The organism is Sphingopyxis microcysteis, assembly GCF_012274265.1.
Lineage (GTDB): Bacteria > Pseudomonadota > Alphaproteobacteria > Sphingomonadales > Sphingomonadaceae > Sphingopyxis > Sphingopyxis microcysteis.
In genome coordinates, this window is record NZ_JAANYY010000004.1 from 57,415 (window position 1) to 111,399 (window position 53,985).

General features: G+C 65.6%; 61 protein-coding genes (2 of these 61 cut by a window edge). 32 read left to right on the forward strand and 29 right to left on the reverse strand.

The annotated features are described in order from the left end of the window. Together dxs and G9408_RS11590 are read left to right on the forward strand one after the other, a co-directional pair. On the forward strand, window positions 1–1,042 hold the 3' portion of the coding sequence (gene dxs, locus G9408_RS11585; protein ID WP_168454176.1) for a 1-deoxy-D-xylulose-5-phosphate synthase. The gene continues 887 nt to the left of window position 1, outside the view; only the last 1,042 of its 1,929 coding nucleotides appear in the window; its start codon lies off the left edge, out of view; it ends in the stop codon at window positions 1,040–1,042. A gap of 110 nt (window positions 1,043–1,152) precedes the next feature. Further along, window positions 1,153–1,821, forward strand: coding sequence for a hypothetical protein (locus tag G9408_RS11590; protein ID WP_168454177.1), 669 nt, complete (start codon window positions 1,153–1,155; stop codon window positions 1,819–1,821). A 60-nt stretch (window positions 1,822–1,881) separates the two neighbouring features. Here the strand turns inward: G9408_RS11590 and G9408_RS11595 are convergent, their stop codons facing one another. The 9 genes from G9408_RS11595 to purE form a co-directional block, all read right to left on the reverse strand. Further along, the gene (locus G9408_RS11595; RefSeq protein WP_168454178.1) at window positions 1,882–2,301 is read right to left on the reverse strand and encodes a DUF3035 domain-containing protein; all 420 of its coding nucleotides are present in this window, start codon (window positions 2,299–2,301) and stop codon (window positions 1,882–1,884) included. Between the two features lie 25 nt (window positions 2,302–2,326). Continuing rightward, window positions 2,327–2,848 carry a signal peptidase II gene (gene lspA / locus G9408_RS11600; RefSeq protein ID WP_120217445.1) on the reverse strand — a complete coding sequence of 174 codons (522 nt, stop codon included), beginning with the start codon at window positions 2,846–2,848 and terminating at the stop codon, window positions 2,327–2,329. Then, window positions 2,845–6,045, reverse strand: coding sequence for an isoleucine--tRNA ligase (locus G9408_RS11605; protein ID WP_168454179.1), 3,201 nt, complete (start codon window positions 6,043–6,045; stop codon window positions 2,845–2,847). The genes lspA and G9408_RS11605 overlap by 4 nt, the downstream gene beginning before the upstream one ends. Before the next feature lie 158 nt (window positions 6,046–6,203). Next, a complete protein-coding gene (locus tag G9408_RS11610; protein ID WP_168454180.1) occupies window positions 6,204–7,247 on the reverse strand; it encodes a glycerophosphodiester phosphodiesterase family protein in 1,044 nt (347 codons plus the stop codon). Between the two features lie 113 nt (window positions 7,248–7,360). Then, the gene (locus G9408_RS11615) at window positions 7,361–8,287 is read right to left on the reverse strand and encodes a bifunctional riboflavin kinase/FAD synthetase (protein ID WP_168454181.1); all 927 of its coding nucleotides are present in this window, start codon (window positions 8,285–8,287) and stop codon (window positions 7,361–7,363) included. Between the two features lie 163 nt (window positions 8,288–8,450). After that, window positions 8,451–9,653, reverse strand: a complete 1,203-nt coding sequence (locus G9408_RS11620) for a dipeptidase (protein WP_168454182.1) — start codon at window positions 9,651–9,653, stop codon at window positions 8,451–8,453. A 4-nt stretch (window positions 9,654–9,657) separates the two neighbouring features. Next, entirely contained in the window at window positions 9,658–10,149 is a 492-nt protein-coding gene (locus G9408_RS11625) for a dihydrofolate reductase (protein WP_168454183.1), read from the reverse strand. Further along, the gene (locus G9408_RS11630) at window positions 10,146–11,219 is read right to left on the reverse strand and encodes a 5-(carboxyamino)imidazole ribonucleotide synthase (RefSeq protein ID WP_268932546.1); all 1,074 of its coding nucleotides are present in this window, start codon (window positions 11,217–11,219) and stop codon (window positions 10,146–10,148) included. Before G9408_RS11630 ends, G9408_RS11625 begins: the two co-directional genes overlap by 4 nt. A 4-nt stretch (window positions 11,220–11,223) precedes the next feature. Next, complete coding sequence (purE, locus tag G9408_RS11635) at window positions 11,224–11,721, reverse strand: 5-(carboxyamino)imidazole ribonucleotide mutase (protein WP_168454560.1); 498 nt, start codon at window positions 11,719–11,721, stop codon at window positions 11,224–11,226. A gap of 207 nt (window positions 11,722–11,928) precedes the next feature. Here purE and G9408_RS11640 point away from each other — a divergent pair, with 207 nt between their 5' ends. The 4 genes from G9408_RS11640 (at window position 11,929) to G9408_RS11655 (ending at window position 14,153) form a co-directional block, all read left to right on the forward strand. Further along, window positions 11,929–12,573, forward strand: coding sequence for a GGDEF domain-containing protein (locus tag G9408_RS11640; RefSeq protein WP_168454185.1), 645 nt, complete (start codon window positions 11,929–11,931; stop codon window positions 12,571–12,573). Window positions 12,574–12,652: 79 nt separating this feature from the next. Next, entirely contained in the window at window positions 12,653–12,982 is a 330-nt protein-coding gene (locus G9408_RS11645; protein WP_168454186.1) for a hypothetical protein, read from the forward strand. A 32-nt stretch (window positions 12,983–13,014) separates the two neighbouring features. Next, window positions 13,015–13,584 carry a TMEM165/GDT1 family protein gene (locus tag G9408_RS11650; RefSeq protein ID WP_168454187.1) on the forward strand — a complete coding sequence of 190 codons (570 nt, stop codon included), beginning with the start codon at window positions 13,015–13,017 and terminating at the stop codon, window positions 13,582–13,584. 113 nt (window positions 13,585–13,697) lie between these two features. Beyond that, window positions 13,698–14,153, forward strand: coding sequence for a Dps family protein (locus G9408_RS11655; RefSeq protein WP_168454188.1), 456 nt, complete (start codon window positions 13,698–13,700; stop codon window positions 14,151–14,153). A 261-nt stretch (window positions 14,154–14,414) separates the two neighbouring features. On the opposite strand, the gene G9408_RS16700 is transcribed toward G9408_RS11655, so the two are convergent. Continuing rightward, on the reverse strand, window positions 14,415–15,188 hold the full coding sequence (locus G9408_RS16700; protein ID WP_168454189.1) for a cold-shock protein: 774 nt from the start codon (window positions 15,186–15,188) through the stop codon (window positions 14,415–14,417). Between the two features lie 262 nt (window positions 15,189–15,450). Between G9408_RS16700 and G9408_RS11665 the strand changes: the two genes are divergently transcribed. From G9408_RS11665 to G9408_RS11740, 16 genes are all read left to right on the forward strand, one after another. Continuing rightward, window positions 15,451–16,068 carry a ribonuclease D gene (locus tag G9408_RS11665; RefSeq protein WP_120217432.1) on the forward strand — a complete coding sequence of 206 codons (618 nt, stop codon included), beginning with the start codon at window positions 15,451–15,453 and terminating at the stop codon, window positions 16,066–16,068. Window positions 16,069–16,082: 14 nt separating this feature from the next. After that, the gene (gene lptC / locus G9408_RS11670) at window positions 16,083–16,721 is read left to right on the forward strand and encodes an LPS export ABC transporter periplasmic protein LptC (RefSeq protein WP_168454190.1); all 639 of its coding nucleotides are present in this window, start codon (window positions 16,083–16,085) and stop codon (window positions 16,719–16,721) included. Continuing rightward, window positions 16,718–17,293, forward strand: a complete 576-nt coding sequence (locus G9408_RS11675) for an LptA/OstA family protein (protein ID WP_210423354.1) — start codon at window positions 16,718–16,720, stop codon at window positions 17,291–17,293. The genes lptC and G9408_RS11675 overlap by 4 nt, the downstream gene beginning before the upstream one ends. Before the next feature lie 106 nt (window positions 17,294–17,399). Then, entirely contained in the window at window positions 17,400–17,549 is a 150-nt protein-coding gene (locus G9408_RS11680) for a hypothetical protein (RefSeq protein WP_168454191.1), read from the forward strand. A gap of 170 nt (window positions 17,550–17,719) precedes the next feature. After that, window positions 17,720–19,534: an ABCB family ABC transporter ATP-binding protein/permease gene (locus G9408_RS11685; protein ID WP_168454192.1), complete on the forward strand. Its 1,815-nt coding sequence runs from the start codon at window positions 17,720–17,722 to the stop codon at window positions 19,532–19,534. A 201-nt stretch (window positions 19,535–19,735) separates the two neighbouring features. Further along, window positions 19,736–20,080 (forward strand): ArsR/SmtB family transcription factor, encoded by a 345-nt coding sequence (locus tag G9408_RS11690; protein ID WP_210423355.1) that lies wholly within the window; start codon window positions 19,736–19,738, stop codon window positions 20,078–20,080. After that, entirely contained in the window at window positions 20,077–20,556 is a 480-nt protein-coding gene (locus tag G9408_RS11695; RefSeq protein WP_168454194.1) for an ArsI/CadI family heavy metal resistance metalloenzyme, read from the forward strand. The genes G9408_RS11690 and G9408_RS11695 overlap by 4 nt, the downstream gene beginning before the upstream one ends. Window position 20,557: 1 nt before the next feature. Beyond that, window positions 20,558–21,067, forward strand: a complete 510-nt coding sequence (locus G9408_RS11700; protein WP_168454195.1) for an arsenate reductase ArsC — start codon at window positions 20,558–20,560, stop codon at window positions 21,065–21,067. Next, on the forward strand, window positions 21,064–21,738 hold the full coding sequence (locus G9408_RS11705; protein WP_168454196.1) for an aquaporin: 675 nt from the start codon (window positions 21,064–21,066) through the stop codon (window positions 21,736–21,738). Before G9408_RS11700 ends, G9408_RS11705 begins: the two co-directional genes overlap by 4 nt. Before the next feature lie 194 nt (window positions 21,739–21,932). Further along, a complete protein-coding gene (gene ybaL / locus G9408_RS11710) occupies window positions 21,933–23,573 on the forward strand; it encodes a YbaL family putative K(+) efflux transporter (protein WP_168454197.1) in 1,641 nt (546 codons plus the stop codon). A gap of 162 nt (window positions 23,574–23,735) precedes the next feature. Next, window positions 23,736–25,517, forward strand: coding sequence for a DNA helicase RecQ (recQ, locus tag G9408_RS11715; protein ID WP_168454198.1), 1,782 nt, complete (start codon window positions 23,736–23,738; stop codon window positions 25,515–25,517). A 290-nt stretch (window positions 25,518–25,807) separates the two neighbouring features. Continuing rightward, on the forward strand, window positions 25,808–26,242 hold the full coding sequence (locus tag G9408_RS11720; RefSeq protein WP_168454199.1) for a TIGR01244 family sulfur transferase: 435 nt from the start codon (window positions 25,808–25,810) through the stop codon (window positions 26,240–26,242). Beyond that, window positions 26,239–26,646, forward strand: a complete 408-nt coding sequence (locus G9408_RS11725) for a hypothetical protein (protein ID WP_168454200.1) — start codon at window positions 26,239–26,241, stop codon at window positions 26,644–26,646. Before G9408_RS11720 ends, G9408_RS11725 begins: the two co-directional genes overlap by 4 nt. Further along, on the forward strand, window positions 26,639–27,553 hold the full coding sequence (locus G9408_RS11730; RefSeq protein WP_408021874.1) for a sterol desaturase family protein: 915 nt from the start codon (window positions 26,639–26,641) through the stop codon (window positions 27,551–27,553). The genes G9408_RS11725 and G9408_RS11730 overlap by 8 nt, the downstream gene beginning before the upstream one ends. Next, window positions 27,550–27,870 carry a hypothetical protein gene (locus G9408_RS11735; protein ID WP_168454202.1) on the forward strand — a complete coding sequence of 107 codons (321 nt, stop codon included), beginning with the start codon at window positions 27,550–27,552 and terminating at the stop codon, window positions 27,868–27,870. The genes G9408_RS11730 and G9408_RS11735 overlap by 4 nt, the downstream gene beginning before the upstream one ends. 85 nt (window positions 27,871–27,955) lie before the next feature. After that, complete coding sequence (locus G9408_RS11740; protein ID WP_168454203.1) at window positions 27,956–29,542, forward strand: GMC family oxidoreductase; 1,587 nt, start codon at window positions 27,956–27,958, stop codon at window positions 29,540–29,542. Window positions 29,543–29,650: 108 nt separating this feature from the next. On the opposite strand, the gene G9408_RS11745 is transcribed toward G9408_RS11740, so the two are convergent. After that, window positions 29,651–30,193, reverse strand: a complete 543-nt coding sequence (locus G9408_RS11745; RefSeq protein WP_168454204.1) for a winged helix-turn-helix transcriptional regulator — start codon at window positions 30,191–30,193, stop codon at window positions 29,651–29,653. Between the two features lie 61 nt (window positions 30,194–30,254). On the opposite strand from G9408_RS11745, the gene G9408_RS11750 reads away from it, so the two are divergent. Further along, a complete protein-coding gene (locus tag G9408_RS11750) occupies window positions 30,255–30,629 on the forward strand; it encodes a VOC family protein (RefSeq protein ID WP_168454205.1) in 375 nt (124 codons plus the stop codon). Next, complete coding sequence (locus G9408_RS11755) at window positions 30,626–31,111, forward strand: hypothetical protein (RefSeq protein ID WP_168454206.1); 486 nt, start codon at window positions 30,626–30,628, stop codon at window positions 31,109–31,111. Before G9408_RS11750 ends, G9408_RS11755 begins: the two co-directional genes overlap by 4 nt. 243 nt (window positions 31,112–31,354) lie before the next feature. Here the strand turns inward: G9408_RS11755 and G9408_RS11760 are convergent, their stop codons facing one another. From G9408_RS11760 to G9408_RS11820, 13 genes are all read right to left on the reverse strand, one after another. Continuing rightward, window positions 31,355–33,724 (reverse strand): TonB-dependent receptor, encoded by a 2,370-nt coding sequence (locus G9408_RS11760; RefSeq protein WP_120217412.1) that lies wholly within the window; start codon window positions 33,722–33,724, stop codon window positions 31,355–31,357. Window positions 33,725–34,009: 285 nt separating this feature from the next. Beyond that, complete coding sequence (locus G9408_RS11765) at window positions 34,010–35,374, reverse strand: ammonium transporter (RefSeq protein WP_168454207.1); 1,365 nt, start codon at window positions 35,372–35,374, stop codon at window positions 34,010–34,012. A gap of 17 nt (window positions 35,375–35,391) precedes the next feature. Further along, window positions 35,392–35,730 carry a P-II family nitrogen regulator gene (locus G9408_RS11770; protein WP_003043080.1) on the reverse strand — a complete coding sequence of 113 codons (339 nt, stop codon included), beginning with the start codon at window positions 35,728–35,730 and terminating at the stop codon, window positions 35,392–35,394. 594 nt (window positions 35,731–36,324) lie between these two features. Beyond that, a complete protein-coding gene (locus G9408_RS11775) occupies window positions 36,325–37,020 on the reverse strand; it encodes an endonuclease/exonuclease/phosphatase family protein (RefSeq protein WP_168454208.1) in 696 nt (231 codons plus the stop codon). A 128-nt stretch (window positions 37,021–37,148) separates the two neighbouring features. Next, complete coding sequence (locus tag G9408_RS11780) at window positions 37,149–37,361, reverse strand: putative signal transducing protein (protein ID WP_168454209.1); 213 nt, start codon at window positions 37,359–37,361, stop codon at window positions 37,149–37,151. Next, window positions 37,361–37,927, reverse strand: a complete 567-nt coding sequence (locus tag G9408_RS11785) for a pyridoxamine 5'-phosphate oxidase family protein (protein ID WP_168454210.1) — start codon at window positions 37,925–37,927, stop codon at window positions 37,361–37,363. Before G9408_RS11785 ends, G9408_RS11780 begins: the two co-directional genes overlap by 1 nt. Window positions 37,928–37,955: 28 nt before the next feature. Next, on the reverse strand, window positions 37,956–38,540 hold the full coding sequence (locus tag G9408_RS11790; protein WP_235957766.1) for a DUF924 family protein: 585 nt from the start codon (window positions 38,538–38,540) through the stop codon (window positions 37,956–37,958). A gap of 131 nt (window positions 38,541–38,671) precedes the next feature. Then, window positions 38,672–39,076: a hypothetical protein gene (locus tag G9408_RS11795; RefSeq protein ID WP_168454212.1), complete on the reverse strand. Its 405-nt coding sequence runs from the start codon at window positions 39,074–39,076 to the stop codon at window positions 38,672–38,674. Window positions 39,077–39,156: 80 nt separating this feature from the next. Next, complete coding sequence (locus G9408_RS11800; RefSeq protein WP_168454213.1) at window positions 39,157–40,383, reverse strand: hypothetical protein; 1,227 nt, start codon at window positions 40,381–40,383, stop codon at window positions 39,157–39,159. Window positions 40,384–40,684: 301 nt separating this feature from the next. Further along, window positions 40,685–42,127, reverse strand: coding sequence for a metalloprotease TldD (tldD, locus tag G9408_RS11805; RefSeq protein ID WP_168454214.1), 1,443 nt, complete (start codon window positions 42,125–42,127; stop codon window positions 40,685–40,687). A 42-nt stretch (window positions 42,128–42,169) separates the two neighbouring features. Beyond that, window positions 42,170–42,661, reverse strand: coding sequence for a DUF4402 domain-containing protein (locus G9408_RS11810; RefSeq protein WP_168454215.1), 492 nt, complete (start codon window positions 42,659–42,661; stop codon window positions 42,170–42,172). Between the two features lie 203 nt (window positions 42,662–42,864). Next, window positions 42,865–43,062 (reverse strand): zinc-finger domain-containing protein, encoded by a 198-nt coding sequence (locus tag G9408_RS11815; RefSeq protein WP_120217403.1) that lies wholly within the window; start codon window positions 43,060–43,062, stop codon window positions 42,865–42,867. Between the two features lie 142 nt (window positions 43,063–43,204). After that, a complete protein-coding gene (locus G9408_RS11820) occupies window positions 43,205–43,765 on the reverse strand; it encodes a DUF4402 domain-containing protein (RefSeq protein ID WP_328804452.1) in 561 nt (186 codons plus the stop codon). Window positions 43,766–43,877: 112 nt separating this feature from the next. On the opposite strand from G9408_RS11820, the gene G9408_RS11825 reads away from it, so the two are divergent. From G9408_RS11825 to G9408_RS11840, 4 genes are read left to right on the forward strand one after another with little or no spacing between them, the layout of a single operon-like run. Further along, window positions 43,878–44,801 (forward strand): ABC transporter ATP-binding protein, encoded by a 924-nt coding sequence (locus G9408_RS11825; protein ID WP_168454216.1) that lies wholly within the window; start codon window positions 43,878–43,880, stop codon window positions 44,799–44,801. Then, window positions 44,794–44,994, forward strand: coding sequence for a hypothetical protein (locus G9408_RS11830; RefSeq protein ID WP_168454217.1), 201 nt, complete (start codon window positions 44,794–44,796; stop codon window positions 44,992–44,994). The genes G9408_RS11825 and G9408_RS11830 overlap by 8 nt, the downstream gene beginning before the upstream one ends. After that, window positions 44,991–46,577: an L-aspartate oxidase gene (nadB, locus tag G9408_RS11835; protein ID WP_168454218.1), complete on the forward strand. Its 1,587-nt coding sequence runs from the start codon at window positions 44,991–44,993 to the stop codon at window positions 46,575–46,577. Before G9408_RS11830 ends, nadB begins: the two co-directional genes overlap by 4 nt. After that, on the forward strand, window positions 46,577–47,350 hold the full coding sequence (locus tag G9408_RS11840) for an AAA family ATPase (protein ID WP_168454219.1): 774 nt from the start codon (window positions 46,577–46,579) through the stop codon (window positions 47,348–47,350). Before nadB ends, G9408_RS11840 begins: the two co-directional genes overlap by 1 nt. A gap of 3 nt (window positions 47,351–47,353) precedes the next feature. Here the strand turns inward: G9408_RS11840 and G9408_RS11845 are convergent, their stop codons facing one another. Genes G9408_RS11845 through G9408_RS11855 form a run of 3 tightly spaced genes read right to left on the reverse strand, consistent with a single transcriptional unit; the run spans window position 47,354 to window position 49,744 of the window. Next, a complete protein-coding gene (locus G9408_RS11845; protein ID WP_137870726.1) occupies window positions 47,354–47,602 on the reverse strand; it encodes a GlsB/YeaQ/YmgE family stress response membrane protein in 249 nt (82 codons plus the stop codon). Next, complete coding sequence (locus tag G9408_RS11850; RefSeq protein WP_168454220.1) at window positions 47,599–48,804, reverse strand: M20 metallopeptidase family protein; 1,206 nt, start codon at window positions 48,802–48,804, stop codon at window positions 47,599–47,601. The genes G9408_RS11845 and G9408_RS11850 overlap by 4 nt, the downstream gene beginning before the upstream one ends. Then, window positions 48,785–49,744 carry an acyl-CoA desaturase gene (locus tag G9408_RS11855; RefSeq protein WP_168454221.1) on the reverse strand — a complete coding sequence of 320 codons (960 nt, stop codon included), beginning with the start codon at window positions 49,742–49,744 and terminating at the stop codon, window positions 48,785–48,787. The genes G9408_RS11850 and G9408_RS11855 overlap by 20 nt, the downstream gene beginning before the upstream one ends. Window positions 49,745–49,832: 88 nt before the next feature. Here G9408_RS11855 and G9408_RS11860 point away from each other — a divergent pair, with 88 nt between their 5' ends. After that, window positions 49,833–50,147 carry a metalloregulator ArsR/SmtB family transcription factor gene (locus G9408_RS11860; protein ID WP_168454222.1) on the forward strand — a complete coding sequence of 105 codons (315 nt, stop codon included), beginning with the start codon at window positions 49,833–49,835 and terminating at the stop codon, window positions 50,145–50,147. Between the two features lie 13 nt (window positions 50,148–50,160). Here G9408_RS11860 and G9408_RS11865 read toward each other — a convergent pair whose 3' ends face one another. Next, window positions 50,161–50,796, reverse strand: coding sequence for a ferric reductase-like transmembrane domain-containing protein (locus tag G9408_RS11865; RefSeq protein WP_168454223.1), 636 nt, complete (start codon window positions 50,794–50,796; stop codon window positions 50,161–50,163). A gap of 75 nt (window positions 50,797–50,871) precedes the next feature. Here G9408_RS11865 and G9408_RS11870 point away from each other — a divergent pair, with 75 nt between their 5' ends. Continuing rightward, the gene (locus G9408_RS11870; RefSeq protein WP_168454224.1) at window positions 50,872–51,198 is read left to right on the forward strand and encodes a PadR family transcriptional regulator; all 327 of its coding nucleotides are present in this window, start codon (window positions 50,872–50,874) and stop codon (window positions 51,196–51,198) included. Further along, entirely contained in the window at window positions 51,195–51,791 is a 597-nt protein-coding gene (locus G9408_RS11875) for a hypothetical protein (protein ID WP_168454225.1), read from the forward strand. The genes G9408_RS11870 and G9408_RS11875 overlap by 4 nt, the downstream gene beginning before the upstream one ends. Window positions 51,792–51,920: 129 nt before the next feature. Here the strand turns inward: G9408_RS11875 and G9408_RS11880 are convergent, their stop codons facing one another. Further along, complete coding sequence (locus G9408_RS11880) at window positions 51,921–53,096, reverse strand: acyl-CoA dehydrogenase family protein (RefSeq protein WP_168454226.1); 1,176 nt, start codon at window positions 53,094–53,096, stop codon at window positions 51,921–51,923. A gap of 219 nt (window positions 53,097–53,315) precedes the next feature. On the opposite strand from G9408_RS11880, the gene G9408_RS11885 reads away from it, so the two are divergent. After that, window positions 53,316–53,985, forward strand: the 5' portion of a protein-coding gene (locus tag G9408_RS11885) for a dipeptidase (protein WP_168454227.1). The gene runs 587 nt beyond the window's last position; the window shows 670 of its 1,257 coding nt (coding positions 1–670); its start codon is at window positions 53,316–53,318; the stop codon falls past the right edge of the window.

Sequence of the window (53,985 nt, forward strand, 5' to 3'; positions counted from 1 at the left end):
CGACAAATATCATGGCGTCCAGAAATTCGACGTGATCACCGGCGAGCAGGCGAAAGCGCCGCCGGGACCGCCCGCGTACCAGAATGTGTTCGGCGAGACGCTGGCGAAGCTCGCCGACAGCGATCCGCGCATCGTCGCGATCACCGCGGCGATGCCGTCGGGGACCGGGGTCGACAAATTTGCGAAGGCGCATCCGACGCGCAGCTTCGACGTCGGCATCGCCGAACAGCATGCGGTGACGTTCGCGGCGGGATTAGCGGCGCAGGGAATGCGGCCGTTCTGCGCCATTTATTCGACGTTCTTGCAGCGCGCTTATGATCAGGTCGTCCATGATGTGGCGATCCAGAATTTGCCGGTGCGCTTTGCGATCGACCGCGCGGGGCTGGTCGGTGCCGACGGATCGACCCATGCGGGCTCGTTCGACATCACCTATCTCGCGACGCTGCCCAATATGGTGGTGATGGCGGCGGCCGACGAGGCCGAGCTGATCCATATGACCTATACCGCCGCCGAATATGACGCCGGCCCGATCGCCTTCCGTTATCCGCGGGGCAATGGCACTGGGGTGCCACTGCCCGAGGTTCCGCAGAAGCTGGAGATCGGCAAAGGCCGCGTGGTGCGCTGCGGCAAGACCGTCGCGATCTTCTCGCTCGGAACGCGGCTGGGCGAAGCGCTCAAGGCCGCCGACACGCTGGAGGCGCGCGGGCTGTCGACGAGCGTCATCGACCTCCGCTTCGCCAAGCCGCTCGACGAGGAACTGATCCGCAAGACGCTCGCCGCCCATGAGGTGTGCGTTACGGTCGAGGAAAACAGCGTCGGCGGGCTCGGCGCGCATGTGCTGACGCTGGCGAGCGACGAGGGGCTGATCGACGCGGGGCTGAAGCTGCGCACGCTGCGCCTGCCCGACATGTTCCAGGATCAGGACAAGCCCGAACTGCAATATGACGCCGCGGGCCTCAACGCGCCGCAGATCGTCGATTGCGTGCTGAAGGCGCTGCGCCACAACAGCGCGGGGGTCGAGGAAGCGGGGGTTCGGGCCTGAACTCTTCCCGTTCGTGCTGAGTTTGTCGAAGCACTTTCCTTTTCCTGCAATGCTTGAAAGAAAGAGCAGCCCTTCGACAAGCTCAGGGCGAACGGTAGAGGGGGCGCCGCATGAACTTCTTCAACCTCCTGCAATCGCTCGACGAGCTGTTGTACGAGGTGATGTCGTGGCTGGTCTTCTACCCGATTACCCTGTGGCGGACGCTGACGCGGCCGCTGCAGATGATGGATTATTCGGACAGCGAACAGGGCGATGCGAGTGACCAGCAATATACTGACACGCTGAGCCCGCCGCTGTTCCTGCTCTTGTCGCTGATCCTCGTCCACGCCGCCGAGATCGCGCTGGTCGGCAATGACGCGGTGGTGGCGAGCAAGGTCGGGCTGTCAGCCTTTGTCAGCAACAACACCGACCTGATCATGTTGCGCATCGTGATGTACAGCCTGTTTCCCGTATTGATGGCAACACGGATGGTTCGGGCGCAGAAATTGCAGGTCAACCGCGACACGCTGCGCGCGCCATTCTACAGTCAATGCTATGTTGCCGCGGTGCTCGCGATGCTGTTGGGCGGCGCGGTGATCCTGATCAAGCTGGCGCATGGCTGGTCCGTGCTCGCGGGCTTTGGCCTCGCCGTCTTCGGCCTGTTGTGGTTCGGTTTCCTGCAGATTGTCTGGTTCAACCAGCATCTGAAATGCGGCCGCCTTCGCGCGCTAGGCCACGCGTCGCGCGCGATGGTCGAAAGCCTGATCGCGATGTTCCTGTTGTCGAGCCTGTTCAACTGACCGCCCAAAAGAAAACGGCCCGGGATCGCCGGGCCGTTGTCGTGACAAGCGTCGGAAGGATCAGCTGGTCGGAATCGCCGCCTGCGCGTCGCGGCCGTCGCCTTCGGGGGCGGCGAGGATGTCGCGGACGACGAGTCCCTTGTCGACGACCTGCGTGTCGGGGCTGCCGACCTGGCTGCGGATGCCGGGGTCGGCGCGGGCGCCGTCGGCGCTGCTGATCACCGCGGCTTCATTGGGGCTGCGCGCCGAGGGGCCGCCGAACAGCGCGCGCAGCGTCTGTTCCGCGGTGGTTTCGCCGCCGGGACGCGCGGTGCCGGGAGCGGGCGGGGTCAGCGCGAAATCGGGCGGCACGACGAGCGGCGCCTGACGCGACACGGCAAATTCATCGGGCCGGTCGCGGCTGAACAAATTGTTCGACCCGCAGGCCGACAGGGTGGTGGCCAGGATCGAGGCGGCCAGGATGATTTTGGTCCGGTTCACTGCAAATAACTCCTATGCGCCCCGTTTACTTCGCGGACGGTTTGGCGTCCGCATCGGAGGCCTTTTCGCCGAAGAGCAGCGCGCGCGCAACCAGCAAAAGCACCCCGATCGAGATGCAGGCATCGGCGACGTTGAAGATCATGAAGGGGCGGAAATCACCGAAATGCAGGTCGGCGAAATCGACGACATAGCCGTAGCGCACCCGGTCGACGATATTGCCGAGCGCGCCGCCGAGGATCATCGCGAGCGCGATCACGTCGCCCTTGGCCTGTTCGCGCGTCATCCAGATCGCGACCGCGCCCGCGACCAGCGCGGTGACCGCGACCAGCGTCCAGCGCGTCGTGTCGTTGCAATTGGCGAACATCGACAGCGAAATGCCGCAATTTTCGGCCCAGGTCAGGTTGAAGATGTCCATCAGCTCGATCTCGCGCTTCGCTTCGAGCGACAGCGGGGTGATGATCACCCATTTGGTCACCTGATCGAGGATGAAGGCGAAGGCGGCAACCAACAGGCCAAAGCGCAGGTGCGGCGAACGGGAATTTGTCATGCCGGGTTCAATACTGTTTCGCAGCGATTGCACAAGTTGCCGTCCTCGGTAACTTCGGGGAGGTGGCGCCAGCAGCGGCCGCATTTGTGGTCGGTGGTGGGGGTGACGGTGACCCGATTGCTATGCTGTGTGCGTTCGACCGCTGCTGTGATGAACAATTCGGCGAGCTCGTCCCAAGTAAACTGGCTGGCCAGTTCGTCGCCGACGACGATCTTGGCTTCGAGGCTCGACCGCACCGTCTTTTCGCGGCGAAGCGGTTCGATGGCCTCGTTCACCTGATTGCGAAGCTGGCGCAGTTCAGCCCACCGCCCAATCAGTTCGTCATCCCGGCGCAGGCCGGGATCCCCACCGTCGAGATCCCGGCCTTCGCCGGGATGACGATTGAGGGTGGGGAGCTTGGGCCATTCGAGGAGGTGGACCGAACCCGCATCCGGATAGCGCGTTCCCCACACTTCCTCAGCTGTGAACACCAGCACCGGCGCGGCGTAGCGGATCAGCGCGTGGAACAAAGTGTCGAGCACGGTGCGGTAGGCGCGGCGCTTCGCCGTCCCAAGAGGTTCGGCGGGGCCGATGTCGCAGTAGAGGCTGTCCTTGCGGATGTCGAAGTAGAAGGCCGACAGGTCTTCGTTGCAGAAGTCCGACAACAGGCGGGTGTAGCTGTTGAAGTCGAAATCATCGACCGCCTGCGCCAGCTTGCCGTCGAGATCGGCGAGCAGCGAGAGCATATAGCGCTCGAGCTCGGGCATCGCCGACACGTCGGTGACACGCTCTTCATCGCTGAACCCTTCGAGCGCGCCAAGCAGGTAGCGGAAGGTGTTCCTGAGCTTGCGATACTGGTCGGCGACCCCGGCGAGGATTTCCTTGCCGATGCGGTGGTCCTCGGTGAAGTCGACCGACAGCGCCCACAGGCGGAGGATGTCGGCGCCATAGTCGCGCATCAGGTCGATGGGGCTGATCGTGTTGCCGAGCGACTTCGACATCTTCAGACCCTTGGAGTCCATCGTGAAGCCGTGGGTCAGCACCGCCTTGTACGGCGCCTGCCCGCGCGTGCCGCAGCTTTCGAGCAAGGACGACTGGAACCAGCCGCGATGCTGGTCGCTGCCTTCGAGATACAGGTCGGCGCTGTGGGTGCCGCCGTCGTGGCGGACGAGCGCGGGCCATTTGCCGCTTTCGAGCACGAAGGCGTGGGTGCAGCCCGAATCGAACCAGACGTCGAGAATGTCGGTGATGCGTTCGTAATCGGCGGCGTTGTATTGATCGCCGAGATACTCCTGCGCGCGCGCGTCGCTCCATGCGTCGACGCCGCCCTCGCGCACCGCCGCGACGATGCGGTCGTTGACCAGCGGGTCGTTCAGATACTGGCCGGTCTTGCGGTCGACGAACAGGGTGATCGGCACGCCCCACGCGCGCTGGCGCGACAGCACCCAGTCGGGGCGGTCCTTGACCATGCTACCGATGCGGTTGCGGCCCTTTTCGGGGACGAAGCGCGTGCGCTCGATCGCGTGCATCGCGGCTTGGCGCAAGGTCGGCGCGGCGCACAGATCCTCCTCATGCGGGTTGATCGCGCCGCCTTCCGATTCCCAGCGCTGCTCGCGCGGCGCCTTGGGTTCGATGTGCGTCATCACCTTGTCCATCGGCACGAACCATTGCGGGGTGCAGCGATAGATGACTTTGGCTTTCGAGCGCCAGCTGTGCGGATAGCTGTGCTGGTAGTCGGCGCTGGCGGCGAGGAGGCCGCCGGCTTCGCGCAGGTCCGAACAGATCGGGCCGTCGGGGGCGTTGAACTTGGGGTTGATCACCGATCCCTGACCGCCGAGCCAGCCCCAGTCGGCGCGATATTTGCCGTCGCCCTCGACCGCGAAAACGGGATCGAGCCCGTTCGCTTTGCACAGGTCGAAGTCGTCTTCGCCGTGATCGGGCGACATATGGACGAGCCCGGTGCCGCTGTCGGTGGTGACGAAATCGCCGGGCAGGAAGGGACGCGGGCGCAGGTAGAAGTCGGCCAGCGGGGAATCGAGATTTATTGTTCCCCGGCGAACGCCGGGGTCCAGGGTGTCGTCCGCAAGGTTGTCGTCAGGCCGCCCTGGGCTCCGGCTTTCGCCGGAGAACAGCTTTGCCATCGGGTGGCGCGCGATGGTGCCGGCGAGGTCGGAGCCGCGATACGTTTCCGGCTCGCCGTCTGCCTGCCAAGGATGCGCGTAATACTCTGCTTTCCCCAAGCCGAGGTCGCTCAGATCGACGTTGGCCGCTTGCCGGTTCAGTCTTGCAAGAACCGACTGCACCAGCGGCTCGGCGATCAGGAAACGCTTTCCGTGCCAGTCTAGGCCCGCCTCTTTCAGCCGTCGATACACCTCAATCTGATGCTTCGTGCCTTCCGTTTCGGGCTCGAAACCAATGTGCGCATATTCAACCTCCGGCCCATAGGCGATCGCCTGATTGACTGGGATCGTCCACGGGGTGGTCGTCCAGATGACAGCGTAAGCGCCCTTCAACTCTTCGATGGGCGAGTCCGTGATCTCGAACGCCACGTCGATCTGGGTCGAGACGATATCCTCGTATTCGATCTCGGCCTCGGCGAGCGCGGTCTTTTCGACCGGCGACCACATCACCGGCTTGGCGCCGCGATAGAGCATGTCGTTGGCGGCGAATTTGAGCAGCTCGCGCACGATGGTGGCCTCGGCCGCATAATCCATCGTCAGGTACGGATGGTCCCAGTCGCCGCCGATGCCGAGGCGCTTCAGCTGCTCGCGCTGGGTGTCGACCCAATGCTGCGCATAGGCGCGGCATTCGGCGCGGAATTCCTCGACCGGAACCTCGTCCTTGTTCAGCTTTTTCTTGCGATATTGCTCCTCGACCTTCCACTCGATCGGCAGGCCGTGGCAATCCCAGCCGGGAACGTAAGGCGCGTCCTTGCCCTTCAGCGTCTGGGTGCGGACGACCATGTCCTTGAGGATATGGTTGAGCGCATGGCCGATGTGCATGTCGCCATTGGCGTAGGGCGGGCCGTCGTGGAGGATGAACTGGTCGCGGCCCTTGCGGCTGTCGCGAATCTGCCCCTCGAGATTGCCCTCGAGCCATTTCGCCAGAATCAGCGGCTCCTTCTGCGGCAGGCCGGCCTTCATCGGAAAGTCGGTCTTGGGCAGGAAGACGGTGTCGCGATAGTCGCGCTGTTCGGCGGTGGGCGTGCTGTCGGTCATGGTGCGCGGCGCTTAGCGCAGTTTTGCGTGGGCGCAAAGCTTATGGGCGAGGGATGATACCAGCTTCGTCACCCCGGACCTGATCCGGGGTCCAGTCCTGCCTCGCTGCATGGACCCCGGATCAAGTCCGGGGTGACGATGAAGTGATAGCATGGTTTCTATTTCTGCCGTGGTCGCAGCGCCGGACCCACCGCGCGGATATCCTCGACCCAGATATAGCCGTTGAAGCTGGCGGGGATCTTGGCGAGTTGCTGCGGGGTGGAGAGGCCTTCGTTCGATTTGCCGCGTTCATAGGGGCCAAAAACGATGACGCGCGCGCCGACGCTGTCCATGCGGGCGATCAGGCGGTCGGGCCAGCCCCAGAAGGCCCATTGATAGTTGATCGGGATACCCAGCACGCCGTTCCGGCAGCTTTCAGGCACGATGCCGGTCCAGCCGTACATCACATAGTCTTTGGTGCAGGCCATTCCCTCGCGCTTGAGGTCGAACGACCAGTTGGCGGGGAGCAGCTTGCGCATCCGTTTGACCGGGGCTTCGTGGCCATAAAAGGCGTCGCCGAGCCTGGCGCTGTCGCGGCCCGAGGCCCGGAGGATCGCGAACAGCTGGTCGGCCTCGCCGGGATTCTTCGACTTGAAGTTGAACAGGATCGGATGGACGGGGAGCGCCGCGAGGCCTTCCTCGACCGTCGGCATCTTCCCGACCCCCTTGCCGCGCAGGGGGAAGGTCTTGCCGCCGTCGGCGGTGTAGCCATGGCCGATGTCGAGCGCCTTCAATTCGGCCAGCGTCAGGTCGCGGGTGTCGCCCTTGCCGTCGGTGCGGCAATCGACGGTCCAGTCGTGGAACAGCACCATGCGCCCGTCCTTCGTCGGCGCGACATCGACCTCGACCATGTTGGCGCCGAGCCCGACCGCCCAGCGCATCGATTCGGGTGTGTTTTCGAACACATCATGGTCGGGCGGATAAGCGTGGATGGCGGTGCAGGTGTCGCGGCCGACCGCGGCGCGCTTGTCATAGAGGTGATAGACGCCGCGGTGCGCGATGAGCTTGGGTTTGCCGGCGGGATCGGGGGCGAGCCAGCTGGCGTTGCTGAGGGTCAGCCAGGCGACGAGCGCGGCGAACAGCCACAGCGCGATTTTGGTGCGGCGGCGAAGCGGCTTTTTCGGTGGGCCTTCGAGGGCGGTGGCCCAGTCGTCGTGCGTCATTTCGTCCCCCCAATCGTCACCCCGGACTTGATCCGGGGCCCATTCCCGCCGCGCCGCATGGACCCCGGATCAAGTCGCACGAGTCACGGGCCTCGTACGAGGGTGACGAAGAATTATAGGTCCGCGAGCAACGCCTTCGCCGCATCGCAATCCTTGGCGATCTGCGCCATCAGCGCGTCCATGCTTTCGTACTTTGCCTCGGGCCGGATGAAGGCGTGGAAGGCGATGTCGATTTCCTGCCCGTAAAGATCCTCGGCGAAGTCGAAGAAATGCGGCTCGAGCAATTCCTTCGGTGGGACGAAGCTGGGGCGGATGCCGAGGTTCGCGGCGCCTTTCAGGGGCCGTCCGTCCGGCAGTTTCCCGGTGACGGCGTAGATGCCATATTTCGGGCGCAGATAATTGCCCATGTCGATATTGGCGGTGGGAAAGCCGAGCAGGCGGCCGTTCTTGTCGCCATGCTCGACGCGGCCGCGCACGGTGAAGGGGCGGGTGAGCAGGCGCGCGGCGGTCTTGCAGTCGCCTGCCTGCAGCGCCTCGCGGATACGGCTCGACGAGATCACGGCGTCGTCCTCGACCGGCGCGACCATTTCGGTGAAGAAGCCGAGGCGGCGGGCATGGTCGGCCAGCGTCACGACATCGCCGCCGCGGCCCTTGCCGAACACGAAATCGGCGCCGGTGACGACCCCCGCGGCGCCGTAGCGATCGAGGAGGAGCCCGGTGATAAAATCCTCCGCCGTCGTCCCCGCAAGCGCGCCGTCGAAGGGCAGGACGAGCATCGCGTCGGCGCCCGCCGCGGCGAACAGTTCCTGCCTTTGGTCGAGCGTGGTGAGGCGGAAGGGCGGGACGTCGGGTTTGAAGAAGCGCACCGGATGCGGATCGAAGGTCGCGACGATCGCCGGGCGGCCTTCGTCCTTCGCGTGGCGGACGGCGCGGCCGACGACCGCCTGATGCCCGGCGTGGAAGCCGTCGAAATTGCCGAGCGCGATGACCCCGCCGCGCAAGGGGGCGGGGGTGCGGGTGTGGCCGTCGAGGCGGATCATCGCCAACCCCTCCCCTTCAGGGGAGGGGCAGCGAGACTTGCGAACTTGTTCGCTAGTCGCAGCGGGGTGGGCCGCGGACGCTGCGCAAGGCCGCTGGCCCCCACCCCAACCCCTCCCCTGAAGGGGAGGGGCTTGATCAGCGCTGCACCGATACGCCGCACGGTCACGGCGCAGGCGGCGTCAGCGGAACCAGCCCCGCCTTGAGCACGCGCACCGCATTGCCGCCCATCGCGGCGCGGATTTCGGCGTCGCTGAACCCGGCGTCGATCAGCGCCTGCGTCACCTGCACCAGCTTCGACGTATCGAAACGCACCGTGGTGGCGCCGTCATAATCGCTGCCGAGCGCAACGTGCTGGATGCCGACGAGGTCGCGGACATGCTTCATCGCCTTCGCGATGCTCGCGGGCGCGGTGTCGCAGATCGCGGCGTCCCAATAGCCGATGCCGACGAGGCCACCCGTTGCGGCGACGCCGCGGATCTGTTCGTCCGAAAGGTTGCGATTGACCTTGCACGTCGCCTGCACGCCGCCGTGGCTCGAGACGACGGGGCGGCGCGCCATTTTGAGGATGTCGGCGACACAGGCGTTCGAACAATGCGCGATGTCGACGATCATGCCCTTCGCTTCCATCGCGGTCACGACCTGGCGCCCGAACGGGGTCAGGCCGCCTTTCTTGAGGCCGTGCATCGATCCCGCGAGGTCGTTGTCGAAGAAATGGGTGAGCCCCGCCATGCGGAAGCCCGCGGCGTAGAGCTTGTCGAGGTTGGCGAGCTTGCCTTCGAGCGGGTGCAGACCTTCAAGGCTGAGCAGCGCGCCGACTGGCGCCGGTGTTCGGTCCAGCGCAGGCTTGGCGGCGGACCGTTCCAGCAGGAGTACGTCGATCTCTTCGGGACGGGTCACTCGGGCGAGCTTGCCGTCCGACGCCGCCACCGCGCGGTGCAGCTTTTCGGCGTGCCACAGCGAGCGTTCGAGCAGCGAGTTCCACGTCCGCACCGGCTGGAGCTGCGCGATCACCAGGCTGGTGATATTGTCGGTATCGCCGCTGTTCGCGTCGTAATTCTGCCCCTTGGGCGATTTGGTCGTGCTGGCGAGGATTTGCAGCGCGACATTGCCATCCTCGAGCCGCGGCAGGTCCATATGGCCGCGGGTTGCGCGGTCGAGGATGTCGCGTTTCCAGAGCAGGGTGTCGCTGTGCAGGTCGACGATGGTCAGCGTTTTGTGCAGCGCCTTGGCGCGCTCGCTGACTTGCGGCAGCGGCTTGCCGTCGATCTGGTTGGTGCCGCGCTCGATGATCCCCGGCGCGAGCGCGAAAAAGGCGAGTGCGGCGAGAGCGATGACGAGCAGGATTCCGGTCAGCCAGCGGCGCATCGGTCTAGATCCTTGTCAATGTGACGAAACTGTACGCGGGGCGCCCGGCGTCGTCGGCGGGATGATCGTCGCGCGCGACTTCGCACCATTCGGCGGGGTCGGGATAGGCGATGACCGCGTCGCCTTTCGGTTCGAGCCCGACTTCGGTCAGCTCGATACGGTCGGCCTGGGGCAGGAACAGGCGATAGATTTCGGCGCCGCCGATCACCATGACGTGCGGCGCATTGGCGAGCTTCAAGGCTTCCTCGATCGTCGCGACGGGCTCGGCGCCCTCGTCCTGCCAGTCGGGATCGCGGGTGAGGACGATGTGGCGGCGCCCTTCGAGGATCGCGGGCAGGCTGTCGAAGGTCTTGCGCCCCATGATCATCGGGCGGCCCATCGTCAGCTGTTTGAAGCGGCGGAGGTCGGCGGGCAGGTGCCAGGGCATCTTGCCGCCCGCGCCGATCACGCCATTGGCGGCGCGCGCGAGGATCAGGGTGATTTCGGGGTGGTTCATGCGGGCGTGGTTCCGACCCAGGTTGCGTGACCGAGCTTGCGGCCGGCGCGCACTTCGGTCTTGCCATAATGATGGACGCGGGCGTTGCCGTCGGCGAGCAGCGCGGGGACCGCGGCGATGTCGGCGCCGATCAGGTTGCGCATCGTGACGGGCAGCGCGGTGGTCGCGGTGCTGCCGAGCGGCAGCCCGGCGACGGCGCGGATATGGTTTTCGAACTGGCTGGTGACCGCGCCCTCGATCGTCCAGTGGCCGCTGTTGTGGACGCGCGGCGCCATCTCGTTAAAGATCGGGCCATCGTCGGTCGCAAAGAACTCGCCGGTCAGCACCCCGACATATTCGAGATCGTCGGCGATGCGCGCCATCAGCGCGCGCGCTTCGTCCTGCTGGTCGCGGACGATCTGTGGCGGCGGCAGGCTGGAGGTGGCGAGGATGCCGCCTTCGTGGACGTTGACGCTGCTGTCCCAGAAGCGCGTCTCGCCATCGATGCCGCGCACCAGGATGACCGAAAATTCATGCGCGAAGGTGACAAAGCCTTCGAGGATCGCGGCATGGCGGTCGATGCCGTCCCACGCGGCGTCGGCGTCGGCGGGGGTCGCGAGCCGCGCCTGCCCCTTGCCGTCATAGCCCATGCGCAGCGTCTTGAGGATCGCGGGCGCGCCGATTTCGGCGAGCGCGGCGCCCAGCGCAGCGCGGTCGGGGACAGCGGCGAAGGGGGCGGAGCGCCCGCCGAGCCCGGTCACGAACTGCTTTTCGGTCAGCCGGTGCTGCGCGATCTCGAGCGCCTGCGCGCCGGGGCGCACCGCCACATGCCCCGACAGGAAACGGACCGTATCGACGGGGACATTTTCGAACTCGATCGTCACCGCGTCGCAACCCGCGGCAAAGGCGGCGAGGCGCGGTTCGTCGTCCCATGCCGCCTGCGTGTGATGCGCCGCGACCTCGGCCGCGACGCTCTCATGGTCGGGGGCGTAGATGTGCACCTGATAACCAAGCTGCGCCGCCGCGACGCTCAGCATCCGGCCGAGCTGGCCGCCACCCAATATGCCGATCGTCGAACCGGGTGCGAGCAAGCGATCAGCCCTCGCGTACCGGGTGGGGGGCGACGCTGTTGGTCTGTTCCGCGCGCCAGGCATCAAGTTTTTGCGCCAGATCGGAGTCATTGTTGGCGAGCAGCGCGGCGGCGAACAAGCCTGCGTTGGTCGCCCCCGCCTTGCCGATCGCAAAGGTCGCGACGGGCACGCCCCCGGGCATCTGGACGATCGAATAGAGGCTGTCGATGCCGTTCAAGGCCGCCGACTGGACAGGGACGCCGAGCACCGGCACCCGCGTCATCGCCGCGACCATGCCCGGCAGATGCGCGGCGCCGCCCGCGCCGGCGATGATCGCCCGCAGGCCGCGCGCCGCCGCGCCTTTGGCATAGTCGACGAGGCGATCGGGGGTGCGGTGCGCGGACACGATCTGGACGTCGTGCGCGATGCCGAATTGTTCGAGGATCTGGACCGCGTGGGCCATCGTCGGCCAGTCCGACTGGCTGCCCATGATAACACCGACTTGCGGCGCTTCGTCGCCCATCACCCAACCCTCCACACAGCGGCCGTTATTCGCGCGATGAATCGCCGCCGCACCCCCCTAGCGACTGCGCCGCGCGCGGGCAACGGCACCGAACATGCAATACTGACTCGCGCGTTTACCGATTGGTATCAAGTCGCGGCTAGGGTTGCCGCGCAATATCCGTCGGCATCGGGCCGATGAATAAGGGTTGGTTTGCGGGGACGTTGAATGGATAGCGTAGGGGGGGCACGGATCGCGGTCGACCAGTTCGGCTCCGTCGCCGTCGACTCCATCGAAGATCAGCTGCGGGAGATCCGCCGGGAACGCGATGCGCTGCGCCGCGAAAACCGGGTGCTGAAGATCGCCGTGGCCGAACTGGAGCGGGTGTCGGAACGCGACACGCTGACCCCCCTGTTCAACCGCCGCTATTTCCTGACCGCGATCCATCACCGCATCGCGCGTTTCGAGCGCCATGCCGAGCGCGCCGCGGTGGTCTTTGTCGACGTCAACCAGCTGAAATATATCAATGACAGTTTTGGGCATGCCGCGGGCGACTTCGCGCTGATGGAGATTGCCAAGCGGCTCGCCGAATCGATCCGCGCCACCGACGTTGCGGCGCGGATTGGCGGCGACGAATTCGGGCTGATCCTCGACCAGTCGAGCGAGGAAGGCGCGCGCGCCCAGATCGCGCGGCTGGGCGATGTGCTGACGGCGGCACCCGCGGCGTATGACGGGCACAAAATCGCGCTGTCGGCCTGTTTCGGGATCGCGATGCTCCAGTCGGGGATGACCGAATCGGACATATTGGCCGCCGCCGACCGCGACATGTACCGCAACAAACAGGGGCAGGGTTCGGCCGCGGGGCACCGCTGACATCGCTCCTAACCCGCTGTTAACCAAATGAGCGCATCGTCCGATCAGGACATTCATTGTCCGAAAAGGGGGGTGAGTGATGCGTACCCAAGCCGACCCATATCTCGACATTCAGAACCGGATCACCGGCCAGATCGGCGCGCTGGCCGAAGCGCTGCCGCATTGCGCGCTGGCGCAGATCGTTCAGGGCATCGACGATATCCGCTGCCTGGCGCGCGACAACGGCTTTGCCGCGGTCGAAACGCTGGCCAGCCGGCTGGAATCGGCGGTGGCGGGGGGCGGCTATCGCGCGGCCATCCTGACCTATCTCGACGCGATGAGCGATGCCGCGACCGTGCCGCGCGGGCCGTTGCCCGCCGCCATGCATGAGGCATGGCTGGCGTCGGTCGCCATGCGCCTCGGTCATTGACGGTTCCTGCCTGACAATTCAGACGGGTTTGCATGGATGCAATCATGCTTGCGCTGGTGGCGGTGCTGCTCGCCAATGCCGATGGGCGCAGCGGGATTATATTGTCGCGGCTGCTGAGCGCGCGGCCGGACCGGCGCGTCGTCGTCGCGGTCGCGTTTGGTGCGTTCCTGCTCAACGCCATGGTCGCCGCGACGGCGGGGGCGGTCGCCAACCGGATGATCGGACAGGGCGTAGCGGCGCTGCTCGTGGCGTTCGCGATGCTGTCGGCCGCCGCGGCGCTGCTGTGGCGCGGGCGAGGTATGCCGTTCGACGACAAGGCTTTGACCGCGCCCCCGACGATGTTGGCGGGACGGCTGCTGATTGCGCAGTTCGGCGACCGCAGCCATTTCCTGATCGGCGCGTTGGCGGCCACCAGTGGCGCTGGACAATGGGCGGCAGCGGGCGCGCTGGTCGGCTGGACGCTGGCGATGCTGCCCTTTCTGGCCTTCGGTCCGGCGTTGGCCGATCGGCGCGCGGCGCACGGGGTGCGCTGGGCCAGCGCAGCGATCCTGGCGATATGGGGCATCGTTACCGCAATGGGGGCGTTCGGGCTGATCGGTTAGGCCTGTAGAACTTTGCATCCTTATCGCTTTTATCGATGACAGCGACCGACAGCTTTCATGGGTAAAGCGCATCGCGGCGCGCTATATTGGGTGAAAGAGAAAGGATATTTCCCATGTCCCATCCAAACCAGCCCGCCGTCGCCGATGCGCTCAACGCGCTGCTCGCCGACAGTTTTGCGCTCTATCTCAAGACCAAAAACTATCATTGGCATGTCCAGGGGCCGCGCTTTCGCGAACTGCATCTGCTGTTCGACGAACAAGCGACACAGATTTTCGCGACCACTGACCTGATCGCCGAACGGGTGCGCAAGAATGGCGCGCGGACGCTCCAGTCGATCGGCGACATCGGGCGCCGCAGCTCGATCCGGGACGACGATGCCGCTGGCACCGATGCCGAGGCGATGATCCGGGCGCTGGCTGACGATAACAGGCTTTTGCTGGACCAGCTCAAAGAGGTGAAGGCCGCGGCCGAGGCGGACGGCGACATCGCGACGAGCGGGCTGGTCGACACCTGGGCCGACGAGACGCAGCAGCGGATCTGGTTCCTGGAGGCAACGCTGGGCTATTGAGGCCCGGCGGATTTTGGGTGACGGACGTAGCTATCACCACGCCCTCCCCTTCAGGGGAGGGCAGCGAGACTTGGCAGCTTGCTGCCTAGTCGCAGCGGGTGGGGGCCAGAGGTATTGCGCTACACCGCGAGCCCCCACCCCAACCCCTCCCCTGAAGGGGAGGGGCTTTCTGGCCGCAACCGGTCGCTTGCCGACAAAGGCGGTCCCAAACAAAAAAAAGGGCGGCCCGAGAGCCGCCCTTTTCATATCCGGTTATCGGCCTCAGTCCTGATGCGGCTGGATGTTCACCGCGGCGAACTTGCCGCGATCGTCGACTTCGATGTCGAAAGCGACGCGGTCGCCTTCGTCGAGGCCCGCCATGCCGGCGCGCTGCACCGCGCTGATGTGGACGAAGGCGTCGGCCTGTCCGTCGTCGCGCGCGATAAAGCCGAAGCCCTTCGTCGTGTTGAAGAATTTGACCGTGCCCGAGGTGCGTTCACCAGTCAGCTGGCGACGCCCGCGGGCGCCACCCGGCGCGCCGCGATCGTCACGCTGGCGCGGTGCGAATTCTTCGACCGGCATCGGTTCGCCTTCGATCTTCAGATCGATGGCCGACACCTTGCCGTTGCGTTCGATCAGCGTGAAGCCGAGCGGCTGGCCCGAGGCCAGACCTTGCAGCCCGGCCTGTTCGACCGCGCTGATGTGCACGAACACGTCTTCGCCGCCATCGTCACGGGCAACGAAACCAAAACCTTTGGAAGCGTTGAAAAATTTGACCGTACCCTGGCCTTCGCCAACGACCTGTGCCGGCATGCCGCCGCCACGTCCGCCGCCGAAGCCGCCACGATCGCCGCCGCCGAAGCCGCCGCGGTCGCCACCGCCAAAACCGCCGCGATCGCCGCCGCCGAAGCCGCCGCGGTCGCCATAACCGCCACCGCGGTTACCGCCGCCGTAGCTGTCGCCGCCATAAGGTGCAGGTTCGAAGCTGTCGAAATTGCCGAAATCATCGCGCTTGCCGCGCCCCCGCTGGCCGCGGCGATCCTTGTTGAAACTCATTGTCTAATAGTCGCTTTCGGTTCGTCCATACCCCATATGATCGGCGCCTTGCGTCGGACGGGGACGCACTTCACCACGGGCACAGACTCGCCCCATGCCGCTAACGACGCAATATATAGCTTAAACATTCTGCATCTGCGAACGGAAAATTCAAGCCGCCGATGCCGGACGAACCGCGCTTTGCCGCGGGCTGGCGGCGGATCGGCCAGCGCCGGGAAAACCAGTCATTGAGCGGCAAGGCGGCTTGGCCTAAGGCGGGCGAATGAGCGTATATTTCCACGAAGAAGATTTGCCCGCCGGCGCATTGGGTCCGGGCGCCGTTGCGATCGACACCGAAACCATGGGGCTGAACCCGCTGCGCGACCGGCTGTGCCTGGTCCAGATCAGCGACGGGTCGGGCGACGAGCATCTGGTGCGCTTCGCGCCCGGCAGCCGTTATGACGCGCCGGTGCTGAAGGCGATATTGACCGATCCCAACCGGTTGAAACTGTTCCATTTTGCGCGTTTCGACATTGCGGCGCTGCAACAGGCGCTCGGCGTCGTTACCGCCCCCGTTTATTGCACCAAGATCGCATCGAAGCTGGTCCGCACCTACACCGACCGCCACGGGCTGAAGGAACTGGTGCGCGAACTTCTGGGTCAGGAAGTGTCGAAACAGCAGCAGTCGAGCGACTGGGGCGCCGCCGAACTCAGCGACGCGCAGCGCGATTATGCCGCGAGCGACGTGCGTTTCCTGCACGCGATGAAAGAGGTTCTGGATATGCGGCTGGCGCGCGAGGGGCGCACCGAATTGGCGCAGGCCTGTTTCGATTTCCTGCCGACGCGCGCGGCGCTCGACCTTGCCGGCTGGCCTGAAACCGACATTTTCGCGCATAGCTGACGGAAACCGATTCGATGTCCGAACGCGCCGACCTTGACCGCACGATGCGCCAGATGTGGGCGCGCAGCGGGTCGAGTCACGACCGCGTGGTGCGCATCCTGCGTTACGGGCTGCCGCTGGTGATCGGCGTCGTCGCGGCGGTGCTGGTGTTTTCGCCCTTTACCCAGCGCGCCGAGATCAGCTTTCTGCTCGCCAAGGACAAGGTCGACATGGCGAGCGAGCGGATGAAGGTGACGCGCGCCGAATATCGCGGCCAGGATGCCAAGGGCCAGCCCTTTGCCCTGCTCGCGGGCAGCGCGGTGCAGAAAAGTTCGGCCGAACCGGTGGTGCGGATGACCGACCTGTCGGGGGCGATCCGGCTCGACGACGGCCCGGCGACGATCGTCGCGCGCGACAGCGCCTATAATATGGAAACCGAAAAGGTCGCGGTGCCGGGCATGGTGCAGGTCAAGGGCGCGGGTGGCTATCGCATCGATGCCAGCAATGTGTCGATCGACCTCAAGACGCGCAGCCTGATTGGGCAGGGCGGTGTCGACGGCACGTTGAATATCGGCAGCTTTTCGGCCAATCAGCTGACCGCCGATCTCGACCAGCGGATCGTGCGCTTGCAGGGCAATGCGCGGCTGCGGATCAATCAGGGAGTGATCAAATGAACCGCCTTTGGACCATGAAAAGCATGGCGCTTGCAGGCGCGGGGTTTGCGTTCACCAGCCTCGCATTGGTGTCGGTCGGTAGCGGCGACGCCGCCAATGCACAGGCGCTCGCCAACCACAACAGCAGCGCCCCGGTCGACTTCGCCGCGAACAGCATCGAGGTGCAGGATCGCGCCGACCGCGTCGTGATCGCGGGCAATGTCCGGGTGACGCAGGCCGGGATGACGCTGACGGCGGCGCGGATGACTGTCGCCTATACCCGTTCGGGCGGCACCGACGTCAATCGGCTCGACGCCACCGGCGGGGTGGTGGTGACCAAGGGGGACGAGCGCGCGTCGGGCAATGTCGCGATCTACGATCTCGACCGCCGCCTGATCACGATGGTTGGCAATGTCGAGCTGCGCCAGCGCGGCAACAATCTGCGCGGCGGACGGCTGGTGATCGACCTCAACAGTGGCCGCGCGACGGTCGACGGGCGCGGCGCGGCGCGCGGTCCCGACGGCAATCCGATCGCGGGCGGCACCGGCGGGCGCGTCACCGGCACCTTCACGGTACCGGAAAGAAAGCAGTAACCAGCGCTTTATACGGTTCTGCAACCATGTGCCTTCACCATGGGCGGCGGGACCAGAACCATCGCGGTGCCGGGGGGCGACGCCGCACATTGAAGGCGAGCCCCCGATGCGCTTCTCCCCGCTTGTTCCCCCGCGCCGTCCATCTTTCGGCCGCCGCGCCGAGCCGCCCGCGGCAGTCATCCCGACCCCGACGAGCGAGGAACGGCGCCTGATCGAACGGATCATGCGGCATCTGGGGCCGCGCGAGAAACTCTAGAATCTGTCCTGTTCAAATTGATCCGTAGCCCTGAGCAGGACAGACCCTAGCAAGGCGGCTCCCACAGTCGTCACCCCGGCCTTCACCGGGATGACGAATTTTAGGGATTGTTTCCTTTTGCCATGCAGTTTGCTTGGCGTTCCGCCCCCGCCCCCCTACATGGGGCGCGCATGCCGCCCGATACGCTCACTTCCGCCGATGCGGCCAAGGAACCCCCCGTTCTCGATACGCTGAAGCGTTTCCTGCCCTATCTGTGGCCAGCGGGTCAGCGGGGGCACAAGGTTCGCATCATCGGGGCCGGGCTGATCGTGCTGGCGTCGAAGGGCGTCCAGCTCTCGATGGGCTTTCTTTATGGCGCCGCGATCGACCGGATGGCGCCGGGGATGGAGGAGGGCGTCGCGCTCGCGATCGGGCTGGTGCTCGCTTATGCCGGGGCGCGTTTTGCCGGGGTGCTGTTCGATAATCTCCGCAATGTGGTGTTCGAGCGCGTCGGGCAGGATGCGACGCGTGAGCTGGCGATCGCGACCTTCAGCCATTTGCACGCGCTGAGCCTGCGCTTTCACCTCGCGCGGCGGACGGGCGAGGTGACCAAGGTGATCGAGCGCGGGACCAAGAGTATCGACACGATGCTCTATTTCCTGCTGTTCAACATCGCGCCGACGATCATCGAGCTCGCCGCGGTGCTGGTCATTTTCTGGACCAAGTTCAGTTTCGGGCTGGCAAGCGCCACCGCGCTGATGGTGATCGTCTATATCATCTTCACCCGCAAGGTGACCGACTGGCGCAACGCGCTGCGGACGCGGATGAACGACCTCGACACGCTGACCATCGGGCGCAGCGTTGACAGCCTGCTGAATTACGAGACGGTCAAATATTTCGGCGCCGAGGCACGCGAGGAATCACGCTACCGCGACGTCGCCGACCAATATGCGCGCGCCGCGGTGAAGAGCGAGAACAGCCTCGCGTGGCTCAACATCGGGCAGAGCCTGATCACCAACGCCGCGCTGGCGGGGGCGATGGCGTACACCGTGTGGGGCTGGTCGGTCGGCGAATATAAGGTCGGCGACGTGGTGCTGGTGAACACCTTGCTCGCGCAGCTGTTCCGCCCGCTCGACATGCTCGGCATGGTGTACCGCGTGATCCGCCAGGGGCTGATCGACATGGAGGCGATGTTCCGCCTGATCGACACCCCGCCGGAGATTTCGGATGCGCCGGGCGCAGCGCCGCTGGCGGTAAACGGCGGCGCGGTGGCGTTCGACAATGTCGTCTTTGGTTACGAACCCGACCGCACAATCCTGAACGGCGTCAGTTTCGCGGTCGGCGCGGGCGAGACGCTGGCGATTGTCGGGCCGTCGGGGGCGGGCAAGTCGACGATCGCGCGGCTGCTGTTTCGCTTCTACGATCCGCAGGGCGGCCGTGTGCTGATCGACGGACAGGATATTGCCCAAGTGACGCAGGCCAGCCTGCGCGCGAGCATTGGCATCGTCCCGCAGGACACGGTGCTGTTCAACGATTCGATCGGTTACAACATCGCCTATGGCCGCGAAGGCGCAAGCGCCGACGAGATTGCGGCGGCCGCCGAGGGGGCGGCGATCGACGGCTTTATCGCCTTGCTGCCGCAGGGTTACGACACCGAGGTCGGCGAGCGCGGGCTGAAGCTGTCGGGCGGCGAGAAGCAGCGCGTCGCGATCGCGCGGACATTGCTCAAGAACCCGCCGCTTCTGATCCTCGACGAAGCGACGAGCGCGCTCGACAGCAGGACCGAGGCGGCGATCCAGGACACGCTGGAGCGGATCGCGGCGCGGCGCACGACGCTGGTGATCGCGCACCGCCTGTCGACGGTGACCGGCGCCGACCGCATCATCGTGCTCGACAAGGGCCGGGTGGCCGAGACGGGGACGCACGACCAGCTGCTGGCAATGCGCGGGCTGTACGCCGACATGTGGGCGCGGCAGCAGGCGGAGAAGGAAGAAGGGACGGTTTAGCCTGCTCCCTCGTCATTGCGAGCGGAGCGAAGCAATTCAGAGCGGTTTGCGCCTGCTCTGGATTGCCGCGTCGCCTTCGGCTCCTCGCAATGACAATGTGCGCAAGATTTCCAGAACGCCATTTCGATAATCATCGAAATATCTGTTGACGCGCTGTCCTGATTTCCATATTTCGATGATTATCGAATCATGGAGGCCGCGATGGAATCGGATAATGTCGTTCGCGCGCTGGGCGCGTTGGCACAGGAGCATCGGCTCGCGCTGTTCCGGCTGCTGGTGCAGGCCGGACCCGACGGGCTGGCGGCCGGAGCGATCGCCGAGGCGCTCGGCGTCCCGGCATCGTCGCTCAGCTTTCATCTCGCGCAGCTGACCAACGCCGGGCTGATCGCGCAGCGCCGCGACGGGCGGTCGCTGATCTATTCTGCCGATTATGGCGCGATGACCGCGCTGCTCGGCTTTCTGATGGAAAATTGCTGCGGCGGCGCGGTCTGCGCCCCCGCGGCCCCCTGCGACACCAGGGACAAGACGGAAAGGACTGCTGCATGAGCCGTTTTCACATGCACGTCGGGGTGAGCGATCTCGACAAGTCGATTGCGTTTTACTCGGGGCTGTTCGGCGCCGCGCCGAGCGTGACCAAACCCGATTATGCCAAATGGATGCTCGACGATCCGCGGATCAATTTTGCGATCTCCGTACGCGAGGGCGCGCATCGCGGGATCGAACATGTCGGCTTGCAGGTCGAGGATGAAGCCGAACTCGCGGCGGTCTACGGCCGCCTGAAAAACGCCGGGGCGCCGGTGCTGGAGGAGGGCGCGACGACCTGTTGCTACGCCAAATCCGAAAAAAGCTGGATCGCCGATCCCGACGGGGTGGTGTGGGAAGCCTTTCTGACCAACGGCGAATCGACGGTGTACGGCGACAGCCCCGACTTCGCGCCGCTGGCGTCGGATAATGCCGCCGAGGGTGCGTGCTGCGTTCCCGCGATGCCGCAGGCGGCGCCGGTCAAGGTCGGCTGCTGCTGACATGATCGCGACCGGGGGGTTGAACATATTGGTGCTGTGCACCGGCAATTCGGCGCGCAGCATTTTGGGCGAGGCGCTGATCGCCCGCAAGGGTGAAGGCCGAGTCCGCGCGTTCAGCGCGGGCAGCCAGCCGAAGGGCGTGCCGCACCCCGGCGCGCTGCGGCTGCTGGCGCGCGAGGGCTACGACTTTACCGCCTTCCGCTCGAAAAGCTGGGACGAATTTGCCGTTCCCGGCGCGCCGCGCATCGACATTGCGATCACCGTGTGCGGCAATGCGGCGGGCGAGGCCTGCCCCCTGTTCATCGGCGCGCCGGTGCGCGCGCATTGGGGACTGCCCGACCCCGCCGATGTCGCGGGCGACGCGGCGGCGGTCGATGCCGCCTTTGCCGAAACCTGGCGCCTGCTCGACATGCGGGTGCGCGCGATGCTGGCGCTGCCGCTCGAAACCATGTCCGCGACCGAGCGGCGCGAGGCGCTGAACAGCATCGGCGCAATGGCGGGCGCGGCGTGACGCGCGCGCTCGTCGCCGAGGCGATCGGCAGTTTTTTCCTGTTCGCGACCGTCGTCGGGTCGGGGATTATGGCCGAGACGCTGTCGGGCGGCAATGTCGCGGTCGCGCTGCTCGCCAACGCGATCGCGACCGGGGCGATATTGTTCGTGCTGATCGCGATGCTGGGCGCGATTTCGGGCGCGCATTTCAACCCGGCGGTTACGCTGGTGATGGCGCTCGGTCGCAGCATCGCGCCGCGCACCGCGGTGCTTTATGTCGCGGCGCAGCTCGCGGGCGGTATCCTTGGCGTGTGGGCCGCGCATCTGATGTTCGACCTGCCGCTGCTGCAATTTTCGGCAAAGGCGCGCACCGGCGGCGGGCAATGGACGGGCGAGTTTGTCGCGACCTTTGGCCTGATCCTGACCATCCTCGGCACCGTGCGGCATCGCCCCGACTGGGTCGCGCCCGGCGTCGCGCTCTATATCACCGCGGCCTATTGGTTCACCTCCTCAACGAGTTTCGCCAATCCCGCCATCGCGGTGGCGCGGAGCCTTTCGGACAGTTTCGCGGGGATCACGCCCGCTGACGTACCGGCGTTCGTCGCGGCGCAGCTTGGTGGTGCTGTTGCGGCTTGGGCGTGCGGGCGCTGGCTGTTTGCCGGACGGAGTGATGAGACGAAAAGCGACATATAGAGCATGACGGCCTTCATCTGAACCGTAGCCCTGAGCCCGTCGAAGGGCGCTTCTCGGCAAGGCGCCCTTCGACGGGCTCAGGGCTACGGTTTCACATTCCTTCGATCAACAAACATCCTCATTTCATGGCGTAGCGACGCGGTCAGGCGCCGCGCGGGTTGACCCCGGGCGCTCCCGCCCCCTAGGCAGAAACCATGCCGCACGACACGACCCTGATCGGAACCATCGTTGCGGGGCTTGGCGTTGCGTTTCTGATGGCGGCGCTGGCGCAGCGACTGCGGATTTCGCCGATTGCGGGCTACCTGCTCGCGGGCATCCTCGTCGGCCCGTTCACGCCGGGGTTCGTCGCCGACACCGGACTGGCGATGCAGCTGGCCGAGATTGGCGTCATTCTGCTGATGTTCGGGGTCGGGCTCCATTTTTCGCTGAAAGACCTGCTGTCGGTCCGCAAGATCGCGGTGCCGGGGGCGATCGCGCAGATCGCGGTCGCGTGGGCGCTCGGCATCATGCTCGGGCTGTGGCTCGGCTGGTCGGTCGCGGGCAGCGCGGTGTTCGGGCTGGCGCTGTCGGTCGCCTCGACCGTCGTCCTGCTGCGCGCACTCCAGGCGCGCGATATGATCGAGACCGAAAAGGGGCGGATCGCGGTCGGCTGGCTGATCGTCGAAGATCTGGTGATGGTACTCGCGCTTGTCCTGCTTCCCGCCATGTTCGGCGACCGCGGCGATGAAGGCGGCAGCGCGGGATTGCTGCAATCGGCGGCGATCGTGCTGTTCAAGGTCGTCGGCTTTGTTGCCTTCATGTTTGTCGTCGCGCGGCGCATCCTGCCCTGGGTATTGCACTGGGTCGCGCACACCGGATCGCGCGAGCTGTTTCGGTTGGCGGTGCTCGCAATCGCGCTGGGGGTGGCGTTCGGCGCGGCGGTGATTTTCGACGTGTCGTTTGCGCTTGGTGCGTTCTTTGCCGGGATGATCCTCGGCGAAACGCAATTGAGCCGCCGCGCCGCCGAGGAAACGCTGCCGCTGCGTGATGCATTCGCGGTGCTGTTTTTCGTGTCGGTCGGCATGTTGTTCGACCCCAATGTGCTGGTCGAACAGCCGGGGCCGGTGCTGGCGACCGTCGCGATCATCGTCGTCGGCAAATCGCTCGCCGCCTTCGCGCTGGTCCGGGCCTTCGGTCACACGAACCAGACCGCGCTGACGGTGTCGGTGAGCCTCGCGCAGATTGGCGAATTTTCCTTCATCCTGGCGGGGCTGGGGGTGGGGCTGGAGGTGCTGCCCGAAACCGGGCGCGACCTGATCCTCGCGGGCGCCTTGCTGTCGATCCTGGTCAACCCGATCCTGTTCACGCTCGCCGTCAAGCGCGTTCGTTCGGATGCGGCGCCCGGGCCCGCAGCGGCGCCTGACGCCGAAGCGCCCGCGCCGTGCAACGCCGGGGTCGTGCTGATCGGCTATGGCCGCGTCGGCAGCCATATCGGCGGGCTGATCTGCGGGCGCGGCGAAGGGCTGACCGTGATCGAGGACCAGAAGGACATGGCGGCGGCGGCGCGCGCGGCGGGCGCGACGGTGATCGTCGGCGACGCAACCAAGGAAAGCGTGCTGCGGCAGGCCGGGCTCGACGAGGCCTCGACATTGCTGATCGCGATCCCCGAAGGCGTCGAGGCGGGGGCGATCGTGCGGCGGGCGCGGGCGATCAACCCGAAGCTGGTGATCGTCGCGCGCGCACATTCGGACGAGGAGGTCGACGATCTGGTGCGCCGCGGCGCCGACCATGTCGTGATGGCCGAACGCGAGACGGCGACGCGGATGGCGGAACGGGCGATGCTGACTTTGGTATAGCCCAACCTTCATTCCGTTCGTGTCGAGCGAAGTCGAGACACCCCTCAGCGGCGCGCGAGGGCGAAGGGCATCTCGACTTCGCTCGATGCGAACGGGAAAAGGATTGGAATGGTTGAGGTCGGGGCTTCCCCCACCGCGTCAAACTTCCTATCGCCCGTCCCAATGTCCGCCGACGCGCTTCTCCCCCTCCTGAAATCCACCTTCGGTTTCGACGCCTTTCGCGGTCGGCAGGCCGACGTCGTCACCCGCGTGATGGCGGGCGAGCGGACGCTGGCGGTGATGCCGACGGGGGCGGGCAAGTCGCTCACCTACCAGCTGCCCGCGGTTGCGCTGCCGGGCTGCGTCGTGGTCGTGTCGCCGCTGATCGCGCTGATGCACGACCAGCTGCGCGGGGCGCGCGCCGCAGGGATCCGCGCCGCGTCGCTGACCAGCGTCGACGCCGATGGCGCCGAGACGCGGCAGCGCTACCGCGACGGCGAGCTCGACCTGCTTTATGTGGCGCCCGAACGCGCGACGGGCGAGGGGTTTCGCGCGCTGCTCGAGGCGCGGATGCCGGCGCTGTTCGCGATCGACGAAGCGCATTGCGTGTCCGAATGGGGGCATGACTTCCGCCCCGACTATCGCCTGCTGCGCCCGCTGCTCGATGCCTTTCCGGCGGTGCCGCGGCTCGCGCTGACCGCAACCGCGGACAGGCATACGCGCGAAGATATTTTGGTTCAGCTGGGGATTCCCGACGACGGGTTGATCCTGGCGGGTTTCGACCGGCCGAATATCCGCTATGCAATCCGCCCCCGGATCACCCCGGCGCGCCAGCTGGTCGAATTCATCGCCGCCAACCCCGGGCCGGGGATCGTCTATTGCCCGACGCGCAGCGGCACCGAGCGGCTGGCAGACCAGCTCGCGAAGGCGACGGGGCGGTCGGTCGCCGCCTATCACGCCGGCCTCGATGCCGAGCTGCGGGCGCGGGTCCAGCATGATTTCGTCGCATCGGAGGACGGCATCGTCACCGCGACGGTCGCGTTCGGCATGGGCATCGACAAGCCCGACGTGCGCTTTGTCGCGCATGCCGCGCTGCCCAAATCGATCGAAAGCTATTATCAGGAAACCGGGCGCGCCGGGCGCGACGGCGACCCCGCGGAGGCGATGATGCTGTGGGGTGCCGACGATTTTGCCAAGGCGCGGATGCGACTGAGCGAGCTTCCCGAGGCGCGGGTGCCGGGCGAGCGGGTGCGGCTGAACGCGCTCGCGGCGCTGGTCGAGACGGTCGAGTGCCGCCGCGCGCAGCTGCTCCGCCATTTCGGCGAAAGCCCGCCCGCGCGCTGCGGCAATTGCGACAATTGCCTCGACCCCGGGCGCCAAGTCGATGCGACGGTGCTCGCGCAAAAGCTGCTGTCTGCGGTCTATCGCACCGGGCAGAGCTATGGCGCCGGGCATATCGAGGCGGTCCTGACCGGGCGCAGCGACGAACGGATCGCGCAGCGCGGGCATGACAAATTGTCGGTGTTCGGCATCGTCGAAGGCGACGAGGCGCGGCTGATCAAGCCGCTCGTGCGCACGCTCGTCGCGCGCGAGGCGCTCGAGACGACCGAGCATGGCGGGCTGATGCTCGGCCCCACCGCGCGCGCGATGATGAAGGGCGAGGCGGCGGTGCTGATCGCCGAGCCGCCGGTCAAGCGCACGCGGCGCGAGGCGCGCGGCGCAGCAGGCGCGGGGGCCGCAAATCCGATCGGTGATCCGCTGTTCGACGCGCTGCGCGCCACGCGGCGCGAGCTCGCTGCGGAGGCCAATGTCCCGCCCTATGTGATCTTTCACGACGCGGTGCTGCGCGCGATGGCGACCGAGCGGCCCGCGACGCTGGAAGCGATGGGCACGATCCCGGGGGTCGGCGCCAAGAAGCTCGAGGCCTGGGGCGATGCGTTTCTGGCGGTGATCCGGCAATTCTGATGGTCGGCATTCGACCGGTTGCCGACGTACGTCATTTCCTCTCTCCCCTTGTGGGAGAGATGCGAAGGCTTGGCAGCTTTGCTGCCTAGCCGCAGTTGAGAGGGGTTTTACGCCTGCTGGCGTCCACCCCCTCACCAAGCTTCGCTAGCTCCTGACGGAGCAAGCTGCGCTATCCTCTCCCACAAGGGGAGAGGAGCTTGTGGCAGATAACCACCGCAAAGCAGCCCGCCACCGGCTACCGCCACACCTTCACGCTTGTCAGCAATGGAGCGCGGTTTATACATCCGGCCATGAGCGATTTTCGACCCCTGTCCGCCGACTATAGCGTCGCCCCGCAGATCAGCATCGAGGATGTCGCCGCGGCGAAGGCGGCGGGCTTTGCGATGATCGTCAACAACCGGCCCGACGGCGAGGAACCCGCCGCGCCGCAAGGCGGCGACATCGCCGGGGCCGCCGCCGCCGAAGGGCTCGCCTATGCCGCGATCCCGGTCGGCCATGCGGGGTTCAGCCATCCGCAGCTTGATGCACTCGATGCGGTGCTGGCGGGGGCGACGGGGCCAGTTCTCGCTTATTGCCGGTCGGGGACGCGATCGACCCATTTGTGGGCGCTGGCGCGCGCGCGGGCGGGCGAGGATGTCGATGCGATCTGTACGGCAGCGGCGGGCGCGGGGTACGACCTGGCGGGGCTGCGCCCGATGCTGGATGCGCTGGCGGGCGAGCGGTGACGCTGGCCGAGCTGATCCAGCTTGGCGGCTCGGTGGTCGCGGTGCTGCTTGTGGTGTGGCTGGTGGGCAAGATGGGGCTCGGCGCCGATCCGCGGATCGAGGATGAAGCGCATGCGATCCGCCTCGCCGAAGAGGCCGAGGTAGGATTTGGCGGGATCGAGGTCGCGCGCGACCGCGCGGGATTTGCCGCGATCGTCCGCAATGCCGAGGGGCGCCAGATGCTGGTGCGCGCGCACGGCAATCATTTTGCCGCGCGGCCGATCGACGGGCAGGTGATCGGTCGGCTCGACAAGGATTTCCTGACCCTGACGATGCCTGAACGGACGTTCGGCGCGGTGACTTTGCACCTCGGCAAGGATGCCGGGATGTGGGCATCGCGGATGCGGGATCTGCGCTGTGGATAAGCTGCCCGATCCGGTCACCTATGCGATTCCGGCCTTCATCCTGCTGCTGATCGCCGAAATGATCGTGGCGCGCCGCGCTGACAAAAGCCGGTACGAGGTACGCGATACGCTGAACTCGCTCATGCTTGGCACGGGGAGCCAGGTCGCCAGCGCGCTCGTTGGCGGGATCGTCGTGGCGCTGGCCGTGTGGCTGCACCAGTTCCGCCTGTTCGACATCGGGATCGATTTCATGGGCTGGTGGTGGGCGTGGATCCTCTGCTTCGTCCTCGATGACCTCGCCTATTATGTCTTTCACCGCAGCGCGCACCGGGTGCGCTGGTTCTGGGCGAGCCATGTCATCCACCACAGCTCGCAGCATTATAATCTGTCGACTGCGCTCAGGCAGACCTGGACGGGCTTCATCAGCATTGCTTTCATTTTCCGGCTGCCCTTGTTCCTGATCGGCTTTCCGCCCGCGATGGTGTTTTTCTGCGCGGGGCTCAACTTGATCTACCAATTCTGGATCCATACCGAGGCGATCAAGCGGCTACCCAAATGGTTCGAGGCGGTGATGAACACCCCGTCGCACCACCGCGTCCATCACGGCGTCAACCCGCGCTATCTCGACGCCAACTATGCCGGGGTCTTCATCATCTGGGACAAGATGTTCGGCAGCTTCGTTCCCGAACGCGATGATGAGCCGGTGCGGTACGGAATCGTCAAGCAGCTCGGAAGCTTCAACATATTGTGGGCTGCGGTGCATGAGTGGGTCGGGATCGCGAAGGACGTCTGGCACGCGCCGTGGAAGCACAAGCTCAGCTATATGTGGCGTGAACCCGGCTGGAGTCACGACGGCAGCCGCGCGACGAGCGCGATGATCAAGCAGCGCTGGGCGGCGGGGCGCGCGAGCGAGGAAGCGGCGGATTGAGCGTGCAGACGAGGGCAAGCCGCATTGCACACTGGAAATATTGGGACATCGTCGCCTTCGTCTCAGGAGGCGTTCCCCCGCTCTTGCTCTTGCTCTCCTTTTACGGCGCAAAGGATTTGGGTGGACTGTGGGGACCGCTGTTTCTTGCGGCGGTTCCACTTTATCTGTTGAGCGCTGTGCTTGCTTGGCGGCGCGGTGATGCGCGGTTGATTGCGGGGGGCTGCGCAATGCTGATGATCGCGCTCGTTCTGATGCTGCCGGCGATTCTGGCATCGGCGTTTCTTCTCGCCACCTGCTTCGCCGGAGATTGCCTCTAATTTGCAAGCCCCTTGCCACACCGCTTAATGACATTCATGTAAGTCGCGATTGACCACCGAAGCGGTGGCGAGGGGAGCGGCGGATATGGATCAGTTTGACATCATCGTCATCGGCGGCGGCAGCGCGGGGAGCGCGGCGGCGGGGCGGCTCGCCGCGGACGAGACGCGCAGCGTGTGCCTGATCGAGGCGGGCGGGACCAATGACGATGTTCGGGTCAAGACCCCGGGGTTCATGCCCTTCATCCCCGAAAAGTCGAACTATCGCTATGACACGCTGCCGCAAAAGGGGCTGAACGGGCGGATCGGATACCAGCCACGCGGGCGCGGGCTGGGCGGGTCGAGCGCGATCAACGCGATGGTCTATATCCGCGGCCACGCCTTCGATTATGACCAATGGGCGGCGCTCGGCGCGACGGGGTGGACCTATGCCGACGTGCTGCCCTATTTCAAGCGCAGCGAGGGCAATGAGCGCGGCGGCGACGAGCATCATGGCGGCGACGGACCGCTGAATGTGATGGACCAGCGCTGGCCGAATGTGACGAGCCGCCGTTTCATCGAGAGCGCCGCGGCGCTGCAACTGCCCCGCACCGGCGATTTCAATGGGCCGAACAATGAAGGCTTCGGCCTGTATCAGGTGACGCAGAAAGCGGGCGAACGCTGGTCAGCAGCACGCGCCTATGTCGAGCCGCTGCGCGGGCGTGCCAATTTCGACATCCGCACCGGCGCGCTGGTCGAAAAAATTGTCGTCGAGAATGGGCGCGCAACGGGCGTCGCGATCCGGCGTGGATCGCAGCGCGAAACGCTGCGCGCGCGCGGCGGGGTGATCCTGTCGGCGGGGGCGTTCGGCAGCCCGCAGATCTTGATGCTGTCGGGGATCGGCCCCGCTGCGCATCTTGCGGAGCAGGGAATCGCGGTGACGCTCGATCGCGCCGCGGTGGGCGACAATCTGCAGGATCATATCGACTATGTGTCGAGCTGGGAAACCCGCTCGACCGACCCGCTCGGCAACAGTCTGGGCGGCACCTGGCGGATGGTGAAGGCGATTTTCGAACATCGCACCAAACGCACCGGCATCATGACGACCTGTTTTGCGGAGGCGGGGGGCTTCTGGAAATCGCACCCCGACCTGCCCGCGCCCGACATCCAATATCATTTCGTCCCGGCGATGCTCGAGGATCATGGGCGGACCAAGGTCAAGGGGCATGGCTTTTCGTGCCACGCCTGTGTGCTGCGCCCCGAAAGCCGCGGCACGGTGCGGCTGGCGTCGGGTGACGCCGCGGCGGCTCCCGCGATCGACCCCGGCTTCCTGACCGACGAGCGCGACATGGCGACTTTAAGGGCCGGGGTGCGGATGATGCACCGCATCGTCGCGGCGCCGCCGCTCGGCGACTATGCGGGGACCGACCGGCACCCGGTGAACCTCGACGACGATGCCGCGCTCGATGCGCTGATCCGCAGCCGCGCCGACACCGTCTATCATCCGGTGGGGACGTGCCGGATGGGCAGCGATGGCGACGCGGTGGTTGACCCGACGCTGAAGGTGAACGGCATCGACGGGCTGTGGGTTGCCGATGCGAGCGTCATGCCGCGCTTGGTCAGCGGGAACACCAATGCGCCGAGCATGATGATCGGTGAGCGTGCGGCGGATTTTGTGAAGGCGGCTTTGCGCTAAGCGACCCTATTACCCTCACCCTTCCGGCGCTTCGCGCCTCCCTCCCTCTCCCGACGGGAGAGGGAAGGGGCCCGCCGGCGAAGCCGGTGGGAAGGGTGAGGGAGAAATCTAGATTGTACACGCCTCTGCCAGCACCCGTCCCTTCCCCGTCAGCCCGTAAAGGCTCGTCGGGGGCCGCATATCGATCACCTCGCGCCGCACGAGCCCCTGCTCACCGAGCGTCGCCAGCCCCTGCGACAGCGCGCGCGGGGTCGCGGGGGCGAGCAGCCGCGACAGCGCGTTGAAGCGGTCGTGACCCGCGCCGATCCCGGCGACCAGCGGCAGGCTCCACCGCGTCGTGCCGCCGGGCGGTAGGCCGATCGCGCCTTGCGCTTCGGCGATCGTCGCGGCGCGCGCGGCGGCGGCTTTGCCTGCTTCGGTCAGGATATATTCGGGTCGCAGCGGGTGGCCGTGGCCGGGGTTGCGCTGGACCCAGCCCTGCGCGGCGGCGGCATTCAAGGTACGCGTCAGGCTGTCGCGCGACAGTGTCAACCGGTGCAGCAGTTCGACAAAGCGCGCGCCGCGATGCGCCGCCAGATCGGCGAGCAGTGGCACCAGCCAGCGGTGGCTGCCGAGCTGGAGCAGGAGCGGATCGGGCGCGCTTGACGGCATTTGCCAGTAACTATACAAACCAGACTATAGGTGCAAGCGCCTTGGCTGTGGGAGGAAAGACATGACACTCGAAATCGGATCCGAACTCACCTGTTCGATGGGGGTGACCGACATGACCGCGGCGATCGCCTGGTACGAGCGCGTGATGCACTGCAAATTGCTCTACCGCGCAGACGAGATCGGCTGGTGCGAGCTGGCGACCCCGATGGCGGGGGTCAATATCGGCCTCAGCCAGGTCGAGAGCGTGGTGCAGGGCGGCGGCGCGACGAATGTGTTCGAGGTCGCCGACATCGATGCGGCCAAGGCGCATCTCGATGCCGAAGGGGTGCGCCAGGACGGCGATATCCAGCATATCCCGGGGCTGGTGAAGCTCATCACCTTCTATGATCCCGACGGCAATGCCTTCATGTTCTCGCGGTCGGAAGCGGCGGCATGACGGCGCGTTGGGGGATGGCGGCGCTGCTGGCGATCGCGGCCCCGGCAGCGGCGCAGGCGCCCGCCCCGTCGCTCGCGGCATGGCATGGCAGCTGGTCCGGTGAAGGGACCGCATTCGGAAAAGCAGCGACCGCGACGCTGGTGATCAAGGGAGCGCCCGACGGCGACGCGACGGCGCTCGCCTATCGACTGGCGGTACCCGGAACGCCGCCGATCGACTATGCGGCCGAAGCGATTTACCGCGTCGATGCCAAGGGCCGGGTGCGCGGCGACTGGACCGACAACATGGGTCGGACGCGTCCGATCGGAGGACGGGTTGCCGGGTCCGAGTGGCACAATCATTGGGGCAGCGCCGACGTCGAGATTGGCCGCTCGACCTATGTGCTGGAAGCGCCCGATCGGATGATTGTCACCGATTCGGTTCTAAAAGATGACGGTAGCTGGCGCGTGTTCGCGACGCTTCGCTTTCAGCGAACCCGTTGAAAAACAGCCACGTTCTGACGCATTCCATGCTGTGGGCAAAAAAAGAGGGCCGGGACTTGCGTCCCGGCCCAGCCTTTCAGGCTCTCCCCTCCTGAAACTGTTGACGCAATGAATGCCACATTAATGTCATGTTGGGAAGGCCTAAATTTGCGGCAGGCCTGCCCAATTATTGTGCAGTGCAGCGTGCAGCAAAAAGGGGCCGGTTCGTTGCCGAACCGAACCCATTTTTGCGTCCGATGGAGCTCAGAACGTCTTGCGCGCGGTGATGCCAAAGGTGCGCGGCTGACCGACCGTATAGCCGAGCCGTGCCCGTCCGCCACGCTCGCGATCGAACGACAGCAGCGCGTTTTCGTCGAACAGATTGTTGACGTACGCGATCAGCGACAGGCCGCCTTCGAAGTCGACCCCGGCACTCAGATTGACCAACTGATAATCGGGCAATTGCAGGTCGACCGTCGTCGACGACCCCGCCGGTGCACCCCCGAACGGCAAGCCGTGGACGAAGGTCCGCGGGTTGTTTTCCTGATCGGCGGGCTGGGTGTAGCGGGTGCCGACATGTTGGAAGGATGCCGCAACATACATGTTCGCGGCATCGCCAATCGGCCATTCATAGCTGCCCGACGCCGATAGCTGGAATTTCGGCACCGACGGCAGGCGATTGCCTTCGCGAATCCCCGTCGCGGTCGCGAGCACGCCGGGCAGGGTGGTGTCGAATTCGGCCTCGATCAGGCTGCCCGACAGGTTGAAATCGAGCCCGTCGGCCGGCGACAGCCCGAGTTCGAATTCGACCCCCATCGAATGCGCCTTGTCGACGTTGAACACGATCCGCGACGAACAGCTGCCGGCATCGAGCGTGACCTGCAGATTCTTGATGTCGTTGTAGAAGCCCGCGGCGTTGAAGGTGAAGCCGCGACCCTGCGACTTGATCCCCAGCTCGTAGTTCCACAGCGTTTCGTCGTCATAGTCCTGGAACCCGCCGAACAATGCCGCGTCGGCTGGGGTGCAGAGCGGCAGGTTGAGCGGATCATTGACCCCGCCAAGGCGGAAGCCCTTCGACGCCTGCGCGTTGACCGTCACGCTGTCGCTGAGGTCGTAGGACAACAGGAAGCGCGGGGTGAAACCGCTCGACTTGGTGCTGTCGGTGCGGTTGTCGCCATTGGCGAACAGCCCGCCCGATTTGAAGCTGCGCGTTTCCTTGAAGTCGTAATAGCGCCCGCCCGCGGTCGCCGTGAACGCATCGCTGAGGTCAAAGCTGACCTCGCCGAACAGCGCGAACTGCTTGATGTCATAGGGCAGCAAGGCGTTGTACGGCGAGTTTGCGGCAAAGCCATTGGCGACCGCCGCCGACGTTCCAGCACCGAGCACCGCGTCGGTCACCGCGTCATAACCGGGGGTGGGTAGCGTCTGGCTATAGACGCGGTCGACCTTTGAATAGAAAGCGCCGAGCACCCACTGGAACGGGCTGTCATTGTCCGACGCGATGCGCACTTCCTGCGACCAGGTTTCAAGGTCGGTGGTGTCGACCAGGTTCGACGGCAGCAGAACACCGGCGGCCGGGAAGCCGAGATCGACCGACACCGATCCGGTGAGCGCGCTTGCGTCGCGGCTGACCAATATGTCGCGGTTGATGTAACTGGTCACCGAGGTGAGCTTGGCGCCGCCGAGCCCGACATTGAGGTTGAGGTCCGCGATCAGCGTCTCGTCCTCGAACCCTTCGCGCAGCAACAGATATTGCTCGCGCTCGTCGAAGGTCACCTGCGGCCGCGTCGTCGTGAAGCGATTGCCGTACAGATTATAGATGTCCTGGCGATTGAAGCCGTCGGCGGTGACCTTTTGATACACCACGCGCGGGGTGATCGAAAAATTGTCGCTGGGCTCGAACGTCAGCGCGAGCCGACCGCCATAGCGTTCGCCGCTGTTGACGTCATCGCCGCCCGCCGGGCCGATCGCGTTGATGAAGCCGCCGTAGCGCGTGTAATAGCCGACCGCGCGCAGCGCCGCGGTGTCGCCCATCGGCACATTGACCGCGCCCTTCAAATGGCCGCCGAAGTCGTCGCCGTCGACAAGGTTGAGGTTCGCCTCGACGCTGCCCTCCATCACCCCGATCTTGGGTTGATTGGTGATGTAGCGGATGGTGCCGCCGACCGAACCCGATCCGAACAGGGTGCCCTGCGGCCCGCGGAGCGTCTCGACGCGGTTCAGATCGTACAGATCGATGTCGGGGGTGAACAGCGACAGCGAGATCACGCTTTCGTCGAGATAGACGCCGACCTGTTCCTTGACCCCCGGCTGGTCGCGGACGACCTGCCCCGCCGACACGCCGCGCACCGACACCTGGCTCTGGCCGGGGCCGAGGTTCTGCACCGACAGGCCGGCGACGTTGCGCGACAGGTCTTCCAGCGTCACCGCACCCGATTTCTGGATGTCTTCGGCGGTCTGGGCGTTGATCGAAAAGGGAATGTCCTGAAGATTGGCGTCGCGCTTGGTCGCGGTGACGATGATGATGTTGCTGTCGTCTTCGGCAGCGCCGGCCTCCTGCGCGAGGGCGGGCGTGGCAATGGGCACCAGCGCGAGCGTCGAAAGCCCGGCCAGCAGCATAGTGCGAGCATGCATGGTGATATCCTTTCTGTACTGCGCGCGGCTATGTTGCCGCGTCGCGGGGCAAGAGGTGCGCCTCTTGCCGCAAATTCGCAATGGCCCGCGAATCCCGCGGAACAAAATTACCGAGGGCTGTTGCGCGGCGGCCACAGTAGCAGAATGCAAGCTTGGGGCGTCCACGCCCAAAAAAATGGCCGGGGATAAACCCCGGCCAGTGGTTCGCAGGAGGAACCTGGTGAGGATCCCGCCGCCGCCGTTTGAAAGGAGAGAGAGACGTGCGGCGACGGGTATCCTGTCTCGTCAATAATTATAGGCGCGCTCGCCATGCTCGCCGAGGTCGAGGCCTTCGCGTTCGACCTCTGCCGCGACGCGTCCGCCGGTGACGGCCTTGGCGATATAGAAGGCGATGGCCGAGCCGACGGCGGACCAGAGGACGGCGACGCCGACCGATTTGATCTGGATCCACAGCTGGCTGCCAAGGACATAATCGTCGCCTGCCGGACCGCCGAGCGCGGGCAGCATCGTGACCGCGGTCAGCACCGACCCGATCAGGCCGCCGACGCCATGGATGCCGAACACGTCGAGCGAGTCGTCAAAGCCGAGCTTGGCCTTCAGTTTCATCACGACGATGCAGCAGACGACACCCGCGACGGCGCCGAGCAGGATCGCGCCGAACGGGCCCGAATTGCCCGCTGCCGGGGTGACCGCGACCAGACCGGCAATCGCCCCCGAACAGGCGCCGAGCAGCGAACCCTTGTGGCCGAGGGCGCGTTCGGTGAGCATCCAGAACAGCACGCCGGCAGCGGTGGCGGTAAAGGTGTTGATCAGCGCCAGACCCGCCGAACCATTGGCTTCGAGCGCCGAGCCGGCGTTGAAACCGAACCAGCCCACCCACAGCAGGCCGGTACCAATCAACGTCATGGTCAGCGAGTGCGGCGCCATGATGTCTTTCTGATAGCCATTGCGCTTGCCGATGATCAGGCAGCCGACCAGCGCCGCGACGCCCGCGTTGATGTGGACGACGGTGCCGCCGGCAAAATCGAGCGCGCCCCAGCCAAAGATCAGCCCGGTGGCTTCGTCGGTGCCGCCGAGATACCAGACCATGTGCGCGATCGGATAATAGACGATGGTCAACCAGACGATCGCAAAGACCATCACCGCCGAAAATTTCATGCGTTCGACGAGTCCGCCGAGCACCAGCGCGACGGTGATCGCCGAGAAGGTCATCTGGAACGCGATGAAGACGAATTCGGGGATGACGACGCCGTCGGTAAAGGTCGCGACGGTCGAATCGGCGGTCACCCCGGCGAGGAACAGCTTGCCCGACGAGATGAACTGGTTGGCGTCGCCGCCAAAGGCCAGGCTGTAGCCGAACATCACCCACATGATCATCGCCAGGCTGGCGACCGCGATGATCTGGGTCAGCACCGACAGCATGTTCTTGGTACGGACGAGGCCGCCATAGAACAGCGCGAGGCCGGGAACGATCATCGCCATGACCAGCACGGTCGCGGTGATCATCCACGCGGTGTCGCCCTTGTCGGGCGTCGGCGCGGCGGCTTCGGCGACCGCAGGCGCGGCTTCCTGCGCCCAGGCGGGCAGCGCGGCAAACAGCGACAGGCCGACGGCCCCGGCGCCCGCCGCAATTTTATTTGCGAACGTCATATTTTCCCCCTTTGTCATCACAGTGCCGCCTCGCCGGTTTCGCCGGTGCGGATGCGCACCGCCTGACCCACGTCGAGAACGAAAATCTTGCCGTCGCCGATCGACCCGGTGCCGGCGCTTTGCTGGAGCGTTTCGACCACCCGCGGCGCGAGCGCGTCGTCGCAGACGAGCTCGATCTTCACCTTCGGCACCATGTTGGTGGCGTATTCGGCGCCGCGATAGATTTCGGTCTGCCCCTTTTGCCGACCAAACCCCTTGACCTCGGTCACGGTCATGCCGGCGATACCCAAGCCGGTGAGCGCTTCGCGCACCTCGTCGAGCTTGAACGGTTTAATGATTGCCAGGATCAGCTTCATGATGCCCCCTTTTGCCCAATAGCATCATGTTGCAGTGCAACAGCCGTGCCAGATTACGCGCGGCGCGGAAAAGTTAACATTTTGTGACGGGGTTCCTGCGATCAGGCGAATAATCGGTCGTTTACTGGGCAGGTGAGGCAGGGGTTTGCCTAAAATTTAGGCATTGTGCGACGATCGTTCGCGTCTTGGAGATGACAGCCCCAGACCGAAGATAGCCCCTCAATCATCGTCATCCCGGACCCTTCGACAAGCTCAGGACAGGCTTGATCTGGGATCCATGACTTTGGCGCTGCGATGGATCCCGGATCAAGTCCGGGATGACGAGGGTATGGGAACCACCGGTTGCGGACATAGCCGATCCTCCCCCACCGGGGGAGGGGGCCACCCGAAGGGTGGTGGAGGGGCACAGGCGGTTTGCGCTGCGCTGGGCCGAAAGAACCAAGCTTTCCGGGAACGTAGCAGGGGCGCACGACTTCGGCGGCAAGGCAAACCGACGGTGCCCCTCCACCAGCTTCGCTGGTCCCCCTCCCCGTTCCGGGGAGGATCGGCTATGTCCGCTTCCCACCCCAAAGCAGCCGTTCAAAGCCGTCGGCTTTACCCCGCCGCCCGGAACTGCGCCCAGATCGGCAGATGGTCCGATGCGCGCGCGGCGAGCGCGCTGCGATGCACCCCCGCGTCCACCGCCTCCAGGTCGGGCGAGGCGAAAATGCGGTCGAGCCGCGCCACCGGGCGCCGGCTGTGGAAACTATGGCCGGTGTCGATCAGCCGGTGGCGCTCGCCGAAATCATGCAGGCAGCCGCCAGTTGCGCGCCATTCGTTGCAGTCACCCATCAATATGGTGGGCAGCACTTCGCCTTCCGCAACGTGATTCAGGATCGCACGCGCCTGATGGCGGCGGCGCAGCCCCGAAATGTCGAGGTGCATGCCGACCACCCGCAATCTTGTGCCGCCGATACGGATCGTCGCCGCGACCGCGCCGCGCGGCTCGAGCGTCGGCAGGTGCAGCGCATGGCTTTCCTCGACCTCCGCGCCCTTGCGGACGAGCAGCGCATTGCCGTGCCAGCCGATGCTGTGCGGACGGGCCGTCAGCGCGACCGGCACATAGTCGCTATGATCTTCGAACATGTGCGGCGGGATCGCGCTGGCGCGCGTGCCGAAGCGGCGATCCGCCTCCTGCAGCGCGACGATGTCGGCGTCGAGCTCGCCGAGCACCGCCAGCACCCGCCCGGGATCGCGGCGCCGGTCGAGCCCGATGCCCTTGCGCATATTGTAGCTGGCAACTTTGATCATGGGAGGGTTTGGAACTGACCTTGAATCCGTTTGTGCTGAGCTTGTCGAAGCACGGTCCTGCTTTCTTTCAAATGGAAAAACGGTCCTTCGACAAGCTCAGGACGAACGGACGTGGGGTTAGGTTGCAGCTAGCCCGCCTCAAATTCCGCCAGCAACGCCCGCGCTTCGTCGAGATCCTCGTCGAGCACCATGATCCGCACCGGGATCATCAACCCGACGCTTTCGGCGATATTCATCCCGGCGTCGAAACAGACGGCATGCACCCCGGCGCTTTCGATCCGCCCGCGCAGCAGTTCGGCTTCGGCGCCGTTCGGGATGCGGACGAGTTCGACGAGTGGCATCAGGCAGGCTCGCCCTCGATGAAACGGTCAGTGGGACGCGTCGGCAAGCCATCGATGCTTTGGGTCCGGCCCAGTGTCTTTTCGACCCACAGCGTCCGGTCGGCCTGCCGATGATATTTTTGCAGCGTGTCGCGCTCGTGCTGGAGTTCCATCATCGGCACCCCCCAGCCGCAGCTGGTCTGGACGCTCTCCACATCGATGACGAAAATCTGGCGCGTGCCGGGCAGCAGGGTGAAATGCGCCGCAAGCGCGGCCCAATCATCGTCCTGCGGCAGCACCGGGCGGCCGCGGCCATAGATGCGCAGGATCAGCGCGCTGCGGTCGAAAGCGCAGAACATGATCGTGATGCGGCCGTCGGCGGCAAGATGCGCGTGGGTCTCGTTGCCCGACCCGGCGAGGTCGAGATAGGCGACCTGGCTTTCGGACAGGACGCGGAAACTGTCGGTATAGCCCTTGGGCGACAGGTTGATCCGCGCGTCGGCAGCGGCGGTCGCGGTGAAAAAGACCGGCTGTTTTTCGATGAAAGCGATATGTTTGTCGGTCAGCGTGTCGGTGAATTCGGCCATCGTGCGTCTCCGTATCGGCGCCGTCCTATCACCAATTCTTGCCCTCTTCTATCGCCTCAACCTCCTCGGGCCGCGTCGCACGGCCGAGCGCTTCGTTGCGGTGCGGAAAGCGGCCGAAGCGGTCGATGATATCGAAATGTTGCTGCGCATAGTCGTGAAACATCGGATCGGCGAGCTGGTTCATCAGCCGCAGCGATTCGTGCTGGTCGGCAATGTCCTCGCTATGTTCAAAGGGCAGATAGGCGAATTGGCGCCGTTCGTCGGGCCATGCCTGGTCCCACCCCTTGGCTACGATGCCGCGCGCGATCGCGCGGGCCAGGCTGTCGGTGGTAAAGGCGTCGGCATGGCCGCGATAGATGTTGCGCGGCACCTGATCGAACAGGATCGCAGCGGCGAGCGCGGTGTCGGGATCGGCAAGAAAGGCTTCGGCGGGCTGCGAACGGAGCGCTGTGTGCCAATCTTCGGCGAGGTTGCGCACTTCGGCGTCAAAATCGGGGCCGCCGCCGTGCCAGTCGTCCATCCCATGCACGTCGAACCAGAAGGCGAGGAGTTGTTGCGGCCAGTCGGCGGGCGGGGCCAGTGGTGGATTTTCGGTTTCGAGTACCAACGTCATTCTTCCCATCAATCGTCATCCCGGCGAAGGCCGGGATCTCACCATAACGAACGGCCGCAACGGAGAGATCGTGTTGGGAGTCACGTGCCTCCCAACACCCTGCGCCGGGATGACGATGACCGGTGGAGCGGCTACTCGCCCTTGACGCGCCGGTACGGCACGAATTTGCCGAGCGAGACGAAGCCGCTGTACATATGGCTGCTGCGGTCATGCAGCTGGACCGCGTCGATGCTGCACAGCTGGCTCCCCGACAATTTGGTGACCAGGATGTCGTCGTCGTCGAGCGATGACGCCCCGCCTTCGGGCCGGTTGACCCACAGTGTGCTGCCGACGCGGTAGACGATTGCGGTCTTGTCGATCACCTGGCTGCTGTGCGCCATCGACAGCGGGATGCAATTTTGCGGTTCGCCCGCGACGCGGCCTTCGAGCAGCTTGGCCAGCTGATCTTCGGGCGCGAGCCGTTCGCGCGCGCTGGCGGTCGCGGGGATTGCGGCGAGCGCGGCAGCGGCCAAAATCATCGGAATGTGCAGACGCATGGTTCGACTCCTGTCTTCAACATATCCTACCCGCCGCCGCCCTACGCCAACGCGCGTGAACAGAGCCTGACCGGCGCGGATCAGCACGCCCCGTCGGGCAGCGGGATGCCGAGTGGGCCTTTGCATTTCTTTTTCTTCGCGGGCTCCGCAGGGGTGCTGCTGCTGCCCGATCCGCCCATGCCGCCGAAATCGGCGCCGATCATCAACATGGTATGCGACCGAAAGCGCACTTTTGCGGTCCAGTCGATGTTCCACACCGCATTGCCCGCGGGCTTCGGTGGATAGGAAAAATTGGCCTCGGGGCCAAAGGCATTAAGGTTGCCGATCATCATCTCCCCCGAAGCCTTCTTGACCTCGGCGGGGATCGCGCAGCTTGTCTGCGACGGTGGCATCACGACCTTCTTCGCCACCAGCCCCGCGACCGTCGAGGGCGGCAGCCAATCCCACAGCCCACCGCCGAACTCGCGTGCGTTGCTGCTCGTCCACCACACCATGTCGCCCCCCGCGCTGCCGCGGTCCATGCCGCCGAAAGCCCAGGCGACATAGCCGGTGGCGGGAACCAGCTGGTTCCAACGGATCATCACCGATCCGTCGCCCTGCATCGTCGTCGAAGCATTCAGCCCGGGCATATAGTCCTGCGCGAGGGTGAAGTTGATCTCGGGCCCGACGTTGCCCGCGATCCGGTGCGCGCCGAGCAGTGAGGATCCCGACGATGGTTGTTTCGACGATTTGCTGTTCGGCCAGCTGGCGTAGGATTTGCTGTTCGACGCCATCACCTCGCGGATGCGCGGCACGGTGGTGGTGAACAGATTGGGCGGCATCTGCCCCGCGGCGACCTTGGCGAAATCGATGATCACCGGCTGCCCTGGCCCGGCCTTGGCACCGCAGCCCCAGAACAGCAGCAGGCGGCCCTTGGGACGCTCGAAATCCCTCGGCATTTCATTGCCGTCCTCGCGCTCGCGCGGCTTGCCGGGTTCGGGGCCGAGCAGCGGCACCGACTTGCCGAGCTTGGCTTGCGGCAGGAAGAAATGATCGGCCTTGACCGGCGGCGCGGTCGGCGTCTGGTTCGACCCCAGCCGCAGCTCCAGCGTGCGCGCGACCTTGCCGTCGGGCCCGCCGCCGAACATCATCCCCATCATGCTGCCAACCCCGCGCCCGCCCGCCGCCATCGCGGCAAAGCCCGACGCGGTCGCGACGTCCATTTCATAGCGTTCGACAGGGCCGGTGGTCTTTTGGGCCGAACCCGGCACGGCGGCGAGCATCGAGGCAATGGCGGCGACGGAAACGAAACGCAGACTCGAACGCATGAATATCCTCCCTGTTGCCGGGGGAGACCCGGCGGATAATGCGGCCCGATTTCTTTTCTGTTTGAAGAGACTATAGGCGCGCAAAAGCGGCCCGCCAAGTGAGGTGCGTCACACCTGACAAATCCTCCCCCGTGATGGGGGAGGCAGCGAGACTTGCCAGCTTGCTGGCTAGTCGCGGCGGTGGGGGTGCTCTCGCGTCCTGAAACAGGGGGCGAATGGACGCGCCTTCACCCTCATCCAACTCCGCCTAATCGCTTCGCGATAAGGCTCCGTATCCTTCTCCCATCAAGGGAGAAGGAATTTACGCCGTCCCGCCCACTGTCAGCCCGTTCACGAGCAAGGTCGGCTGGCCGACGCCCGCGGGGACGCTCTGGCCGCCCTTGCCGCAGATGCCGATGCCTTCGTCGATCGCCATGTCGTTGCCGATGCCCATCACCTTGGTCAGCACGCTCGGCCCGTCGCCGATCAGCGTCGCGCCCTTGATCGGTGTGCCGAGCTTGCCATTCTCGACCTTATACGCCTCGGTGCAGCTGAACACGAATTTGCCCGACACGATGTCGACCTGGCCGCCGCCGAAGCTTTTGGCGAAGATGCCGTTCTTCACGCGGCTGAGCAGCTCGGCGGGATCGTCGTTGCCGCCCTTCATGAAGGTGTTGGTCATCCGCGGCATCGGCGCGTGGGCAAAGCTTTCGCGCCGCCCGTTGCCGGTCGGTTCGACCCCCATAAGGCGGGCGTTGAGGCGGTCCTGCATATAGCCTTTCAAGATGCCGTCCTCGATCAGCACCGTCTCCCCGGTCGGGGTGCCTTCGTCGTCGATGCTGAGCGAACCGCGGCGACCGCCGCCGACGGGGCTCTCCATCGCGCCGTCGTCGACCACCGTCACCCCCGGCGCGGCGACGCGCTCGCCGATGCGGCCCGAAAAGGCGCTGGTTCCCTTGCGGTTGAAATCGCCCTCGAGCCCGTGGCCGACCGCCTCGTGGAGCAGCACACCGGGCCAGCCGGGGCCGAGCAATACGGTAAACTCGCCCGCGGGGGCGTCGACGGCGCGCAGATTGACCAGCGCCTGTGCCAGCGCTTCGTCGATCGCGCGGTTCCACTGCGCGGGTTCGAACAGATGGTCGTACATGTAACGCCCACCGAGCCCGAAAACCCCGCTCTCGCGGCGGCCGTTCTCCTCGACCACGATCGAGACGTTGAGGCGGACGAGCGGGCGGATGTCGGTCGCGAGGAACCCGTCGGCGCGGACGATCTCGACCACCGACCAGCTGCCGGCAAGGCTGACCGACACCTGCGCGACGCGCGGGTCACGCGCACGCGCGGCGGCGTCGATTTCCTGGCACAGCGCGACCTTCTTCGCGAAGGGGATGAGGTCGAGCGGGTTTGCTTCGTCATACAAATGGCGGTTGGTGCGCGGCGGCGGCGCGGCGTGCGGCTGGCTGGCGGGGTCGAGCAGCGCCAGCGTCTCGGCGGCGCGGCGGATCGCCCCGGCGCTGATGTCGCTGGCATGGGCAAAGCCCGTCATCTCGCCCGACACCGCGCGCAGGCCAAACCCGGCATCGGTCGAATAATCGGCGGTCTTCAGGCGCCCGTCATCGAACCCGAAGCTCTCGGTCGCGCGATATTGCAGATAGAGCTCGCCGTCATCGGCCTTGGCAAGCGCTTCGCGCGCGAGCGCCTGCGCCAGATCGGGGTCGAGCGCGTCGGCACGGTAGAGGAAACGGCGGGGGTCGGTGGGACTGGTCATGCGGCCGATATAGGCATGGCGCGTCGCGCGCGCAAACCGCCGTCAGAGATAATTGACCGTCAGCGTGAAGGTGCCGCTGTAATCGCCCGCGGGCTGGTTCGCCGGGACCGTGAGGGTGCCGCCGATATAATAGGTCTGCACCCCGCTGGGCAGCAGCGTTGCGCCCAGCAGCGCGATGCCGCCGCCGCTGGTACTGGCGGCGCGCACTAGGCTGGCGGTCATGTTGGGCGCGCCGCCGCCGATCCGCGCCAGCGTCACCGACGTGCTGCCCGATACGGTGATCAGGAAAATCCCCCCGGTTCCCTGAAATGTGGCGCGCTGCGCAGTGGTGCCGACGAGCGTCACGCCGCCGCCCGAGGTTCGCGCATTGGTGACCGGGTTGACGGTGACGGTACCGCCGGTTGGGCCGCTGACCAGCGTCCCGAAGTTCAGATCGTCGGTCTTGATCAGCGTGTTGGGGCGCACGATCGCCGCATTGGCGGTCACGTTGGTGTCGGCCGCCTGTGCCGATGCGCACGACATGGCTGCCGCCATGGCGGCGGCAATGGTCAGGGCGCGCGCGGCATCCCGACAGCTTCTGGTCCCTCGAATCCCCACAGATTCTGCTCCTGTCTGGCACATTTATGCCAACGGGATGTGAGTGGTTGATGCACGGGCGTGGTAAAGCGGCTGTTTACTCCTGCGCGCGCCGGTCGCGCGCCGCGCCGGTTGAGCCCCGTCGGCGATCCCGCCGACGCCTAAGCTTTATCGGCGACCCCGCCGATCAGGATGAAGCGCCGGTCGCAATAGCCGCAGTCGGCGAACCCCGCGTCGGGGTCGATTTCCAGCCACACGCGCGGGTGGCCGAGCGCGGCGTTGGCAAGGCCGTCGCCGGTGCCGTCGCAGGCGATGCGGGTTTTCGGGGTGCGGATGGTTTCGGGCGCGGGCTGGGTCATCGATCGCGCCCATAGCAAGCGCGCGGGGCGGGAGCAATCGGGGTCTGCGCCGTCGAACGACCGGCAGGGGACATGCGGCACCGGCCAATATTCTTGCGAATATAGGTGGTCATCCGGTGCCGCTTCTTCCCCCACAGAAGCTCTAGAGATAGTTGAGTGTGACCGTGAACGTCCCGCTGTAGTCGCCGGGCGCCTGGTTGGCGCCGACTTCCAGCGTCGCGCCGATTGGAAAGTTGTAGTTGCCGAGCGCCGACGTGATCCGGAACCGCGTCGGCGATGTCGACAGGATCGCGGTCGGGGTGCTGCCGATTTCGAACGTGCGGGCGCGCATGCGCACCCCCGGTCCGGTCAGCCAGATCGTGTTCGACCCCAGCGAAATATTGACCTGGCGGTTGACCGTGCCGAGCCCGGCAAAACGCGCCGGTTCGCCGCCATTGCCGGCCAGCGTGACGCCGCCGGTACGGCTGCGCGATCCGTCGGGCGCCAGCGTCACCGTTCCCGCGACGTTCGACGGAATGATGTCGCCAAAGCTGAGGTCGTTGACCTTGAAGAAGGATAGGGGGCGCAGCACGATGGCTTCGCTTTGCGCCTGCGCCGTTTGCTGGGCCTGGGCCGGCGCCGCAATGGCCGGGGCCATCAGCAGCGCGCAAGCGGCGATGCCGCGCAGCATGAACTGCGGGTTTTGGGTGTGTCTGGTCCTCACATCATTGGTCCTAGCGGCGATTATCCAACATAGCGTTAACGCCGCGCCCACGAAAAGCGGCGGCAGCGATGAAGGCTTTTACAGGCCGGGGTGCGCGGCTATGGCAGCCACCATGACCGAAGCCGCCATCCGCATCGACGCCGTGTCCAAACTCTATGCCGGCGGCAAGCAGGCGCTCGACAATGTCAGCTTCGATGTGCCGCGCGGCCAGATCTTCGGGCTTTTGGGGCCGAACGGGGCGGGCAAGTCGACCTTGATCAATATCCTGGCGGGGCTGGTCAACAAGACGAGTGGCAGCGCGAGCATTTGGGGCTTCGACATCGACGCCGATCCCAGAAACGCCAAATATTCGATCGGCATCGTGCCGCAGGAAATCGTCTTCGATCCGTTTTTTACGCCGTTCGAGACGCTCGAGAATCAGGCGGGGCTCTATGGCGTGCCCAAGGCGAAGCGCATTTCGGACGAGCTGCTCGCCGCGGTGCATCTGTCGGACAAGCGCGACGCCTATGCGCGCACCCTGTCGGGGGGGATGAAGCGCCGCCTGCTCGTCGCCAAGGCGATGGTGCATTCGCCGCCGATCATCGTGCTCGACGAACCGACCGCCGGGGTCGATATCGAACTTCGCCAGCAGCTTTGGTCCTATGTCCAGTCGCTCAACGATCGCGGCGTCACCGTGGTGCTGACGACGCACTATCTGGAGGAGGCCGAGGAGCTGTGCGACCGCATCGCGATCATCAACCATGGCAAGCTGATCGCGAACAAGCCGACGCGCGAGCTGGTCGACATGGCGCGCGAGAAGATCGTCGTGGTCACCTTGGATGCCGACGTCACCGACCTGCCGTCGCACGCGGCCTTCGACAAGGTCGAGCGCGAGGGCGAGCGGGGTCTCGCGATCCACTACAACAAGGATCGCGTCAACGCGGGCGAGGTGCTCGCCGCGGTGGGTGCGATGGGCCATGGCATCGTCGACGTCTCGACCCGCGAGGCCGATCTCGAGGATGTTTTCCTGAACCTGACGCGCGCGGCGAATGGTTGAGGCGCCCGAACCGCTGGCGGGCATGACGCTCAACGAGCGGCTTTATGCCCGCGGCCTTTTCGACCAATTCGATACGGCTTTGGCGGATCGAAACCGCCCCGCGCTACGCAAGGTCTTGATCGAGGTTGAAGTGTCGGACGTCAATGGCACGTTGGATCAACTGCTCGACGCCTCGCCGGAGATAGGCTCTTGACCGACATCACCCCTCACGACGTCATTATCGTCGGCTCGGGCGCGGCGGGGCTCACCGCCGCGATCGCGCTCGCCGATCATTGCCGCGTGCTCGTGCTCGCGAAGGGTGAGCTTACCGGCGGGTCGACCGCCTGGGCGCAGGGCGGGATCGCCGCGGTGCTCGATGCGGGCGACACCTTCGAAAATCATATCGAGGATACGATGGTCGCGGGCGGCGGATTGAACCGGCGCGAGACGGTCGAATTCGTCGTCGAGAATGCGCCCGCCTCGATCGAACGGCTGGTCGAGATGGGCGTGCCCTTCAACAAGGACAGCGACGCGCTGCACCTGACGCGCGAGGGCGGCCATTCGCATCGCCGCATCGTCCATGTCGACGACGCGACCGGCTGGGCGGTGCAGGCGGCACTGCTCAAGACCGCCGCGGCGCATCCGAACATCACCCTGCTCCCCGGACAGGCGTGCATCGACCTGATTACCGGCCGACACGAGGAACGCTATTCGGGTTCGGGCCGCGTCTGGGGCGTCTATGCGCTCGATGAAAAGAGCGGCAAGGTGCGCGCGCATGTCGGACGCGCGACGATCCTCGCGAGCGGCGGCGCGGGGCGCGTCTATCAATTCTCTACGGCTCCCAGAGGCGCGACCGGCGACGGCATCGCGATGGCGTGGCGCGCGGGATGCCGCGTGTCGAACATGGAGATGATGCAGTTCCACCCGACCTGCCTCTACAATCTCGACGTCAAGAATTTCCTGATCACGGAGGCGGTGCGCGGCGAGGGCGGCATCTTGAAGCACCCCGTCACCGGCCACCGCTACATGCCCGATTATGACGCGCGCGCCGAACTCGCGCCGCGCGATGTCGTGGCGCGCGCCAACGACGACCAGATCAAGCGCTTCGGACTCGATTATGTCCATCTGGACATCAGCCATCTCGACCGCGATTTCGTCGCCGGGCATTTCCCGAACATCTACGACAAGCTGCTGACGCTCGGCATCGACATGACGAAGCAGCCGATCCCCGTCGTCCCCGCGCAACATTATACCTGCGGCGGCATCCTGATCGACCTCGACGGGCGTACCGACCTGCCCGGGCTTTACGCCGCGGGCGAATGCACCGAAAGCGGCCTCCACGGCGCCAACCGTCTTGCCTCGAACAGCCTGCTCGAATGTTTCGTGTTCGGCGAGGCGGCGGCCAAGGACATCATCGCACGCTGGGGCCAGCTCGAACCGCCCCCCTCGATCCGCCCATGGGACGAAAGCCGCGTCACCGATTCGGACGAAGAGGTGATCATCAAGCAGAACTGGACCGAAATCCGCCGCTTCATGTGGAATTACGTCGGCATCGTGCGCACGACGAAGAGGTTAGAACGCGCGCAGCACCGCATCCGCCTGCTGACCGGCGAGGTCGAGGATTATTACGGCCATTTCCGCGTCACGACCGACCTGATCGAGCTTAGAAACCTGCTGCAATGCGCCGAACTGATCGTCAGGAGCGCGCTCCACCGCAAGGAGAGCCGCGGGCTGCATTATACACTCGATTATCCGGCGATGCTGCCGCACGCGGTCGATACGGTGCTGGTGCCCTGATGGTGCGGCGGTCGCGCGACACCCGCCTGCCGCCCCCGTTTCTGAAGCGTGTGTGGCTGCCAGAGGACGAAGCGGGGACCGTGGCGTGGCCCGACTGGGCTGACGCCGATCATTATCCCTTCAATATGCCGCTCCTTCGCAGCGGCTTGGACATTCGTTTTGAGCGTCCGGTGACGATCATCGTTGGCGAGAATGGCTCGGGCAAATCGACCTTGCTCGAGGCGATTGCGACGATGGCGGGCTTCAATGAGGGCGGCGGCGCCCAAGGTATGGCAGCGGTCGGTCAGGGCCATGCGTCGGGCGCCGACGGCGGCGCGCTCGGACGGGTTTTCCGAAGTGCTTGGTTGCCGCAAGTTAAGCGCGGGTGGTTCTTTCGCGCCGAGACATTCTTCTCGGTGGCGCGTTATCTGGATGAAGCGGGGTCAAGGCACGCCGATTTTCTTTCTGCCTCGCATGGCGAAGGGTTTATCGATTTCTTCGAGGAACGGCTCAGCCAGCAGGGTTTGTTCATTCTCGATGAACCGGAGGCCGCACTATCGCCCCAACGCCAATTCGATTTCCTGAAAATCCTGCGGCGGATGCAGCGTGCTGCAAATTGTCAGGTGATCATGGCGACGCACTCGCCAATCCTGATGGCGTTGCCTGACGCCGATCTTTGGCAGATCGAGCCCTTCGTGATCCAACCGACCACCGTCGAGCAGACGGCGCATTTCAAGCTTTATCGGGAATTTATGCTCTATCCCCACGAAACCGTGGAAGCGATGATCGAATAGGCGTCACCCACCTATCCCCAACAACCGCCCGACCAGAATCAACACAATCGCCCCGATCACCGACGCGAAGCATCCCGCGCGGTGGAATTCGCCGCGCACGCCGCGCGTCGTCACCAGCCCAGCGAGCAGCGAGCCGCCGATGCCGAGCAGGATCGTCGCGATCCATCCCATCTCGACCGCGCCCGGATAAAAGAAGCGCGCCAGCGCGCCGATGATCAGGCCCGAGATGATCGCGCCGATGATGTTGATCATGTGCCAAATCCTTCATGCAAAAACCGCTCGGCCAGCGCCGCGTGCAGCGCCGCGCCGCGCGCCATCACTTTTTCGTCGAGCACCATATGGTTGCTGTGCAGCCCGCAGCATTGCCGCCAGTCGCTGCCCGCTTCGCTCGCGCCGAGCCAGAACATCGCGCCGGGGACTTTTTCGAGGACGTAGGAGAAATCCTCGGCGCCCATCACCGGATTGTCCATCGTCAGCCAGGCCGCTTCGCCAAACGTCTTTTCAACGACCGACTGGCCGAAACTCACCGCGCGCGCGTCGCAGACGGTGACGGGGAAGCCCTCGACGATTTCGACCTCGGCGGTGCAGCCGTGCGCTTCGGCGATCGCCGGGGCGAGGCGCTTCAGCTCGCGCGCGACCATGGCGCGGCGCTCGGGCGACAGGGTGCGGATCGTGCCCTGCATCTCGGCGGTCTCGGGGATGATATTGTTCGTCGTCCCCGCCGAGATTTTCGCGATCGTCACGACGGCGGGGTCAAAGACCGAGATGCGGCGCGTCACCATCGTCTGGATCGCGGTGACAATCGCGCAGGCGACGGGGATCGGGTCGACCGCATCGTGCGGCATCGACGCGTGGCCCCCCGCGCCCTTGACCGTGATCGACAGCACGTCGGACGAGGCGAGCAGCGGCCCCGCGCGTCCGGCGAAAATCCCGTGCGGCGCGTTGGGCATGATGTGGAGCGCGAAGGCCGCGTCGGGCAGCGGGTCGATGATCCCGTCATCGAGCATGAAGCGCGCCCCATGATGGCCCTCTTCACCCGGCTGGAACATGAACATCACCGTCCCCGGCAGCCGGTCGCGCGCGGCGCAGAGCAGCTTCGCCGCGCCGACGAGCATCGCGACATGCGTGTCATGCCCGCACGCATGCATCGCGCCGCTGATCTCCGACGCGAAATCGAGCCCGGTTTCCTCAAGCAGCGGCAACGCATCCATGTCGCCGCGCAGCAACACGGTGCGCCCGTTGGCCGGCCCGCGCAGGATCGCGACCAGCCCGGTCGTCGACGGCCCCTCGCGAAATTCGAGCGGCAACCCGGCGAGCGCGTCCTTGATCTTGGCCAGCGTCTTGGGGTTCTGCAGGCCAAGTTCAGGCTCGCGGTGGATGGCGCGGCGCAGGTCGACAAGATCGTCGAGCAGCGTTTCGGCCTCGGCGGGCCAGCTATGTGATGGCGTGTCCATGCGGCGACTGTGCCGCGAAGCCGCCTCCGTGTCGAGGCACCTCAGAAAGCCCGGGGCGTTCACCCATCGTGTCGGGCGTGCGAACGTCCCATACCAGTCCTAACCGCTCGCACAGGCGGACGAAGGCATAGCCCCAGTCGCTTTGCCCGGGGAGGAGGCCGATGCGCGCGGAGCCGGGATAGGCATGGTGATTATTGTGCCATGCCTCGCCCATCGTCGGGATTGCGGCCCATGGGACGTCGAACGCCTGTACACCGTGCGCGTCGACCGTCCAGTGCTGCGGCCCGCGATTGTGTGCGAGATGGCCGACGAGCCAGTGACCATGATTGGCGACCGCGACGCGGGCGGCGACGCCCCAGACAACCCAGCCCCAGCCGCCGATGACGAAGAAGAGGAGCGCAACGGGCAATTGCTGCCACCGCCAGGTCGCCTCGAGCCAGCGATAGAAGGGGTCCCGGTCGAGTTCGGCGAAGTCGAAGCGCGGCGGCTGGTCGAGATCGAGGCGGCAATAGATTTGCCACCAGGCATCGCGCAGGATGTGCGTCTTGTGCGCGAGGAACGGATGACAACCGGCCTGCCGCTGCGCCCAGTCGCGCGTGTCGTGCGCGCGGATGATGCCATGGGGACCCGCCATGCCGACCACGGCGCCGAACCAGGCGAGCGTGCGGGTCAGCCAGCGCGGCGCCTTGAAACTGCCGTGGATCATCATGCGATGATAGCCGACGCTGTGGCCAAGCAGCAGCGCTGCGCCCGTGGTGACGAAGAAGAGCGCGATCGCTGAGGGTGTCGCGAAGGTAGAGCCTGCAAGGAGCGCGGTCGCCGCCATGCCGCCGTTCCAGAGGATACTCGGCATGTCGGCGCGCACGCGGCCCCTGCACGGATCGGGTCCATCCTCGTCGATCAGGAAATTGACCGCATGGGGGTCCAACTCGCTGCGCATGCCCGACTCCACGTTGGAAAGAATATAAGTAATTACTTAAATAAATTATCTCTTGTCAAGCGGCGCTTCGATGCCCATTTCGGAACCCATGGAACGGGTTTTTCAGGCGTTGGCATCGACGCCGCGCCGCAAGATTCTTGCCTATCTGGCGCATGCCGAGCTCAGCGCGGGCGACATCGCTGCCCGCTTTGACATGAGCAAACCGGCGGTATCGCAACATCTGTCGGTGCTGGAAAATGCCGGGCTGATTACCAGCGAAAAGCGGGGGCAGTTCGTCTTTTATCGGCTGCTGCCCGATGCGCTCGCCAATGTGCTCAACGGTTATGTGCAGGAAGTCTGCCCGGTGTCGCGGCCGCTGAAGGCCGAATCGCGCGCGCTCGCGGACAAGCGCGAGGATCAATAGTCGCGACGAGGCGTCAGGCCAGCGCCGCCCGCCGCTGTTTCTGCCCCGCGACCACGCGCAGCACGATCACCATGACGACCAGCACCACCGGCAGCGCGTACCATAGGCTCACCGGGATGCGCTTGCCGTTGGTGAAAATGAAGCTGACCGCGACCACCCAGACGCCCCACCAGTGCAGGCGGCCCCAGAGCTTGGGGCCGAGCGCCTTGACCATGCGATCGAACGAGGTCGTGGCGAGCAGCGCGATGAACAGATATGCGGTGCCGCCCGTGGCAATCGATTTGGGGTTGGTCAGCATCCAGAAGGTGCCGGGGTCGGTTTTCCACAGCGCGATGATCGCGAGCGCGTGGATGAAGTGTGACATGGCGAAGCCCAGCCCGAGCTGGCGCCGGTTGCGGCGCAGCCAGCGCGTGAAGGGGCCGGGCCACAGCTTCACCACCGCCGACGCGGCAAAGGCGGCGAGGAACAGGACGAGCGACGTGCGCGCGGTGGCGCGGATCACCATGCGATAGCCTTCGGTATCCCAGCCAATGGCGAAGAGAAAGCCCAGCGCCATCGCCGCGAGCGCGCAGGTCAGCGTCCAGAACAACCCCCAGCCTTCGGCCCAGCCCTTGGTCGGCGCTGCCGCCCCCGTCGTTGTCGCCGTCATAACATCCTCCCGTTAAAGCCTAGTGTTGCTAGGTATAACTTGCATACCTAGCGTTGCAAAGCTAAATCGGCAGGCATGTCTGCTGAAATGCTCAAGGGCCATCTCGATGCCGTGCTGCTCGCCACGATCGGCGACGAAGCGCTGCACGGCTATGCGATCATCGAGGCGATCCGCGCGCGCAGCGGTGGCCATTTCGACCTGCCCGAAGGGACAATCTATCCGGCGCTGCACCGGCTCGAACTTGCGGGGCTGCTCGCCAGCCGCTGGGTTCAGCCCGACGGCGGGCGCAAACGGCGCGTCTATGCGCTGACCGACAGCGGCCGTCAGTCGCTGATCGAGCGGCGCGCGGGCTGGCAGAGTTTTGCCAGCGGCATCGACCGCGTGCTGGGTGCCCGCGCATGAGCGGCCCGATCGCCACCTATCTCGACGAGCTCGATGATGTGCTGGCGTTCGACCCCGGCCTGTCGCGGCGCGTACGCGACGAGATCGAATCGCATCTGTGTGACACCGCCGAACAGGTGGGCGAGGCCGATGCGGTGCGGCGCTTTGGCCGCGCGAGCGACATCGCGCGCGCCTATGCCGAGGCGGCGCTGCCCGACCGGTTGCGGCGCTCGTGCGTCGTGGCGGGGCTGCTCGGTGTCGCTACGCTGCTGTTGATGCGGCTGCGCACGGTCGTCCTCGACATCCCGGGCGGCGCCGACCCGCTGACCTGGTTCGATCGCGGCGGGCTCGTCGCGGCGCTGCTTTGCATCGGCGCGGCGTGGTGGATGGCGTCGCGGCGCCGGATCGCGCTCGTGCGCCGCTGGCTGCACTTCGCTGCGGGCAGTCTGGCGTTGTCGGTCGGCGCCAGTCTGGTGCGCGCGTTTCAGGGCGCGTCGAGCGATTCGGCGCATGCGCTGATCGTCGGGACCGCGCTCATCGAACTGCTGTTGCTCGGCGGGCTGATGGCGCAGCTGGCGAGGCTCGACCGCTATGCGCGGCGGCTGGCGCTATAGAGCTGCACGGCTTCCCAAGAACCGTTCGCCCTGAGCTTGTCGAAAGGCTGTTCTTTCGCAATGTCGAAAGGAAGAACGGTGCTTCGACCAGCTCAGCACAAACGGATTTGGGCGTAGCAGGGCTGCGTCCTAACGCTTGCCGCTGAACAACTGCCGACCCGCGAGGTCGAGCATGATTTCCTCGCTGCCGCCGCCGATCGCGTTGACGCGCACCTCGCGGTAGATGCGCTCGACCTTGCTGCCGGTGATATAGGACGCGCCGCCCAGCACCTGCGCCGCCTCGCGCGCGACCGCCTCCAGCATCCGCGTCGCCTGTACCTTCAGCATCGCAAAGTCGGCGGGGCGGTCCTTGCCATGCTTGACCTGCCAGGCGCAGAGGTCGACCCACGCCTGCGTCGCTTCGATCTGGCGTTCCATGTCGGCGAGCTTGATGCGGATCGACTGGTGGCCGACGAGCGGACGCCCAAAGGTCTCACGGCTCTGCGCCCATTTGGCGGCTTCGGCCATCGCGACGCGGGCATAGGCGCAGCAGCCCATCGCCATCCCCAGCCGCTCGCTGTTGAAATTGCGCATGATGCCGATGAAGCCGCCATTCTCGGGGCCGATCAGGTTGCTCGCGGGTACGCGGACATCGCTGAAATGGATCGCCGCGGTATCGCTGCACCGCCAGCCCATCTTGTCGAGCCGGGTGCGCTCGACCCCGGGGCTGGACATATCGATCAGCAGCAGCGAAATGCCCGCCGCGCCCGGCTCGCCGGTGCGCACCGCGCAGGTCAGCCAGTCGGCGCGCATACCGCTGGTGATGAACATCTTGCCGCCGTTGACGATATAATCGTCGCCGTCCTTCACCGCGGTCGTCTTGAGGTTCGCGACATCGCTGCCGCCTCCCGCCTCGGTGATGCCGAGCGCGATGATCTTGTCGCCCGCCAGCACTGGCGGTGCGACGCGCTCCTTCAATTCCTCGGACCCCAGGGCGAGGATCGGCGGCAGTCCGATGCCATGCGTCATCAGCGACGCGCCGAGCCCGCCCGCGCCGACCGCGGCCAGCTCCTCGGTCAGCACGAGGCCGTGGAAATTGTCGAAGCCTTCGCTGTGTCCGCCATATTGTTCGGGATAGCGCAGACCCAATATGCCCGCCTCCGCGGCCTTTTTGTGCAATTCGAGCGGCAGCTCGCCCTCGGCCTCCCAGCGGTCGATGTGCGGCGCGATCTCGCGGCTGACAAAGCGGCGGACGCTTTGCGCCAGCGCCTCGTGGGTTTCGTCATAATAGGGCGAACGCGCGCGCCAGTCGTCGAATGCTGTCATGGGGATGATGCTGCGCGTGGTTGACGTAAACGTCAAGTTCGGACGCGCCGAAGGCGCCTTGGAATATCTCGCACAAAGACACCAAGGCACAAAGAAGGAGGAAAATGCGGCGATCTTTGTGTCTTCGTGTCTTTGTGTGAGATGATATGGCGCGACCTATCGGACGCATGGGTGGTCACGGGGTTGCGCCTTCCGCTCAAGCACTTAAGGTCGCGCCCTATGAACAAACCCTCCCTGCTAGCCGGCCTTGCCGCTCTCGCCCTCATCACCACCCCTGCCACGGCGCAGAAATCGCCCGAGGCGGTTACCGAAGCCGCGCTCCAGCGCGCGCCGGTGTTCGACGGGCATAATGACGTGCCGTGGGAATTGCGCGGGCAGGTCGGGAACGTCATCAACAATTTCGATTTTCGCGACACCACCAAGCCCAAGCCCGACGGAACGGTGATGCACACCGACATCCAGCGGCTGCGCAAGGGCCGCGTCGGGGCGCAATTCTGGTCGGTTTATGTGCCGTCGAACACCAACGAGCAGCTCGCGGTACAGCAGACGATCGAACAGATCGACGTCGCGAAGCGGCTGATCGCGCGCTATCCCGCCGACCTGTCGCTCGCCTATAATTCGGCCGAACTCGAACGGCAGATGAAGGCGGGCAAGGTCGCCGGGATGCTGGGGATCGAGGGCGGCCAGTCGATCGGCTCGTCGCTCGCCGTGCTGCGCGAAATGTTCGGCATGGGGGTGCGCTATATGACCCTGACCCACGGCAAGAATGTGCCGTGGGCCGACAGTGCGACCGATGCGCCGAAGCATGGCGGGCTCACCGATTTCGGGCGCCAGGTCGTGCGCGAAATGAACCGCCTCGGCATGATCGTCGATTTAAGCCACGTCAGCG

What these genes read in the sequence shown, in the direction of transcription:
- G9408_RS11590 (WP_168454177.1), top strand. Translation starts at nt 1,153, where the DNA reads ATGAACTTCTTCAACCTCCTGCAATCGCTCGACGAGCTGTTGTACGAG.
- lspA (WP_120217445.1), bottom strand. Translation starts at nt 2,848, where the DNA reads ATGACAAATTCCCGTTCGCCGCACCTGCGCTTTGGCCTGTTGGTTGCC.
- G9408_RS11605 (WP_168454179.1), bottom strand. Translation starts at nt 6,045, where the DNA reads ATGACCGACAGCACGCCCACCGCCGAACAGCGCGACTATCGCGACACC.
- G9408_RS11610 (WP_168454180.1), bottom strand. Translation starts at nt 7,247, where the DNA reads ATGACGCACGACGACTGGGCCACCGCCCTCGAAGGCCCACCGAAAAAG.
- G9408_RS11615 (WP_168454181.1), bottom strand. Translation starts at nt 8,287, where the DNA reads ATGATCCGCCTCGACGGCCACACCCGCACCCCCGCCCCCTTGCGCGGC.
- G9408_RS11620 (WP_168454182.1), bottom strand. Translation starts at nt 9,653, where the DNA reads ATGCGCCGCTGGCTGACCGGAATCCTGCTCGTCATCGCTCTCGCCGCA.
- G9408_RS11625 (WP_168454183.1), bottom strand. Translation starts at nt 10,149, where the DNA reads ATGAACCACCCCGAAATCACCCTGATCCTCGCGCGCGCCGCCAATGGC.
- purE (WP_168454560.1), bottom strand. Translation starts at nt 11,721, where the DNA reads ATGGGCGACGAAGCGCCGCAAGTCGGTGTTATCATGGGCAGCCAGTCG.
- G9408_RS11640 (WP_168454185.1), top strand. Translation starts at nt 11,929, where the DNA reads ATGGATAGCGTAGGGGGGGCACGGATCGCGGTCGACCAGTTCGGCTCC.
- G9408_RS11645 (WP_168454186.1), top strand. Translation starts at nt 12,653, where the DNA reads ATGCGTACCCAAGCCGACCCATATCTCGACATTCAGAACCGGATCACC.
- G9408_RS11650 (WP_168454187.1), top strand. Translation starts at nt 13,015, where the DNA reads ATGGATGCAATCATGCTTGCGCTGGTGGCGGTGCTGCTCGCCAATGCC.
- G9408_RS11655 (WP_168454188.1), top strand. Translation starts at nt 13,698, where the DNA reads ATGTCCCATCCAAACCAGCCCGCCGTCGCCGATGCGCTCAACGCGCTG.
- G9408_RS16700 (WP_168454189.1), bottom strand. Translation starts at nt 15,188, where the DNA reads ATGAGTTTCAACAAGGATCGCCGCGGCCAGCGGGGGCGCGGCAAGCGC.
- G9408_RS11665 (WP_120217432.1), top strand. Translation starts at nt 15,451, where the DNA reads ATGAGCGTATATTTCCACGAAGAAGATTTGCCCGCCGGCGCATTGGGT.
- lptC (WP_168454190.1), top strand. Translation starts at nt 16,083, where the DNA reads ATGTCCGAACGCGCCGACCTTGACCGCACGATGCGCCAGATGTGGGCG.
- G9408_RS11675 (WP_210423354.1), top strand. Translation starts at nt 16,718, where the DNA reads ATGAACCGCCTTTGGACCATGAAAAGCATGGCGCTTGCAGGCGCGGGG.
- G9408_RS11680 (WP_168454191.1), top strand. Translation starts at nt 17,400, where the DNA reads ATGCGCTTCTCCCCGCTTGTTCCCCCGCGCCGTCCATCTTTCGGCCGC.
- G9408_RS11685 (WP_168454192.1), top strand. Translation starts at nt 17,720, where the DNA reads ATGCCGCCCGATACGCTCACTTCCGCCGATGCGGCCAAGGAACCCCCC.
- G9408_RS11690 (WP_210423355.1), top strand. Translation starts at nt 19,736, where the DNA reads ATGGAATCGGATAATGTCGTTCGCGCGCTGGGCGCGTTGGCACAGGAG.
- G9408_RS11695 (WP_168454194.1), top strand. Translation starts at nt 20,077, where the DNA reads ATGAGCCGTTTTCACATGCACGTCGGGGTGAGCGATCTCGACAAGTCG.
- G9408_RS11700 (WP_168454195.1), top strand. Translation starts at nt 20,558, where the DNA reads ATGATCGCGACCGGGGGGTTGAACATATTGGTGCTGTGCACCGGCAAT.
- ybaL (WP_168454197.1), top strand. Translation starts at nt 21,933, where the DNA reads ATGCCGCACGACACGACCCTGATCGGAACCATCGTTGCGGGGCTTGGC.
- recQ (WP_168454198.1), top strand. Translation starts at nt 23,736, where the DNA reads ATGTCCGCCGACGCGCTTCTCCCCCTCCTGAAATCCACCTTCGGTTTC.
- G9408_RS11720 (WP_168454199.1), top strand. Translation starts at nt 25,808, where the DNA reads ATGAGCGATTTTCGACCCCTGTCCGCCGACTATAGCGTCGCCCCGCAG.
- G9408_RS11740 (WP_168454203.1), top strand. Translation starts at nt 27,956, where the DNA reads ATGGATCAGTTTGACATCATCGTCATCGGCGGCGGCAGCGCGGGGAGC.
- G9408_RS11745 (WP_168454204.1), bottom strand. Translation starts at nt 30,193, where the DNA reads ATGCCGTCAAGCGCGCCCGATCCGCTCCTGCTCCAGCTCGGCAGCCAC.
- G9408_RS11750 (WP_168454205.1), top strand. Translation starts at nt 30,255, where the DNA reads ATGACACTCGAAATCGGATCCGAACTCACCTGTTCGATGGGGGTGACC.
- G9408_RS11755 (WP_168454206.1), top strand. Translation starts at nt 30,626, where the DNA reads ATGACGGCGCGTTGGGGGATGGCGGCGCTGCTGGCGATCGCGGCCCCG.
- G9408_RS11760 (WP_120217412.1), bottom strand. Translation starts at nt 33,724, where the DNA reads ATGCATGCTCGCACTATGCTGCTGGCCGGGCTTTCGACGCTCGCGCTG.
- G9408_RS11765 (WP_168454207.1), bottom strand. Translation starts at nt 35,374, where the DNA reads ATGACGTTCGCAAATAAAATTGCGGCGGGCGCCGGGGCCGTCGGCCTG.
- G9408_RS11770 (WP_003043080.1), bottom strand. Translation starts at nt 35,730, where the DNA reads ATGAAGCTGATCCTGGCAATCATTAAACCGTTCAAGCTCGACGAGGTG.
- G9408_RS11775 (WP_168454208.1), bottom strand. Translation starts at nt 37,020, where the DNA reads ATGATCAAAGTTGCCAGCTACAATATGCGCAAGGGCATCGGGCTCGAC.
- G9408_RS11780 (WP_168454209.1), bottom strand. Translation starts at nt 37,361, where the DNA reads ATGCCACTCGTCGAACTCGTCCGCATCCCGAACGGCGCCGAAGCCGAA.
- G9408_RS11785 (WP_168454210.1), bottom strand. Translation starts at nt 37,927, where the DNA reads ATGGCCGAATTCACCGACACGCTGACCGACAAACATATCGCTTTCATC.
- G9408_RS11790 (WP_235957766.1), bottom strand. Translation starts at nt 38,540, where the DNA reads ATGACGTTGGTACTCGAAACCGAAAATCCACCACTGGCCCCGCCCGCC.
- G9408_RS11795 (WP_168454212.1), bottom strand. Translation starts at nt 39,076, where the DNA reads ATGCGTCTGCACATTCCGATGATTTTGGCCGCTGCCGCGCTCGCCGCA.
- G9408_RS11800 (WP_168454213.1), bottom strand. Translation starts at nt 40,383, where the DNA reads ATGCGTTCGAGTCTGCGTTTCGTTTCCGTCGCCGCCATTGCCTCGATG.
- tldD (WP_168454214.1), bottom strand. Translation starts at nt 42,127, where the DNA reads ATGACCAGTCCCACCGACCCCCGCCGTTTCCTCTACCGTGCCGACGCG.
- G9408_RS11810 (WP_168454215.1), bottom strand. Translation starts at nt 42,661, where the DNA reads ATGGCGGCAGCCATGTCGTGCGCATCGGCACAGGCGGCCGACACCAAC.
- G9408_RS11815 (WP_120217403.1), bottom strand. Translation starts at nt 43,062, where the DNA reads ATGACCCAGCCCGCGCCCGAAACCATCCGCACCCCGAAAACCCGCATC.
- G9408_RS11825 (WP_168454216.1), top strand. Translation starts at nt 43,878, where the DNA reads ATGACCGAAGCCGCCATCCGCATCGACGCCGTGTCCAAACTCTATGCC.
- G9408_RS11830 (WP_168454217.1), top strand. Translation starts at nt 44,794, where the DNA reads ATGGTTGAGGCGCCCGAACCGCTGGCGGGCATGACGCTCAACGAGCGG.
- G9408_RS11840 (WP_168454219.1), top strand. Translation starts at nt 46,577, where the DNA reads ATGGTGCGGCGGTCGCGCGACACCCGCCTGCCGCCCCCGTTTCTGAAG.
- G9408_RS11845 (WP_137870726.1), bottom strand. Translation starts at nt 47,602, where the DNA reads ATGATCAACATCATCGGCGCGATCATCTCGGGCCTGATCATCGGCGCG.
- G9408_RS11850 (WP_168454220.1), bottom strand. Translation starts at nt 48,804, where the DNA reads ATGGACACGCCATCACATAGCTGGCCCGCCGAGGCCGAAACGCTGCTC.
- G9408_RS11855 (WP_168454221.1), bottom strand. Translation starts at nt 49,744, where the DNA reads ATGCGCAGCGAGTTGGACCCCCATGCGGTCAATTTCCTGATCGACGAG.
- G9408_RS11860 (WP_168454222.1), top strand. Translation starts at nt 49,833, where the DNA reads ATGGAACGGGTTTTTCAGGCGTTGGCATCGACGCCGCGCCGCAAGATT.
- G9408_RS11865 (WP_168454223.1), bottom strand. Translation starts at nt 50,796, where the DNA reads ATGACGGCGACAACGACGGGGGCGGCAGCGCCGACCAAGGGCTGGGCC.
- G9408_RS11870 (WP_168454224.1), top strand. Translation starts at nt 50,872, where the DNA reads ATGTCTGCTGAAATGCTCAAGGGCCATCTCGATGCCGTGCTGCTCGCC.
- G9408_RS11875 (WP_168454225.1), top strand. Translation starts at nt 51,195, where the DNA reads ATGAGCGGCCCGATCGCCACCTATCTCGACGAGCTCGATGATGTGCTG.
- G9408_RS11880 (WP_168454226.1), bottom strand. Translation starts at nt 53,096, where the DNA reads ATGACAGCATTCGACGACTGGCGCGCGCGTTCGCCCTATTATGACGAA.